The sequence below is a fragment of the Pseudomonas abyssi genome (assembly GCF_003444685.1).
In the GTDB taxonomy this organism is placed as follows: domain Bacteria; phylum Pseudomonadota; class Gammaproteobacteria; order Pseudomonadales; family Pseudomonadaceae; genus Halopseudomonas; species Halopseudomonas abyssi.
On record NZ_LMAZ01000002.1, the window covers coordinates 265,715 to 313,097 of the forward strand.

Below are 47,383 nucleotides of genomic sequence, written 5' to 3' on the forward strand. Positions count from 1 at the left end.
CCCACCATCAGCGCCACAGCCTCCACCACCAGCGGTGGAGTCGCCCTGCACACCCGCTAACTCCGCGAAAAACGGCAATTTTTTTCGATTGCCTCTTGTGCGAAAAGCTCTTTTAGGTAAAATGCCGCCCACAACGGAGCGTAGCGCAGCCTGGTAGCGCGTCTCGTTCGGGACGAGAAGGTCGCTGGTTCGATTCCAGTCGCTCCGACCAACAGCAAAACCCCTGACTCAGTGAGTCAGGGGTTTTTCTTTTTGTGCTCGCAAAAAGCAGACGACCGGGCCTTCACCCGGCCGCCCCTCCATCAGTCCAGCATCTCGCGCAACACGTGGTGCAGAATGCCGCCCGCCTTAAAGTAGGCAATCTCGTTGGCGGTATCGATCCGACACAGCACCTCAAACTCGACCACCTTGCCTTCCGGGGTGTGTGCCTTCACCTGCAGACGCTGGCCCGGCTTGAGGTTGTCGTCGATGCCCAGAATATCGATCTGCTCATGCCCATCCAGTCCCAGCTCGGCGACATTTTTGCCGTCGACAAACTGCAGCGGCAGCACGCCCATGCCAACCAGGTTGGAGCGGTGAATCCGCTCAAAGCTCTCGGCTAGCACCGCCTTGACGCCCAACAGGTTGGTGCCCTTGGCGGCCCAGTCACGGCTTGAGCCAGTGCCATACTCCTTGCCCGCCAACACCACCAGCGGCGTACCTTCGCTCTGGTAGCGCATGGCGGCATCGTAAATCGACAGGCGCTCACCGGACGGCACGTGGATGGTCTCGCCACCCTCTTCGCCGCCCAGCATGCGGTTGCGAATACGGATATTGGCGAAGGTACCGCGCATCATCACCTCGTGGTTACCACGACGCGAGCCGTAGGAGTTGAAGTCATCCGGCTCCACGCCCTGGGCCTGCAGGTATTCGCCCGCTGGCGAGCTGGCCTTGATGTTGCCGGCCGGCGAAATGTGGTCAGTGGTGATGGAGTCACCAAACACCGCCAGTACCCGCGCCTGCTCGACCGACTGCAATGGCGCCAGCGGCTGATCGATGGCTTCAAAGTACGGCGGATGCTTCACATAGGTGGAGGCATCATTCCAAGCGTAGGTCTTGCCCTCGCCCACAGCAATCGAGCGCCAATGCTCATCGCCGGTAAATACATCGGCGTAGCGGCTGCGGAACATGTCGTCCTCCACCAGCGCCACCGCATCGGCGATATCCTGATTGCTCGGCCAGATGTCTTTGAGGAACACCGGGCGATTGTCGGCATCCAGCCCCAGCGGCTCTTCGCGCAGGTTGATACGCGTATTGCCGGCCAGCGCATAAGCCACCACCAGCGGCGGCGACGCCAGCCAGTTGGCCTTGACCTGCGGATGCACCCGGCCTTCAAAGTTGCGGTTACCCGAGAGCACGGCCGAGACGGCCAGGTCATGCTCGCTGACGACCTTCGACACCTCATCAGGCAGCGGTCCGGAGTTACCGATACAGGTGGTGCAGCCGTAACCCACCAGGTTGAAGCCCAGCTGGTCCAGACTGTCGGTCAGGCCGGCCTTCTCCAGATAATCGGTCACCACCTTGGAACCCGGCGCCAGCGAGGATTTAACCCAGGGCTTGCGCATCAACCCGCGTTCAACGGCGTTTTTGGCCAGTAGGCCGGCGGCCATCATCACGCTGGGGTTGGAGGTGTTGGTGCAGGAGGTAATCGCAGCAATCACCACTGCGCCATGATCCAGCACGTGTTCTTCACCATCCACCGTAATCGAGGCCTGAGCGTTGGGGCCGCCCACCGCTGTGCCACCGCCGCCTTCGCCTTCCAGACGCGCCTGCTCGCTGTCAGCCGGCGTCATCTGCAGCGCCAGCAGCTCTTCAAAGGCGGCCGGCACATCCGGCAGCGCGACACGGTCCTGCGGGCGGCGAGGACCGGCGAGACTCGCCTCAACCTCGCCCATGTCCAGGTGCAATGTGTCGGTAAACTCCGGCTCATCACCGGCCTCACGCCACAGGCCCTGGGCTTTGCAATACGCCTCTACCCGCGCAACCACCTCGTCAGGCCGGCCAGTCAGGCGCATGTAACGCAGGGTTTCGTCGTCCACCGGGAAAAAGCCGCAGGTAGCACCGTACTCCGGCGCCATATTGGCGATGGTCGCGCGGTCAGCCAGCGGCAGGTCCGCCAGGCCGTCACCGTAAAACTCGACAAACTTGCCGACCACGCCCTTGGCACGCAGCATCTGGGTCACGGTCAGCACTAGGTCAGTCGCGGTAATGCCTTCACGCATACGACCGGTCAGCTTGAAGCCGATTACCTCAGGGATCAGCATCGACACCGGCTGCCCGAGCATCGCAGCCTCGGCCTCAATGCCACCCACCCCCCAGCCCAATACACCCAGGCCGTTGATCATGGTGGTGTGCGAGTCGGTACCCACCAGGGTGTCGGGCCAGGCCCACTGCTCACCGTCCACCTCTGCGGCCCAGACGGTCTGCGCCAGATATTCCAGATTGACCTGGTGACAGATACCCGTGCCCGGTGGCACCACACGGAAGTTGTTAAAGGCTTTCTGCCCCCAGCGCAAAAATTCATAGCGTTCGCCGTTGCGCTGCATTTCAATCTCCACGTTTTGCGCAAAGGCCTGGTCACTGGCAAAGCGGTCCACCATCACCGAATGGTCGATGACCAGATCAACCGGCGACAGCGGATTGATCTGTTCAGGATCGCCATTGGCACGGGCCACCGCATCGCGCATGGCAGCCAGGTCGACCACGGCGGGCACGCCGGTAAAGTCCTGCATCAGTACCCGCGCCGGGCGGTATTGAATCTCACGGTCAGAGCGCCGCTCCTTCAGCCAGTCCGCCATCGCCTTGATGTCGTCCTGCGTCACGGTTTCGCCGTCTTCGTTGCGCAGCAGGTTTTCCAGCAGCACCTTGAGCGACTTGGGCAAGCGCTTAAGCTCCGGCAGCGTCTCTGCGGCCTGGGCCAACGAGTGGTACAGGTAGGTGCTATCACCGACGGCTAGTTGCGCGCGGGACTTCAGGCTGTCTTTCACGGACATATCTCCTCCTAATGTCGAGCACTGGCCACGTTTGTGGTTGCTATAATGGTTCGGTGCCAGCACATGTATTTGGTCCTGAGAGCCGCAATGTCTGTCTGCGCTCTGTGTTCGGAAGACCATAGTGCGCCAAAAATGTTCATGCGGACTATAAAGACACAGTGTTCTGTGACCGATACACCAAGCATAGACAACCCGGCACCCCTGCCAACCCGGCGATCGTGCCGAGAGTCACTCAGTAGAGAATCCGAACATGCGCAACAACCAGCCCGTCACTCAACGAGAACGCACCTTTCCCGAGACCCAGCGGCTGATCTCCACCACCAACCTCAAGGGCATCATCACTTACTGCAATGACGCTTTTGTGGACGTCAGTGGCTTCACCCGGGAAGAGTTGATCGGCAGCCCGCACAATATGGTGCGCCACCCCGACACACCGGCTGCGGTGTTCGCTCACATGTGGGCCGACCTCAAGCGCGGGCGCGCCTGGATGGGCATCGTCAAGAACCGCTGCAACAACGGCGATCACTACTGGGTCAATGCGTTTGTCACACCGATTTATGAGAACGGCCAGGTTCAGGGCTACGAGTCGGTACGGGTGCGCACCACACCCGGCCAGGTGCAACGGGCCGAAGCCTTGTACCAACGCCTGAACAGTGGCCGCAAGGCGGTTACGGCCGACTGGGCTGGCATGGCCCTGACTATCGTCCCCAGCGCACTGATGCTGGCTATCGGCGCCGCCGCAGGTGCGGCGCTGGGCTGGAGCGGCGTGGCGCTGGCGGCCGTGCTGGGTATTCCGGCCGGTCTTGGCCTCAAGGCACTGCTCGACAAGCGCCTTGAGCGCATCATCGGAGCCGCCGAGAGCACCATTACCGACCCGTTGCTGGCGCAGATGTATACGCCCTATCAAGGTGCGTTGGGACAGATCGAGATGGCCATCCACAGCCAGCAGGCGCGCCTGCAAACCTGTCTGACTCGCCTGGCCGACAGTGCCGAACGGCTCAAGCAACAAGCCAGTGAGGCCAGCCAGCTGGCCAGTCAGAGCAGTCAGGGCCTGGCGCAGCAACGCGCCGAGACCGATCAGGTCGCTGCAGCGATCAACCAGATGGCCGCCGCCACCCAGGAAGTCTCAGGCAACGTGCAAAGCACCGCCGACGCCACCCACGAGGCCAGCGACTTGTCATTGCACGGCAAAACGGTCGCTACCCGCGCGCGGCAAGCGATGGAAAGCCTGTCCGGCGCCGTAAACTCAGCCACCACCATTACCAACCAACTCGCCAACGACGCCCGCGAAATCGGCAGCGTCGTCGACGTGATCAAGGGCATCGCCGAACAGACCAACCTGCTGGCTCTCAACGCCGCCATCGAAGCAGCCCGCGCCGGCGAACAGGGGCGTGGTTTTGCTGTGGTCGCGGACGAGGTGCGCGCCCTTGCCAGCCGCACCGCCGAGTCGACCGAGCAAATTCATAATCTGATTGCCAACCTGCAGCAAGCCGCACAAAGCACGGTAGACAGCATGCGCTCGGGCAACGAGCAGGCCGAACGCGGCGTACAACAGGTCAGCGAGGCGGACGACGCGCTAGAGGGCATTCGCCAGGCCATCGAACGTATCAACGAAATGGCCAGCCAGATTGCCAGCGCAGCGGAGGAGCAAAGCAGTGTGGCCGAAGAAATCAACCGCAACGTCAGCAACATCGCCAATCTGGCAGACAACACCTCTCGCGATGCCCAGCGCAGCGCTGCCCTGAGCAACGAGCTGACGGCCACCGCCGAGGCGCAGGTCAATCTGGTGGAGCGCTTTAACCGGCGCTAGTCGGGTTCAGCCCTGGCAGCAGCACCGGATCTGCGCGAGCGCGCAACGCTTGGAGGGGAGGCAAGGCTTGTTCCAGCGCTTGCCACAGCGCGGCAGGTGCCTGATCCGGCACCTTGCCAAAGCGCCATTGCCCAATAGCCGCTAGCGCATCGGCGATGGCCGCTCGGCGCGGCGCGCTCAGCCCACTGGCCTGCTGCTCCAGCCGGTACCAGGCCTGCAGGCAGGCGGCATAATCCTGCGCCTTGACGGCCGCCCGCAGCTGCAATAACGCGCTGACACCAAGCGCATCGCGCTGACGCCTGCGCAGCTGCTGGTGACGCCGCCAGCGCGGCCGTACCCCATACCACGCAGCCCACAACAGCAAGAACACCACCACGAGCAGCAGCACCAGCCAATACTCGGAGCGCTCAACTGCGGCCGCTAAACTCGCCCCGGAGACCTTCAACGCCAGGCCATCAAGTTGCGCGGTTGCGACTTTCTGGTGTCCGGTGTCAAACCAGCTCAGCGCCATAGGCGGCAGACGAGTCGAGCCGCCGGCCTGAGCGATATAGGTCAACCGCTCAATGCGTTTGCCGCCGTCGTCGGCCTCGCTCACCTGCGGCGAGGCCACGTACAACGCCATACCCGCTACCTCTGCCTGCGCATCCAGTGCCGGCAGCAGCAGAGCACTCCCCCCCTCGATGCTCAGGGTGATCTCGCGCTCCAGACTGTCGCCTACCGCCAGTTCGACCGGGTCATCCGTCTTGGCATCAAGCAGCTCAGCGGAGCCCTGGCCGTCGCTCGCGCTGCGGGTCAGCGTGAAGCGCTGCGTTAGCGTGACGGCGCGACCGGCCACGTAGGGTGACAAGCCCGAAGCCGCTGCCGGTATCGTCGCCGTCAGGGTCTGCGCCTCAGTAACCACCTGCTGACTCAGGACCTCACCGCTGCCCGGGTCCTGATACGTCACCGTCAGCGCCTGCGCGCCCAAATTGAACTGACCCGCCGCCAGCGGCGTCAGCTGATAGCTGCGCGTCACGCCGGACCAGGTGCGCCCGTCGATACGACGGCTCAGCGGTGTGGTTGCACGCGCGCCCAACTGGACACGCAGCTGAGGCTGGTCCAGCTCGGCAAACACCACTGGCTTCGGCATGAAGGTCGGAACCAGCACGGTGATCCGCAAGCGAGCGCTTTGCCCGGGCGCCACCTCAGCGGGCGTCAGCTCGCTCGACACTTGGGGTGCCAGCGCCGTCGCTGTCTCGGGAGCAGCTTGCGCGAGCACCCGGACTGAGAGGCTCAGGCCGCTCAGGAGCAACAGCATCACGGCCAGCGATCTGGCAACCAAGGCTCCGCCAACACGATGGTTCATGAGCCCGCCTCCGCTGCTTCCAGCGCGAACCGCTGGCGTAAATATTCGCCGGTGTCAGCGTCGATAGCGTCGATCCACTGATCCGGACTCAGCAGCTCGTCCCCGCGCTCAGCCTGTATGCTGGTTTGCTCGCCGCGCTCAGCCTGATTGTCAAACACCACCTCGTCCGCGCCCTCACCGGCCTCCTCGCCCGTATCGGACTGCTCGCGGGTCTTCTCGACATAGTCGAGGATCTGTTTGGCCAAGGCCAGATTCCGCTCCCCGTCGGGGTAGTCCGGGTCCCTTTGCAATACGGTTTCAAAGGCCTGAACCGCGTCGCGATACTGACGATTGCGAATCATCGCGACGCCCTGGGTATAGGCCGCCTCAGCCGTATCGACCTGCGCCAGCGTGGTGATCGCCGCAGCGTACTGACCATCACGAAACTGGGCATAGCCCTGCCAGGCCGGATCCACAAAGTGCTCACTGGCGCGTGCATAATCGCGCCGCGACATCCACCAACGCCCTTGCTGATCGGGCGTTAAAAAGGCATCCCAGAGCCCCTGCAGCCAGGGTGAAACCGCTTCCCGCTGTGGCTCCGCCCGCTTGGCAACAGAACCGCTGTTGTGCTGCGCCAGCGCGCTGTCCGGCCACCAGGCCGCAGCCGGAGCCAGCCATAGCAGCAGGGCGGCCGCACCCAGCACCCAACCCCGTCGAAACCACAGTAACGCCAGCACCGCCGCCGGCCAGGCCAGCCAGACGCCGTTATCCTGCCAGGCCAGGCGATCATCATCGCGCAGCGCCTGTGCATAGGCGCTGGCAAGCAGCTTCTCCAACTGCGCGAGATCCGTATCATCGGCGCTCACCTGAACGCAGCGGGCGTCGATACTGGCCAGCACCGCATCCTGCTGCCCCTCGGGCAGCATCTGCAGAATCGCCAGCGCGTTGCCGTCATCGCCCCCCGCAAAGGCCGGCGCATTCCTGGCGGCCATGCCATCGCTAACCAACACAATCGTTCCCTTGACGGCACTGGCCTCCAGTACCGCCTGCGACAGAGCGTACGCCTCGGCCGCAACATCACCGTCCTTGGGCATCACCTGCGGACTCAGACCTTCGAGATAAGGCTTGATCAGTTGGGGGTCATTGGTCAGCGGCACCACCAGATGGGCAGAGCCGGCATAAGCGATCAGCGCGGTGTCGGCTCCGGCTCGGCTCGCCAGCAAGCTTTCGATCTTGTGCTTGGCGCGCTCAAGCCGGCTGGGCGGCACATCGCTCGCCAGCATGCCCGGCGTCACTTCCAGGGCAATCACCAGGGGCGCGGTCTGGCTGACGGAGGGGTTGGCTACCCGGTTCCAGCTCGGACCAGCCAGCCCGGTCAGCAAGCAGATCATCAACGCCGCCAGGATATGAGCCGGGGATACCCGGCCGTTGCGCGCCTGGCCGGTGCGCAACGCGCTGGCCAGGTGCGGCGCAAAGTGCTTGGACACCTGATCAGCCTGCTGCTGACGCCGCCGGGACCACCACCAGAGGCCAGCCACAACCGGCAGGCCAAGAAACCACCATGGCCGCAAGAAATGAAAGGCAGACAGCACCTCGAACACCGTCATAGCGGCGCCCTCGCCGACAGCTGCCCGTTACGCAGCGCCCAGGCCAGCGCCATCACCAGCAGTGCCAGCCCCATGGGCCAGGCTGCCAGCGGCCGACGCTCCCGGTAGCTGTGATCGGCCACCTTGCGCGGTGCCAGCGCATCAATCTGTTGGTAGACCTGCGCAAGCGCCGCTTGGTCGGCAGCGGTGAAGCCCGCACCGCCGGTCGCTGCCGCAATAGCCTTGAGCGTGGCGGTATCAACGCGGTTCTCGCCGCTGCCATTCGGGTCACCAATGGCGATGGTGATGATGCGCACCTGGCGATCGGCAGCAATCTGCGCGGCATTGACCGGGCTCATGCGACTGCCTGTGTCAGCGCCATCACTGAGCAGAATCAGCAAGCGCTGCTCCACTTCACTGGCATCAAACTGACGAATCGCCAGACCGATCGCGTCACCCAGCGCCGTATGCGGGCCGGCCATGCCAACCTGTGTGCGCTTCAGCAGCGCCTGCAGCGTGTCCAGGTCGGTGGTCAGCGGCGACTGCACATAGGCCTTTGAACCAAACACCAGCAGCGCCACGCGCTCCCCCTCGCGGCCCTGCAAAAAGTCAGCAATAACCGGTTTCACGCCTTCCAGGCGCTGCAGCGGAGCCTCGCCCTGTGCGGCAAAATCTTTCTCATCCATGGAGCCAGAGATATCGACCGCAACGATCAGATCCCGTGCGGAGGTCTGCCAATGAATCGGCGCACTGACCTGCTCCGGCCGTGCGAGCGCCAGCACCAGCAGGGCCCAGCACAGCGCGCCTGTCAGCCACACCCAGAGTGGGCGCGCCACGACCTGCGCCCCATCAGACGGGGTAACACCGGCAGCGGCAAGGTAGCGATGAAAAAACGGTAACCGCAGCGCTGGCATACGCTGTTTATGCGGTGGTGCCAGCCAGAACACCAACACCGGCAACGGCAGCAGCAACAGCGCCAGCGGCGCAGCAAGCTCAATCACCGGTGCCTCCGCTCAGCGCACGGTGGGTAATGATCCAGCGCTCGACCCGCTGGGTCAGGCCTGCAATATCGCTGCTGTGCTGCGAGCCAGACTGTGGGCAATAGGTCAGACGAGACAGACGGGCGATGGACGGGGCGTCAAAACACGGGGTATCCGGGGCCGTGCACTGATTCAGAAAATCGCACCAGAGCTCGCCCCTGAGCGATGCCACCTGCGCCCGCGGGAAAGCCGCCAGCGCAGTACGCCGCAACACCTCCGCCAGCGCCGCAGCGCCCTCCCCCGCGGCCAGCCGCCGACGCAATTGCTGCAGGGCAGCCCGGCGGTAGCGGTTGGCGTGCCAATGGCGGTAGCGGCGCCAGGCCAACACCATCAGCACCAGCAGCAATAGGCCGCCCAGCACCGCCCAGCCCCAGGTCTGCGGCCACCAGGACACCGCCGCAGGCTCTGGCACCGGCGACAACAAGTCGATCATTTCCGGCAGCATCAAGGTATCGGGCACCGCAGCCGAGCTGTCGGCTATGGCCTCAGCGTCTGCCACGGGACACCCCCAACAACCGATACAGCTGAGCAACCGTAGGCTCGCCGGCGCTCAACGGGGCAATCGACAGACCATAACGCTGCTGCCACTGCAGCAGCTGCTCACGCCGCTGTTGCGAAACCGCATCCAGTGCTGAACGAATCTGTGCGTCACCGGTATCCAGCCAAGCCTGCACCGTACCATCGGACACTACCTGCCCCAGGTCATCAGGTAGTTGCTCGGCCAGCGGGTCGGTCACCGGAGCCAGCACAACATCGTTGTGCTGACACAGCGCACTCAGCAGCGCCTCACTGCGCGCGCCAATCACGTCAAAATCACTCAGCACAATCACCAGATAGTCCCGTCGGGCCAGCCTGGCAACCGACTCCAGCACGTTATCCAGCGACGTCGGTGCGCCTGCCGGCGCATCGGCATGCAACGCCTGGTTGGCACTGGCCAGCAACTGAAGAAAATGCATGACGCCCGCTCTCGAACGGGCGGGACGACATTCGGTGACGCCGGCATCGGTCACCAGCACCGCGCCAACCCGGTCCTGCTGGGCTAGCAGGGCGAAGGCCAGCAAGGCAGCCGCCTCGGCGGCAACTACCGACTTCATGGCGTACACGCTGCCGAAAAACATGGACATGCGCTGATCGACAACAATCAGTGCCGGGCGGTCGCGCTCCTCGGTAAACACCCGCACATGAGGTTCGCCGGTACGCGCGGTTACGCGCCAATCAATGTTGCGAACATCGTCCGCGGGCAAATAGCCGCGCAGCTCAAGAAAATCCAGCCCGCGCCCGCGCAATCGAGAGCCATGACGCCCGCTCAGCACGCTGCTGGCCGGCTGCCGGGGCATCAAATTCAGCGCCTTGGCGTGTCTTTCCAGGCTGCGCAGATGGGTCAGGTCAACATGCACTCGGTTGTCGAACGCGTCCGCTGAAGCCGCCCCCACAACCGGCGCTACCCGAGGTTGGAAAAGTACCATGCCGCCCTCCTGTACCCCTGCTGTACCCCGTTTGCCGCCTGCCTCAGGGCAGCGCCACGACCGCCAGCAACTGGGCGATAACCGCTTCGGTGTCGACCCCTTCGCCCTGCGCAGCAAAGCTCAGGCCGATGCGGTGGCGCAGTACATCCGGGGCCACTGCCTGCACGTCCTGCGGGTCCAGGTAGTCGCGGCCGTTGAGCCAGGCATGCGCACGGCCACAGCGATCCAGCGCCAGACTGGCGCGCGGACTGGCGCCCAGCTCAATCCAGCGCTCGAGCTCAGGCGACAACGCCGCAGGGTGGCGTGTCGCATTGACCAGCTCAGCGATGTACTGCTCCACCGGCTCGGCGACATGCAAGGCAGCGATTTCCCGGCGCGCGGCGAAAATCGCCTGCTGTGCCACCTTGATCGTCTCATTCGCCAACTGCTCTGGCTGCTGGGCTGCCTGCTCTTCACTGCGCACCAAGCGGATAACACTGACTTCATCGGCCACCGCCGGATAATCAATGAGTACCTTCATCAAAAAGCGGTCAAGCTGGGCCTCGGGCAATGGATAGGTGCCCTCCTGCTCAATCGGGTTCTGAGTCGCCAGCACCATGAACAGCTCAGGCAAGCGATGAGACGTGCCGGACACCGTCACCTGGCGCTCTTCCATGGCTTCCAGCAGGGCTGACTGCACCTTGGCCGGTGCCCGGTTGATTTCGTCGGCCAACACCAGGTTGGCAAACAGGGGGCCAGGACTAAAACGAAAGACCGGCCCGCTGTCGCCCTGGTGGTAGACGTCACTGCCGGTCACATCCGAGGGCAACAAGTCAGGGGTAAACTGAATGCGGCTGAAGTCCGCCTCAAGGTGACGCGCCATCGCCTTGATCGCACGCGTCTTGGCCAACCCCGGCAAGCCTTCGATCAACAGGTTGCCGTTAGCCAGCAGGCCAATCAGCAACCGCCGAATAACCTCCTGCTGACCGACGATGGACTGGCCGATGGCGGCCTCCAGCGCCTCTATATCCGCTTTTGCACTCATAGCCTCTCCCTGTAGTGCAACCAACTGCGCGCTTTCTCAATAGGCATTCGCGGGCCCGACATGTCGCGGCCCGACCAGTGAGCAGGCAACAACGAATACCGTGCAACAGGTCGTTGAAAGGCGTTTAGACATGGGTAGGTAGTCCAGACAAACGACTTTCAGCGACCGGCCACCCCCGTGTGCGCTGGTTGTCCAGCGCACACGGGGTTACCTGAGGTTAAAGGACTACTGAGCCGCAGGCGGACTCTGCAGAGAGTCCATCACCTTGTCGAGGCTGAAGCTCGCCGCCTTCATGCGCGGCGGGTACTCCTCAAAGGTCGACATGAACTCAGCCACATAGGCCTGCGCCGGCACCAGCATAAAGGCGTGGTCCAGCACCCAATCGTAGTACGTATTGGAGGTCAGGTTGGCACGCTCATAGGGGTCACGACGCAGGTTGAAGATCAGCGGCACACGCAGCGGAGTGAAGGGGTTGGACCAAACGGCCAAGGTGCCCACAGCACGTTGCTCCATGAAGATCAGCTTCCAATCGTTGAAACGCAGCGCGGTCAGGTCGCCGTCATCAGAGAAGTAAAAAATCTCGTGGCGCGGCGCTTCATCGCTCTCGCCGGTCAGATACGGCAGGAAGTTGTAGCCATCCAGATGCACCTTGTACTGCCGACCGATGGCTTCAGCTTCACCGTCCAGCAACTCCTCTTTGATGTCGTCATTACCCGCAATCGCCAGGAAGGTCGGCAGCCAGTCCATATGATGCATGATGTCGTTGGAGATCACGCCAGCCTCAATATGACCCGGCCAACGCACCATCGCCGGCACCCGCCAGCCACCTTCCCAGTTGGTGTTCTTCTCACCACGGAACGGCGTCATCGCCGCATCCGGCCAGGAGTTCATGTGCGGGCCGTTATCGGTGGAGTAGAACACCAGGGTGTTGTCCGCAATGCCCAGGTCATCCAGTTTTTTCAGGAACAACCCCACATGGCGGTCATGCTCGACCATACCGTCGGCATACTCGTTCTGCCCGGAAATACCGCGCAGCTCATCCTTGACGTGGGTGCGGAAGTGCATACGCGTGGCATTCCACCACACAAACCACGGCTCGCCGGCCTCGGTCTTGCGATCAATAAAGTCCAGCGCTGCCGCCGACGATTCGTCGTCGATGGTTTCCATGCGCTTGCGGGTCAGCGGGCCGGTGTCTTCGATCTTGCCGTCGGCCGTGGAATGGATCACGCCACGCGGGCCAAAGGTCTCCCGAAAGGTCTTGCCGTCTTCCATGACCATATCGCCCGGATAATCCGGAAGCTCAGGCTCTTCCTCGGCATTGAGGTGGTAGAGGTTGCCGAAAAACTCGTCAAAGCCGTTGTTGGTCGGCAGATGTTCGTCCAGGTCCCCCAGGTGGTTCTTGCCAAACTGCCCTGTTGCATAGCCTTCGGCCTTGAGCAACGCCGCAATGGTCGGGTCTTCCGTGCTCAACCCCTCCTTGGCGCCTGGCATGCCCACCTTGGACAGGCCGGTGCGGAATACGCTTTGCCCGGTAATAAAGGAGGAGCGGCCCGCGGTACAGGACTGCTCACCGTAGTAGTCGGTAAACATCATGCCCTGGTCGGCGATGCTATCGATATTAGGCGTCTGGTAGCCCATCAAGCCGTGGGTATAAGCGGAAATATTGGATTGCCCAATATCATCTCCCCACAGCACCAGAATATTGGGTTTTTCGGTTTGCTGAGCGACCGCAGGAGCCGCCAATGCGCATAACAGCGCCAAGGACAGCACACCAGAAAGACGCCGCGATGAGGGTATTGTCTGCCGGTATTCCATTGCTATTCTCCATGCAAGTTAGAGCGCAGCTCAGCCACCGAGAGGTAAAGCCGCACATACCCGAGTGTAGACAGCCCGGGAGTCATCGCCAGCGGGAATAGAAAGACTCACAAATGCAGACACAAACCAACATTATCTAGCCAGCATTGGGCCACTACAAACTCACCTCAAACCGTCAGGGACGCGTTAATTCACTCCACACGCCCTGCGGAGTTGAGCAGCACTTCCCTCCCAATGCCCACCACGCGCGGCGCAGTGATACACTTGCGCTTTTGTTTGCCAGCCAAGGACACCACCATGTGCGGAATCGTCGGCGCCACCGCCCAACGCGATATCACTCCCATCCTGCTTGAAGGCTTGCGCCGTCTTGAGTATCGCGGCTATGACTCCGCTGGCGTGGCAGTACTGAACCCCGGTGACGGTATTCAGCGCGTGCGCGCCGTCGGCAAGGTGGCAGAGTTGGAGAGCGCCCTGCAAGCCACTCCGGTCAGCGGCACCCTGGGTATCGCTCATACCCGCTGGGCTACCCATGGCAAGCCGGCCAAGCACAATGCGCACCCGCATATCTCCAACGGCCTGGCCGTGGTACACAACGGCATCATCGAAAACCACGCCCCGCTGCGTAAACGCCTGCAGGATCTCGGCTTTGAGTTCACCTCCGAGACCGACACCGAAGTGGTCGCCCACCTGCTGGCGCACCACTATGCCGCCAGCGCCAACGTGCTGGACGCCTTCCGCGCCACCCTGGCAGACATCCACGGCGCCTATGCATTGGCGGTTATCCACGAGTCAGAACCCAACACGCTCTACTGCTCGCGCATGGGCAGCCCGCTGGTGATCGGCGAGGGCAGCGGCGAGCACTACCTGGCCTCCGACCCGCTCGCCCTGCTCCAGGTGACTGACCGCTTCCGCTATCTGGAAGAAGGCGACTACGCACGCGTCAACCGCGAGCAATGCGAAATCTGGGATCGCGAGCACAACAGCGCGGACCGTCCGGTCGCACGCTACGAGCACGCCGCGCACAGCCTGGACAAGGGCGAGTACCGCCACTTCATGCTCAAGGAGATCTTCGAGCAGCCCCAGGCGATCAGCGACACCCTGGCCGGCACGCTCGGCGACGATCACGTCCTGACCGCGGTTCTCGGTCCTGAAGCCGAAACCCGCCTGGCAGATATTGCCAACATCCATATCGTCGCCTGCGGCACCAGCTACCACGCCGGCCTGGTCGCCCGTTACTGGATCGAAGAACAAGCCGGCCTGCCGTGTCAGGTAGAAGTGGCCAGCGAATACCGCTATCGCAGCGTGGTCGTGCCCGCCAACACCCTGCTGATCACCATCTCCCAGTCTGGCGAGACCGCCGACACTCTGGCCGCCCTTCGTTACGCCAAGGACCAGGGCTATCTCGCCACTCTGGCGATCTGCAACGTCGCCGGCAGCTCACTGGTGCGTGAAGCAGACTGGCGCCTGCTGACCCACGCCGGCCCCGAAATTGGCGTCGCCTCCACCAAGGCCTTCACCACCCAGCTGGTCGCCCTGCTGTGGCTGACCACCGCCCTGGCACAAACACGGGGCCGCACCGAGTACGTCGCCCGCAACGTCGACGCGCTGCGCGCCCTGCCAGCACAGGTCGAAGCTGTACTCGGTCTGGAGCCTGCGATTACCGAGCTGGCCCAACGCTTTGCCAACAAGCACCACGCGCTATTCCTGGGCCGCGGCCCGCACTACCCCATCGCGATGGAAGGCGCACTCAAGCTCAAGGAAATCTCCTACATCCACGCCGAAGCCTACGCCGCCGGCGAACTCAAGCACGGCCCGCTGGCGCTGGTAGATGAAGACATGCCCGTGGTCAGCGTCGCGCCCAGCGACAGCCTGCTGGAAAAACTGCGCTCCAACCTGGAAGAAGTTCGCGCCCGTGGCGGCCAGCTGATCAACTTCGCCTGCGAAACCATCGAGCCCAGCGGCGACAGCAGCGTCCAGACCGTCGGCCTGCCCTGGGTCGAAGAATGCGTCTCCCCGGTGCTCTACACCCTGCCCCTGCAACTGCTCAGTTACCACGTCGCACTGGTCAAAGGGACAGACGTCGACAAGCCGCGCAATCTGGCCAAATCGGTGACCGTCGAGTAGGTACACTTCTTGCGTAAGCCTGACCAACAACGGCCAGGCTGACAGCCAACCCGCGTGATAGACGAAAGCACTTTAATTCGAGCGAAATTCGCGCCCAAAAATGGCGCACAACAAGGTAAACTGCGCACCGTTTTTAAATAAGGCAATCCGGTGACAGCCCGATTGCAGCGCCGCTGGCGCACCTCAAGAAGATTCGGAACCAATCCGAACATCCCCTCTCAAAGCACCCGGCGCGCAGCCCAAGCCGCACTGCGTCGCCAACCTGCTGTTTTAACGAGAGTTGCAGTATCAGGAAGGTCACAAAAAAGTAACCTTACCTAAACATACTAAGCCGGCCTAAAATGCATCACCGCCCTTCTGGCGCCGCACCACACAAGGCCAGAAGCAAGCAAAGTCCTCAGGATGAAGACTGTAAATCCTGGGGCGGTAGCGTGCCTGAACGCCTGTTTTTTGTGCAGCCAATGCGTCTCGGGCCTGTATCACTATAGCGCCACTGCAAGCTTGACCCCCACCGGGGCCATGGATACAGTCAAACTGCCCTCCGAGCTACCCACAGCACAGAAGGCCGCAACTCAAGGCAGAGACAGCAGCAACATGTTCAATTCCATCCTCATCGTCTGCGTGGGCAACATCTGCCGCAGCCCCATGGCCGAGGCCATGCTTCGAGATCAGCTGGCCGGTAAAAACATCCGCGTCGCCTCAGCCGGCGTCGGCGCCCTGGTCGACAAGCCCATGGACAGCACCGCCTTGGAGGTGCTGCGCGAACACGGTGGTGACCACCCTGATCACAAGGCACGGCAGCTCACCCGCGAGATGGCACATCAGTACGACCTCATCCTCACCATGGAACCACGCCATGTGCAGGACATACTCAAGATAGCCCCAGAGGCACGCGGCAAGACCTTCCTGCTCGGCAAATGGCAAGGCGATCAGAAGATCCCCGACCCCTACCGCCAGCAACGGCCCGCGTTTGAGCACGTTTATCAATTGGTCCAGCAAGGCGTCACCAGCTGGGCCAAGCACCTATAACAAGCACACCAGAATTCCACTCCTGATTTCCGAAGGGATTACATGCAGAACAACACCCCGCCTACGGCACAACAGCACGACAGCGACGAAATCGATCTTCTTGCCCTACTCGGCGCACTAATAGATGGCAAATGGATCATCGCCGGCTTTACCGTCTGCTTTGCAGTCATCGGTGTGGCTTATGCGTTGTTGGCAACACCGGTTTATCAGGCCAACGCGCTGATCCAAATTGAAGAGAAATCGGGCAACACACTCTCTGGTCTGGGTGAGCTGTCGGATATGCTCGGCAGCACTCCTGAGGCCGTAACGGAAATCGAACTGCTGAAATCTCGCGCGGTTATTGGGCAAGCAGTAGACAACCTGAAGCTGGATATCATTGTCGAGCCTCACTACTTCCCCATCATTGGCCGCTGGATGGCCCGCCGCTATCAGCCGGAAACCAAAGGTGAAATAGCCTCACCACTACTTGGTTTTGACAGCTTTGCCTGGGGCGGTGAAAACGTCGATATCTTCCAGCTTGACGTACCAAGTAGTTACCTGAGTAAACCTTTAGAACTCATTGCCGGCGAAAACAACACCTACACCCTTTACAACGATGACGGAGAGATTCTCCTTCAGGGCGCTGTGGGAGAACAGGTCAGCAGCAGCGGCTTTACCATGCAGGTAAAAACGCTGAACGCGCGACCGGAAACCCGCTTTGACGTCATCAAGCAACGCAAGCTGAATACCATCATTGACTACCAGCAACAGCTAGGTGCGGCGGAAAGAGGCAAGGATTCGGGCATCATCAGCCTGAGCATGCAGCACGACGATCCGCAATATGCCATCAGCATCCTGGATGAAGTCAGCCGGCTATATGTGCGCCAAAACGTGGAACGCAACTCTGCCGAAGCCGCGCAAAGCCTTGAGTTTCTCCGAGAGCAACTGCCTCAAGTGCGTAAAGAGCTGGAACGCTATGAGCAAGCGCTCAATGAGTATCAAACCAGCACCAAATCCGTTGATATCACCATTGAAACCCAAGCCATTCTGGACCAGATTGTCGAACTGGACACCCTGATCTCCGAGCAAAACCTCAAACGCGCGGAAATGGAACGCCGGTTCACCCGTCAGCACCCGTCGTATCAAGCGCTGCTTGACCAAATGGAGCAGCTCAAGCGCCAAAAGGCAGAGCTAACCAGCAAGGTAGAGTCACTACCAGCCACCCAACAAGAATTACTGCGCCTGACTCGTGACGTAGCCGTCACTACCGAGGTGTATACCACCATGCTCAATAGCACTCAGGAGCTGGACGTGTTGCGCGCAGGCACCGTGGGTAATGTCCGCGTTATAGACACCGCAGACGTTAATGTTGAACAACCTGTCAAACCCCAAAAAGCCCTGATCGCGATCATCGCAACACTGCTAGGCGGCTTTATCGGCGTAGCTCTAGTGCTGCTGCGCAAAGCCCTTAACCGTGGGGTCGAAGACCCAGATGTCATAGAGCAACTCGGCCTGCCGGTCTACGCAACCATCCCTTTCAGTCGAGATCAGGAAGTAGTCGAGGGCGGTGTAAAAAGTCGCCGCCCTGCTGCTACTGCTACCTCTGGCCTGCTGGCGGTTACCAACCCGGCCGACTTGGCGATCGAAGCCCTTCGCAGCCTGCGCACCAGCCTGCACTTCGCACGCCTCGAAGCAAAAAACAACATCCTGATGATTTCCGGCCCCAGCCCAGGGGTCGGTAAATCCTTCGTCTCTGCCAACCTCGGGGCCATCATGGCTCAAGCGGGCCAACGGGTGCTGTTGATTGACGCCGACATGCGCAAAGGCTACCTGAACAAACTGTTCAAGCTCCCCGCCGAAAATGGATTATCAGAATTGCTCGCGACAAGAATCACCAGCAAGGACGCAATCTACCAAACCGAAGTCGAAGGCCTACAGGTTGTACCGCGCGGTCAAATACCTCCTAACCCATCGGAGCTATTGATGCATGCTAACTTCACTAGTTTCTTGGACAATGTTAAAGACGAGTACGACATTGTCATTGTGGATACCCCCCCTATCCTTGCCGTAACAGACGCTGCGATCGTCGGTCGCCACGTGGGCATGAGCCTCATCGTTACCCGCTTTGCCGTAAATGCCGCTAAAGAAATCGAAGTCGCGATGCGGCGGTTTGAGCAAAACGATATTCAGCTCAAAGGGGCAATCTTCAATGCGGTAGAGAAAAAAGCCTCCTCGTATGGATATGGCAACTATGGCTACTACAACTATGAATACAAATCAGACAAATAACACTCAAGCCCAACCAGGCAAAGGACTGTCCTAAATCATGTGCGGAATCGTCGGCGCCACAAGTAATAGAAACGTTGTCCCTATTCTTCTTGAGGGGCTAAAAAGGCTTGAGTACCGCGGATACGACTCTGCGGGCATTGGCATTATCAAGGGTGAAACAATTCACAGCTGGAAAGCCACTGGCAAAGTCAAGGAGCTGGAAGCTTGCATTGCCGCAGCACCCGATACAGCTCAAACGGGTATCGCACACACTCGCTGGGCCACGCATGGCAAACCGCTCAAGCACAACGCACACCCCCATCGCTCGGACAGGCTCGCCGTGGTGCACAACGGCATCATTGAAAACCATTCAGGCTTGCGCAAGAAGCTAAAAGAGCAAGGATATGAGTTCAACTCGGACACAGATACCGAGGTAATCGCTCACTTGCTTGCCAGCCACTATCGTAAAAGCGAAGACTTGCTCGTCGCATTGCGTAATACGCTCAACCAATTACGCGGTGCCTACGCCATCGGGGTGATTCACGAAGACCAGCCGGAGATGCTCTACTGCGCCCGCCAAGGCAGCCCTTTGGTCATTGGGGTTGGCAGTGAAGAGCACTTTATCGCCTCCGACCCACTCGCCTTGCTGCAGGTGACGGACACCTTTGTCTATCTGGAGGAAGGCGATCACGCTGTTATTAGCCCGTGCGGTATTAAGCAATGGGACGCAAGCAACAATCCCAAACAAGTAAATAGTCAACGCTACGAGCATGCTGAACACAGCATGGAGAAGGGCGAATACCGGCATTACATGCTGAAAGAAATACACGAACAACCCGCGGCGCTGCGCGACACCTTGACAGGATTGTTTACAGAAGATCGCGTTTTGACCGCCATTCTTGGGCCTGAAGCAGAAAAGCGGCTACACGAAGTACAAAATATTCACATTGTCGCCTGCGGTACTAGCTACCATGCAGGCCTGGTCGCTCGCTACTGGATTGAAGACATTGCCGGGCTCGCCTGCAATGTTGAGATTGCCAGCGAGTTTCGTTACCGCCGCGTCGCTGTACCCGCCAACACATTACTGGTCTGTATCTCTCAGTCAGGCGAGACAGCGGATACACTAGCCGCTTTGCGCCACGCTAGGCATGAGGGCTACCTGGCCACCCTGGCCATTTGCAACGTGCCTGGCAGCTCATTAGCCCGCGAAGCAGATTGGCGACTACTGACCAAAGCCGGCCCGGAAATTGGCGTGGCGTCGACCAAGGCTTTTACTACTCAGCTTGCCGCCTTACTCTGGCTAAGCGCCGCACTCGCCCAGACCCACGGAGCGCCGCCAGAAATTACCGGCGAGATTGTCCGCGCCTTGCATGGCTTACCAAGCCAAGTCGAACAAGCGCTCCAACAAGACGCTGAGATTCAGCGCTTGGCAGAGCGCTTTGCAAACAAACAACACACGCTTTTTCTGGGCCGCGGCCCCCTGTATCCCATCGCCATGGAAGGCGCACTCAAGCTAAAAGAAATCAGCTATATACATGCTGAAGCTTATGCTGCTGGCGAACTAAAACATGGCCCGCTGGCACTAGTTGATGAAAGCATGCCGGTTGTGTCTGTCGCGCCCAACTGCCAACTATTGGAGAAACTTAAGTCCAACCTGGAAGAGGTGCGGGCTCGCGGTGGCCAGTTAATTAACTTCGCCTGCGAGACAGCAGACATGCAAGATCAAGATGGCATCACTCACATCCACATGCCTTGGGTGAATAGCTGCATCGCTCCCATTCTTTACACTCTTCCCCTGCAACTGCTCAGCTACTATGTGGCCTTAGTCAAGGGCACAGACGTCGACAAGCCCCGCAACCTTGCAAAGTCAGTCACTGTTGAGTAGTTAGCACCACCAACGCACCAACTCACTCCCGGCTATCAAAAGACATGACTCAATTGAAAACCCTTTGCGTATTCGGTACGCGTCCCGAAGCCATCAAAATGGCGCCACTCGCACTGCAACTCGCAGAAGACCCACAAGTTGACGCCAAGGTGTGCGTCACAGGTCAGCACCGCGAGATGCTAGATCAAGTACTAGGGCTATTCGACCTAAAGCCCGACTTCGATCTCAATATCATGAAGCCAGGACAAGACCTGACCGATGTCACGTCTGCCATCTTGCAAGGCATGAAAAGCGTATTGGCCACCTGCAGGCCCGACATCGTATTGGTCCATGGGGACACTGCAACCACATTCGCCACGGCCTTGGCTGCATACTATCAACAAATTCCGGTAGCCCATGTGGAAGCAGGTTTGCGCACCGGTAACCTCTACTCTCCCTGGCCGGAAGAAGCCAACCGTTCGCTTACCGGCGTCTTGACTGCACTGCATTTCGCCCCGACCGAAGGCTCCCAGCAAAACCTGCTCCGTGAAGCAGTCCCGGTAGATCGGATCCATATAACTGGCAACACGGTGATCGATGCGCTGCTACAGGTGGTTGAGAAACTAAAACAGCCGGAGCTAAATAATCAGTTCGACCGGCAATTCAGCTTCCTAGACGCCAGCAAGAAACTGGTACTAGTGACCGGCCATCGACGGGAAAGTTTTGGTGGAGGTTTTGAGCGTATTTGCAAAGCCCTAGTAAATACGGCCGCGAAGCATCCCGATGTACAAATTGTCTACCCCGTGCACCTGAACCCGAACGTGCGAGAGCCAGTCAACCGCCTACTGAACGGCCAGCCAAATATCAAGTTAATCGAACCTCAGGATTACTTACCCTTTGTTTACCTGATGAACCGTGCCCACATCATTCTCACCGACTCGGGCGGCATTCAAGAAGAGGCACCATCACTCGGCAAACCAGTGTTGGTGATGCGTGACACCACCGAGCGACCAGAAGCGGTCGCAGCAGGAACAGTTCGACTCGTGGGCACGGATAGCGAACAAATTTGTCAGCAGCTCAGCTTGCTCCTAGAAAATCCGGAGGCTTACAGCAAAATGGCCATGGCGCACAACCCCTATGGCGACGGCAAAGCCTGTGACCGCATCCGCCAAATTCTTATTAACTGGAATGTAGCTCGAAAGGAAGACGCATGAACTTCAACACTATATCTATGATCGGTCTCGGTTATATCGGTCTACCGACGGCAGCCGCCTTTGCCTCTCGTAAGGTAAAGGTTATCGGGGTTGACGTGAACCCGCACGCAGTGGAGACCATAAACAAGGGACAAATACACATTGTGGAGCCGGATCTGGACATGGTCGTGCATTCCGCCGTGACCGAGGGTTACCTGCGCGCCACACTAACTCCAGAACCAGCCGACGCATTCTTAATAGCAGTGCCCACTCCCTTCAAGGGAGACAACCATGAACCCGACCTTAGTTATATAGAGTCAGCCGCAAAGGCTATCGCTCCAGTACTGCAAAAGGGAAACTTAGTCATTCTGGAGTCGACAAGTCCAGTAGGCGCAACCGAAAAAATGGCCACATGGCTGGCCGAAGCACGTTCAGATTTGACCTTCCCACATACTCATGGCGAAGAGTCAGACATCCGCATTGCCCACTGCCCCGAACGCGTTCTGCCTGGCCATGTGCTTCGTGAACTAGTCAACAATGACCGGGTGATCGGTGGAATGACCCCCAAATGCTCACACCTAGCAGCGGCGCTTTACAAAACATTTGTGCAAGGCGAGTGTGTGATAACCAACGCTCGTACGGCTGAAATGTGCAAGTTGACGGAAAACAGCTTTCGAGATGTGAACATTGCCTTTGCCAATGAACTTTCTATTATTTGCGACAAGCTAGACATAAACGTTTGGGAGCTGATAGGTCTGGCGAATCGTCATCCGCGGGTGAACATACTTCAGCCAGGTCCTGGAGTTGGTGGCCACTGCATTGCAGTCGACCCATGGTTCATTGTCAGCCAAACACCTGAAGAAGCAAAAATCATCCGAACAGCCAGAGAGGTCAATGAGAGCAAGCCCCAATGGGTGCAAGCAAAAATACAGTCAGCTGTTTCTGAGTATCTGTCGAAGCACCCAGAAAAATCAGCAAGCGACATATCAATAGCATGTTTAGGCTTGGCATTTAAACCGAACATTGATGACCTTCGCGAAAGCCCCGCGGTAGAGATAGCCAGTCTGCTAAACGCCACTCACCCCGGACAGGTCTATGCCGTTGAGCCAAATATAAAAGCTCTACCAGGCAGGCTAAATCAAATAATATTGTCGGACCTAGAACCTGCGATTAACAATTCCCAGATAGTGGTAATTTTAGTAAAACACTCCGACTTCGAGAAACAAGCCCTACAGTTATCCCGAGGAAAAATCATAATTGACACCGTAGGACTTATCTAAATACATGAGAGCAAAGGACCTTGTTCACTCCAATCAAATATTTGCACTAATCGCCAAAGGATTAGAGGGTAGCAAGGCTGCTATAATCTCCGTTATAATCGCACGATCGTATAGCGCCCACGACTTAGGCATATTTTCTTATGTTTTGGCAGTAGGCGCTATCATAGCCATCATCGCTGAATTCCGACTTCACAGCGTTGTCGTCCGAGAGTTAAACACCGGGACTATACCTAAAAATGAAGTACTGGGATCAGCAATCTCAGCGATTTCATTTTTCGCTCTAATCGGAATTGCGCTAATTGGTGCAATATCTTTTTATGAAAAAGACACTACAACATCGATCGGCCTAGCAATCTTCGGCATTAGTTACATACTAAAAATACCAAGACCCTTTAAATCTTATTACACTGCACAATCAAAAAATTCAGTTAATGCCAAGTGCGAAATAGTTTCATCAACGATAACACTAGCCATAACACTATACTTAGCCATAAACAACTATGACCTGATATGGATAATAGCTACCAGGGTCGGCGACTTCTTTATTGGATCGCTGCTGCTATCACTTACCTACTACCTAGATGAAAAAAAAGGCTTAAAGTGCTCTTGGAGCACTGTCAGGTCGCTAACTGGACAATCTGCGCCTCTGGTACTTTCGGGAGCTGCGATGCTGCTATTCCAGAGGTTAGACCTTGTATTTGTCAAAAACATATTGGGCACATCAGAGGCTGGATACTACACTGCAGCAATCACTGTTATGTCCCTATTCTCAATCCCCCCCATGGTTATATCTGAATCTTTAGCTCCAAAACTTTTCAAGAGCGGCTCAGAAGCTTCTAAACAACAATTCTGCAACATTCTTTTCTTCCTAGGTTTCTCGCTCTCGCTCTGTATGCTGCTGACATCCCTCTTTGCGATAGACTTGATATTTGGCGAAGACTACAAGGCTGCCATTTTACCGGCAACGATATTGTCAGCGAGCCCGTTACTGATCGCTCTGGGCGCATCAGCAGGCCAAATAATAGTATTCGAGCGAACTCAACACCTCGCGTTAATCAAGTGCATTATTGCGTGCATCGTGAGCGTAATGCTAAACATTATATTGATACCTACATTAAAGCTAGCTGGCGCGGCAACAGCTACAGTAGCTGGACTATTTATCGCAAACTATATATCACACCTATTCATTCCCGCATATCGGCATATATTCAAAGCACAAAATAACAGTGTTTTCATTGCATTCAGGTCTATAAGAGGTAGCAACAAATGAAAGTCACACCCAACAAAGACCTTACTAGCCTGAATAGTTTCAAGGTCAAAGCAAAGGCGCGCCAGCTAGTAGAATTTAATGAAGCAGAAGAGCTGACTGCATACCTGGGTAATTTAGATCAGCAACCAAACAGCTTTCTTATTCTTGGCGGTGGAAGCAACACCCTGTTCACAAAAGATTACGACGGAATAGTACTAAAGTCAGCCGACACGAAAATCGAGGAACTATCTGTTTCTGAAAAAGAAATCACAATCCGAGCAGGTGCAGCTTGCGACTGGGATAACTTCGTCGCCCACTGTACTTCTCGAGGGTGGAACGGGTTAGAAAACTTGACTTTGATTCCCGGAACTGTCGGAGCCGCTCCTGTACAAAACATAGGAGCATACGGCACTGAAGTGTCGGACTTAATATTAAGCGTTCAATGCGTCAATCTGAAAACACTCGAAATAGAAACCTATTCCAACGAGCAGTGCGAGTTCAAGTACAGGGACAGCGTATTTAAGCGACGGCCATACCTGCTCATCACTTCAGTTAACTTTCGATTAAACACCGAGAGCTTATGGTCAGCGCGAAATAGACCCGTTTTCTACGAAATAAAAAAGCTGCCCGCCTTACTGCTCAGCATTCCAAGAGTAAAATTAACGCCAAAAATCAGACTGTCCGCAAACTTTGACAATGTCAGGGATTTGTTGTCCATCTCTATCATACCGCCAAAAATAAAGCGCCTAGCAGTAAAGAAAATGCGGCAACGTACAATGCCCGACCCCAATAAGATCGGCAACGCCGGCTGTTTTTTTAAAAGCCCGATAGTAAGCGCTGAGATCGCAAACAGGATCAAGTCTAAGCACGCCAGCGTATCCATTTACAAAGAGAACAACGAGCAGTACAAGCTATCAGCCGGCGACCTAATAAAGCTCGCAGGGTGGAACGGCAAAACCATTGGAAACGTCAGCATCAACCATAACAGGCCGCTAATACTTCTAAATACAGGCCATGCAAGCGGACAGGAAATATTTGATGTCGCAACAAGAATACAGAATACCATCAAAAATCTGGTAGACATCAAGGTTGACTTTGAGGTTGTCATAGTATGAAAAAAAAAGTTCTTACGATCACGTTCCAAAGATCACTTAATTTTGGGGCTTCTTTACAGGCTTTCGCCCTAGTTCAGTACTTGAACAAAAATGGTTACCAAGCTGCCGCCATCGACTATCTTCCCAAGTACTTTGCATGGGAAATATACAGACCCGCGAAAGGCATCAGGAAAACACTAGACAAAATATCAAAACTACGAAAATTCACACTTTTTTTTAATAAACACATTCCACACACACACACAGTTTTCACATCCCGCTCGTTAAAGAAATTCAAAAATATAGATGCCTTTATTTGCGGCAGCGACCAAATATGGAATCCTTTATTAACGGGAAAAAAACATGACCCGGCTTTTTTCCTTGATTTTCCGACAAGTGATAGTTTAAAAATAGCCTATGCCGCTAGCAGCGGAAGCGTACAACTCAACAGCCTACCACCAAAAATCAACGACAGCCTTTTAAAATTCAATCATATTGGAGTGCGTGAAGAAAGGTTAGCTGCCGAGCTCAAGGCATCGCTACCAAATAAAGAAATAACCACTGTCGCAGACCCCTCTCTACTATTAGATGAAGAGGACTATCTGCCGTTAATAAAACCCAACATATCGCCCGAAAGAAAATACGCACTCAGTTATGTAGTAGGCTCAGGAGAAATGTTAGAAAAATTCTCAAGCCGAGTTAAAGAGTTAAAAGAAGTACTTGTTAGCACACCGGTAGTTCACGCAGGAGCCAAGACTATTAAACACGCCGACCATCAGCTCCTTGATATCGGCCCAACGGAATGGCTATCGCTCCTGCATGGAGCAAGCTACATCATTACCAATTCCTTTCACGGCGTAGCTTTCGCTATAAAATTCAAGAAAAACTTCACATTCATACCACACACAATCACCAACCTAAACAATAGGCAGCTGACGTTGCTAACGGCTGCCGGCCTTACCCACCGGACACTGGATGACTCAGAGTCTCTAACCCCGGACTCTACATCAGATATTGATTACGAACTTCATGAAAACAGCATCAATGACTACATACAAAAATCCAGAGACTTTCTCCATTCTTCCATAGACCTGTCCGCATGCTAAAAAATAGCACCATATTAGTATCCGCGATTTATCTATCTTTCTCGCTAGATTCATTGCTAAAGATTGGAAGCACATTCAAGATACACATCGGAGTGCTTTCAGCATTAATCTTTGTTTTTATAGTCGCACTAGCAAAACCAGGATTTGCAGCAAAAGGGCTACTAAAGAACTTCACCTTTTCAGTCTTTGTTTTCTACTGCATCCTTAACGGCGTCGCGAGTCAAGCTCCCGGCTTTAGAGACATCCTGCCCTACATCCTAATTTCGACAGCGATACTTATATACTGCCATGTCACCTACAGCAAAGTTAACACAAGAGCATTTTATTACTTTCAGGCAGCCTTGATACTATCCGGACTAATTCAATACTATCTTTTTTTTGCTCACGGATACCAGGTCAGCTTCATTGATGCCGAGCATTATCAGAAAACATCGTCAGTATCTAGTCGCCTCAGAGGCTTCTTCATTGAGCCAAACTGGTTTGCTATTGCTTTGGCTTTCAATACACTGCTACTTGTAAAAGACCGTCCCATAGAATTCCTAAAGAAACACAAAGCAATGTCCGCCCTAACAGGCCTTGTTATAGTTTTAAACGGATCAATCGCCCCTATTGCACTGCTCTGCATCACCTATGCTGTTCCGTTTATTAAAAAATCACCTGTAAAAGGAGCGATTTTTAGCGTACTGCTTCTGGGAATACTGTTAGCGGTATTTTCCTACAGGGAACAGTTGAGCGAGCAGAACAACGCGACGACAACATTAAATCACCTTTCACGGTGGACACCGCTTATGCGTGTCATTGGCTACCAAGCAGAAACCGATTTGACCACTATCGTATTCGGTAATGGCCTTGGGAGCTGGGGTACGTTAGCAATCCAGAACCGACTATCTGTTCTAGTGTACGAGACTGCCCCCGAATCCCGAGACGGAAGCGAGATACCAGTATTCATTTTTGAGCTTGGCCTCATTGGAATCTTTTTAATACTGCTAGACAGCTTCTATATGTACCAGCGTTGTCCAAAGGGGCAACATTACTTAAAGGCAGGCGTTCTATTCTTTCTCGCCTTCCTTTTCTTATACCCCACACTAAAATTCTGGATGTACATGCCATACTATTTTTATTTAAGAGCAGCAATTCATGCACAAAGAAAACCATCAAGAATCACTCACTGACATTCAATTCATCTGCAAACAAAAAGGCTACAAGCGTTCAAAGAAGAATTCAATTAAATCGGCACTCTCGCCCTCATTTATTTGCACTAGTATTTTTAGGCTTTCCAGTTTCCTGCACAAAAAAAATACACCTATACTACCGCGATTATTTTGGTGGATAAACTTCATAATTTTTAAAGTAGACATCGACCAAAGAGCCACCATATCCGGCGCTATTTATCTACCCCACCCAATGATGATTACAATTGGCAGCGAAGTTAGAATTCACGGCAATTGCAAAATAATGCAAGGCGTAACTATTGGCGGGAATCTCGGCAGAGAATCAAGCGACGGACAAAGACAGCCAATATTGCACGGCAACTGCTTCTTGGGAATAAACTCTTTACTCACCGGCCCAATAACTCTGCAAGGGCCTATTTTCGTAGCGGCATTAACCGTTGTTTCTGACGACGCTAAAAACTGTGTAATTTACGAAACCAACAAGACAACACAATTAAGAGAGCATCACCTAGAAGAGCTGAAAACAAAATGACATGGCACTTGATAAACATGAAGAATACCGCTCGCGGAGGAGCACAGAAGATACTTGATGCTATCAAAACTCCCAGCGATATCGTATTTTCACAAGACATGCATTCAGAGATTAACCACCTAAGCAAACCTCGTATTTTCCTCAAAATATTATCATCGCTAATAAATTCAAAGCCTGAACGGATAGTAATTCACACAAGATACTTTTTAGTACTCGCCCCAATCACAACTGCACTTGGGATAAGAACCATATTTTACTGCCACGCCTCATATAGAAAGCAAAACTATCTATTTAAAGTATTTAAATGCAACGGATATATCTGCGTCTCAAACTCTGCGAGGCGGATACTTGAGAGCTCAGGAGTGGCAAAAAACAAAATCAAGGTCGTTCCCAACCCTTTGCTTTCTTCTGGTAAACCTAACTTCATTAAAGACGACCACAATGCAAGCGCAATCATTTCAGTTGGAAGTTTAGCCCCTTGGAAGGGGTATCATGAAGCTCTGTCCCATCTAGCTCACTACTCCGGCCCAATAAATTATAAAATCATAGGTGAGGGCTCCTGCGAGCAGGAACTAAAAAGGCTGGCTATGACCTTACCTAGCAATATTAAAGTCGAGTTCTTAGGTCGCCTTGCCACACCATACGAGCACTCTACATATGCCCCGATCGTTCTAATCCCATCATTAGAAGAAGGGTTTGGGCTTGTGGCAATTGAGGCAATATATAACGGCCGCATCCTATTGTACTCAGACATACCCGCACTAAAAGAAATATGCGAATCTGACCCGCTCAGCATACCTTTTGACGTCAGCAGCTCGAGCAGCTTTATTACTGCGCTAGATCAAGCCATCTCACTCAGCAACCAGACGCTGGACCGCAAATCGATAACTGAAAGAAGCCTTAAAACCCAAGAAAAGTACAATTTAAAAAACTTCATAGACAACTACAAATCAACAATAAACAGCACTTTCAACTAACAAAGTCTAACTACCTGACCTAGCTTATTCTAAATACATTATTAGAATCACGTCGCCCTAGCTGAATCAAACGGCCCAACACATCTAACTACACAATATTTGCGAGCCCTATTTTCAACCCGGGCACATGACACAAACGGAACAAAAAATGCGTAGAATTAATTTTTTAGACTGCCCCATGGATGTGGCTAGCACAGTTGAGACCGTCCGCATTATCGACACTGCAGTTACCAACGGCGATTTTCTCCAGCATGTGGTAGTAAATGTCGCAAAACTGATAAATATGCGTTCAGACCCGCAATTGAAAGCATCCGTATGCGAATGTGACATTATCAATATCGATGGGATGGGCGTTGTTCTGGGAGCTAGATTTGTGGGGCATAAAGTTCCCGAGCGCGTCACAGGCATTGATCTGTTCAACGCGCTACTTGAGATGAGCGCACATCGAGGGTTTGCAATCTACCTTCTAGGCGCCAAACAAGAAATAGTAAAAGAAGCCGAGCGCAGGGTGAAAGAGCAGCATCCTGAACTGAACGTTGTCGGCAGCCATCACGGGTATTTTTGGGATGACGAGCAGGCGGTCGTGAACGAAATAAGAGCATCGGGTGCTCAACTTCTTTTCGTCGCCATCACCTCTCCCAAGAAAGAGAATTTTATAAACCGCTGGCGCGATCAACTGGGCGTTAATTTTGTTATGGGTGTAGGTGGCACATTCGATGTAGTCGCTGGCAAGGTATCCCGTGCCCCCAAATGGATGCAAGACAGTGGTCTGGAGTGGTTATACCGGGTAATCCAAGAACCACGCCGAATGTGGAAGCGGTATTTAAAAACCAATCTTTTGTTTGCATGGTTACTGCTTAAAGAAAAGCTTTCCATCCGTTAATTAAGTTGAAATTTCATGCCCACAATTTCCTGTTTCAAAGCCTACGATATCCGCGGCCAACTCGGCACAGAGCTCAATGAATATATCGCCTATCGTATTGCCCGCGCGTTCGCACAGTTCCTCAAGCCCCAGCGTATCGTCTTGGGTGGCGATGTCCGCGCCACCTCCCCCACTCTTAAAGCTGCGCTCGCCAACGGCTTGCGTGATGAAGGGGTAAACGTTTTGGATCTTGGCCTGACCGGGACGGAAGAAGTTTACTTCGCCACGTTCCACTTGGGCGTCGATGGCGGCATCGAAGTGACCGCATCCCACAACCCCATCGACTACAACGGCTTCAAGCTGGTGCGCGAAGGGGCCCGGCCCATTTCGGCGGATACCGGCCTTGCCGCTATCCGCGAGATCGCCGAAGCCAGCAGCTATCAGTTAGTGGACGGTAAAGACCCAGCGGTGGCAGAAGCAGACCGCGGTAACTATGAGCTGGTCGATACCCGTGCGGACTTCGTCAAGCACTTGATGGGCTATATCGATACCACCGCTTTTGACCGCCCGCTCAAGCTGGTCGTCAACGCCGGAAACGGCGCAGCAGGGCCTGCGGTTGATGCCATTGAGGCTGCTTTCAGTGCCGCCGGCCTGCCCGTTACCTTTATCAAGATCTGCCACGAGCCAGACGGCACCTTCCCCAATGGTATCCCCAACCCTATCCTGGTCGAGAACCGCGCCATTACACGTGACGCTGTGCTGGAGCACGGTGCGGACGCAGGCATCGCCTGGGACGGCGACTTTGACCGCTGCTTCCTGTTCGACGAGCAAGGCCGGTTTATTGAGGGCTACTACATCGTCGGCCTGCTTGCCGAGGCGTTTCTGCAGAAAGAAAACGGCGCTCGCATCATTCACGACCCGCGCCTGGTCTGGAACACGGTTGAGCAGGTAGAGAGCAACGGTGGCGTTGCGGTACAAACCAAGGCCGGTCATGCCTTTATCAAAGAGCGCATGCGCAATGAGGACGCCATTTACGGTGGCGAGATGAGTGCGCATCACTACTTCCGTGACTTCGCCTACTGCGATAGCGGCATGATCCCCTGGTTGCTGATTGCCGAGTTGATGTGCCGCAAAGGCCTGCCGCTGTCAGCATTGGTCGATGAGCGTATTGCACGCTTCCCCTCCTCTGGCGAGATCAACCTGAAGGTCAAGGATGCCCCAGGCGTGCTCAAGGCCATCGAGTCCCAGTATGCCGGTGACGCTTTGAGTGTTGATCATACTGACGGCGTTAGCATCGAGTTTGCTAACTGGCGCTTCAACTTGCGCGCATCCAACACCGAGCCGGTTATTCGCCTCAACGTTGAAAGCCGCGGCGACCAAGCGCTGATGGAGCAGCAAACCAAGCAACTGTTGGACGCTATCAACACGTTGTCCTGAGCGACCAACACCGGTCCACTACTACAGAGATCGTCGCCACTCAGCGGCCGATCTCTGCGATACTATGCGGCCTGAGTCACAGGCTCGTCATAGCGCTCTGCCCTGTCAACGCGTTGGGCAAAAAAAGGGGGTGAAACCACTTCACCCTGCAAGACTCTTAATCAGATCGCAGCCGACAGTGTTACTGAACATTGTGCATTCGCAGGAATAGATCATGCAGCCTACCCAGAACGGAATCATCCGCTCCAATGAACCGATGCTCGCGGTCATGCACCGCTGGTTGGACCTGGTCGTCATTGCCGGGGCACTTTTTGTCGTGCTCTGGTTTCAAGAGACCACACTGCACCGAGATCACTGGATCAGCTTGCTGATCACGCTCTTTCTCTTTTATCTGATCAACGATTTCAGCCACCTCTACGGCTCCTGGCGGGGTGAACACTCGCTACGCGAGCTACGCCAGGTGGGTGGCAACTGGGCAGCGGCCTTTGCCGCAGCCTTCGTGACTGACTACTTCTTTTTTCAGAACACCCGCTTGCCAGACGTGGAAAAGGTGGCTTGGTTTGCCTTGGGGCTAATCAGCCTGTGGGGCTACCGTGTGCTGCTACGGCAGGTCATGCGCCGCCTGCGTAGCCACGGTTACAACACTCGCTCCGTTGCCATTGCCGGTGCCGGTGAGCTGGGCCAGAGACTTGCGAATAACATCGTTAGTACCCCCTGGATGGGTCTGAACCTGATGGGGTTTTATGACGACAAGACCAGCGACCCGATTCCTCTTGCCGATACTAGCGTGGCAATACCTGTAAACGGTGATATGCGCCAACTGATCAACGACGCCAAAGCAGGCATAATTGACAAAATCTATATCACCCTACCTATGCGCGCGGAACTCAAAATCAAGTGGCTGCTCGATGAACTCAGCGATAGTACCGCTTCGGTTTACCTGATTCCTGACGTCTTCGTGTTTGACCTTCTGCATGCGCGCAGTGAGTCCATCAACGGGCTGCCGAGCATCAGTATCTTCGACACCCCAATGGACGGCGCCAACCGAATCGTCAAGCGCATCGAAGACATCATTCTTGCCACGCTGATCCTCGGGCTCATATCCATCCCCATGCTGATGATCGCCTTCTGCGTTCGCATAACCTCTCCCGGGCCTGCGCTCTTCCGCCAGAAGCGCTACGGCATAGACGGCAAGTCCATCGAGGTCTGGAAGTTCCGCAGCATGAAGGTGATGGAGAACGGCGCCAAGGTCACCCAAGCGACCCGTGGCGATAACCGCATCACCCCCTTTGGTGCTTTTTTGCGCCGCACCTCTCTAGACGAGTTGCCGCAGTTCATCAACGTCCTGCGTGGTGAAATGTCCATCGTCGGCCCCCGCCCCCACGCCATTGCCCACAATGAGGAGTACCGCAAGATCATCAGCGGCTACATGCTCCGCCACAAGGTCAAACCAGGCATTACCGGCTGGGCGCAAATCAACGGCTGGCGTGGTGAAACTGACACCGTCGACAAGATGGAGAAGCGCATCGAGTATGACCTGGACTACATACGCAATTGGTCGCTGTTTCTAGACCTGAAGATTGTATTCCTGACGGTCTTTAAAGGGTTTATCAACAAGAATGCCTACTGATATGCAATCCACAGCTCGCATTCTCGTCACCGGCGGCGCCGGCTATATCGGCACCCACACCTGCATTCAACTACTGTCTGCCGGCTACGAGCTATTGGTACTGGACAACTTCAGCAATAGCTCACCGGAAGCATTGCGCAGAGTACAAGCGATCACGGGTATCGATGTGCCCTGCATTGAGGGCGATATCAATGATGCCGCGCTGCTGGATAGGCTTTTTGAGCAGCACGCTATTGATGCCGTTATTCACTTTGCCGGGTTAAAAGCGGTCGGCGAGTCTGTCGCGCAACCGCTGCGTTACTACCACAATAACGTCAGCGGCACCGTTACCCTGTGCCAGGCGATGCAGCGCGCGGGTGTTTTCAATCTGGTGTTCAGCTCGTCAGCCACGGTCTACGGCGATCCGGCGACACTGCCGATTCGCGAGGACTTTCCCACCAGTGCGACCAACCCCTATGGCCGCTCCAAGCTGATCATTGAAGAAATTCTGGGTGATCTATACACCTCCGATCCGCGCTGGAACGTGGCATTGCTACGTTACTTCAACCCGGTCGGCGCTCACCCCAGCGGGCTGATCGGTGAAGACCCTAGCGATATCCCGAACAACCTGATGCCCTATATTGCGCAGGTTGCCGTTGGTCGCAGGGAAAAGTTGAGCGTATTCGGTGGTGATTACCCCACGGTGGATGGCACCGGGGTGCGCGACTATATCCATGTCATGGATCTGGCGGATGGTCATGTGAGGGCGCTGGCCTGGCTGCAGCAGGGCTTGGGTATCAAGGCATTCAATCTCGGCACCGGGCGCGGCTATTCGGTATTGGAAATGCTCAAGGCCTTTGAACAAGCCTGTGGCAAGACGTTAGCGCACGAGCTGGTCGCCCGCCGCCCCGGCGATGTCGCCAGTTGCTATGCAGATCCGACGCTGGCGGAGCAAGAGCTGGGCTGGAAGGCGACACTGGATATTGAAGCCATGTGCGCCGATGGCTGGCGCTGGCAGTCGCAGAACCCGGAAGGGTATCATAGCTGAGGAAGGTGGCAGGTCACTGGGCAGGTTGAGCTTCTGCTTGATCTGCGGGGGAACAATACTAGCCCATGGCCGAGTTGGAACTCGGCCTTTCCGTAAATGAGGCGCGGGCTGGTGGACAAGCCGTTGGCTTCTCCACCCTACGGGCCGTTGTGCGCTACGCGTCCAGCGTGGTCGGAGGGCGGAGTGAGCGCAGCGTGTCCGCCATCAAACTCGCAATCCTCCCAGCGCTTTTCTGCAGCCCCTTGGTGGACACGCCTCAGGCTTTGTCCACCCTGCTCGTAGGTTTACTGGGCTTTGATAAAGTCGATCAGCCCACGGGTGGAACTGTCGAGCGCGGCGGCGCCGGCTTCACCTCGAATCACCCCAAGGGTTTCGGTGGCAATTTTCTTGCCCATCTCCACTCCCCACTGGTCAAAGGGGTTGATGCCCCAGATCACCGCCTGGGCAAACACCTTGTTCTCGTACGCTGCAATCATGGCGCCCAAGCTGAAGGGGCTGAGTTCCTTCAACAGCAATGTCGAGCTGGGTTGGTTACCGCGGTAGCGCTTGTAGTGCGGCAGCTCACCCTCTTCTGCCAGCGCGGCTTCTCCCAATGCGAGCAGGCGCGACTGCGCCAAACAGTTGGCCAATGCCAGCTCATGCTGACTGACCAGCTCTTCTGCATCGACCGTATGGCGCGCCTCGTGGTAACGCAGCGCCGGCGCAATGAAGTCGCAGGTCACAACTTCAGTGCCCTGGTGCAGCAGCTGATAGAACGCATGCTGCGCATTGGGCCCAACCTCTCCCCACAATACCGGGCAGGTGTGCAGCTGCACCAGCTCGCCGTCACGATTGACTGACTTGCCGTTAGACTCCATCTCCAGCTGTTCCAGATAGGCCGGCAGTTTCTCCAGTCGACCATCATAGGGCAAGATGGCATGGGCGTTGATGCCCAGGCAGTTGGTATTCCACACGCCAATAAGCGCCATTAGCACTGGCAGATTGCTCGCCCAGGGCGCAGAGCGAAAATGCTCATCCATCAGGTGCGCACCCGCCAGCAGCTGGCGGAACCCCTCCATGCCGATACGCAGCGCAATCGGCAGTCCAATACAGGACCACAGTGAATAACGACCGCCCACCCAGTCCCAGATCTGCAGCTGGTTTTCCCGATGAATACCCCACTCGCTCATCTTCTCGGGCTTGGACGATACGCCGATAAAGTGGCAGTGCATCAGCCCTGCGCATTTACCCAGCGAGCGCTCCAGCCAGGCCAACGCCGTATTGGCGTTGTAAAGCGTATCGACAGTCGTGAAGGACTTGGACGAGACAATGAACAGCGTATTTTGCGGCCGCAACTGCTGCAGCAGCTGCGCCATCTGACTGCCGTCCATTGATGATGCAAAGTGAATGCCGAGTGACTTGCTGCTCTTGATTGCAAAATCGTTAAGCGCGCGGCTGACCATCAGGGGGCCAAGATCCGAGCCACCCACACCGATATTGACTACATCGGTGATGACTTCACCTGTCATGCCGCGCCATTGGCCACTGTGGATCTTATCGACCATCGCAGCCATGCGATCCAGCTGCGACTGCACATCGGAATAGACGCCCTCTACCGGCTCCTTCAGCTCTGTGTCGGCAGGCACGCGCAGCGCCCAGTGCATGGCCGCGCGATGCTCGGTGTTGTTGACCGTTTCGGCATTGAACAAGCGCTCGATCCAGCCGCGCAGGTCAGCACTGTCAGACAGGGCAAACAACTTTTCCAGTGCCAGCGAGTCCACTCGCTGCTTGCTGTAGTCCAGCAGCAGCGGGCCGGCGGTCACGTTAAATCCAGCAAAGCGCTGTTCATCCGCTCGAAACAGCTCAGCCAGGTGCAGAGGGCGCAGGCGCTCTGCCTGGATATTCAGGTCAGCCCAGGCCTGCTGCTCGGCTTGCGTACCCGTATCGGGTATGGATTTGAAGGCATTCATATCGGCATCCCTCTGGGCTCAACGCCCAACTCCGTAATAGGTAAAACCATGCTCGCGCACGTAGGCCGGGTCATACATATTACGGCCATCAAGGATTACCGGTTGTTTCATACCCTTGCGCAGCCGGTCCAGGTCAGGATTCCAATACATTTTCCATTCAGTGAGCACCATCAGCGCATCCGTGCCGTCAGCTGCGGCGTAGGGGTGACTGGCATAGTGCAACCCCGAGTGATGTCCGTAGCGCTCCAGCAGTGCAGGCAAGGCTTCCGGGTCATGCACGCGCACCTTGGCGCCTTGCGCCCAGAGGGCCTCAAGAATGCGAATGATGGGTGCGTTGTCGATGCGCCCGGTTTCAGGCTTGAAGGCCGCGCCCCAGATGGCAATGGTGCGGCCCTTGAGGTCCGTGTGATAGTGCTGCCAAAGTCGGCGGAACAGATACTCTTTCTGACGCTCGTTGATCTCAATCACCTGATTGAGCAAGGAAGAACCCACACCAGACGCGTCCAGAGTATCAACCAGGTTGATCACGTTACTTGAGAACCCCGGGCCACCAAAGCCAACCCCAGGATACAGGTAGGCTGGCCCGATACGCGGGTCGGCCGCAACGCCCTGACGAACGCTTTCGATATCGATGCCCAGCGAGTCGGCCAGGTTGGCCATATCGTTCATAAAGCTGATACGGGTCACCAGCATGCCGGTGATGGCCAACTTGGTGAATTCCGCCTCCCGCGGACTCATAACCAGGAAGTGGTCGCGGTCACGGTTAAAGGGGCGGAATATTTCCTTCACCAGCAGCTCTGCGTAACCATCGTTACAGCCCAAAATGATCTGCGGCGGCTTGTGCATGCCATCCAGCGCGGTACCTTCCTGCAGAAAGTCTGGCAGGGCCACTACCGAGCGACGGCTTTCGCCACCATCGGTACGTAGCAGCTGCTCCAGGTGCTCGGTAAAACCAACCGCAAACGGGCTCTGGTTGACCACCAGCCAGCTGCGGTCGCGCACCTGCGACAGCCGCGTGACTATCTTCTCGGCCAGCGCCGACTCGTCGGTGTCCAGCGCCAGGAAAACCGCTCGGCTGTCAGCGCCCGGCAGGCCATCAAAATCACCGTACACCAGCCGGCCGCTGGTGTGGCCGCTGCTGATCAGCCGACGCAGGCCGGGCTCACTGTAGGCCGCCTTGTTGGCGATAATTTGCTGGCGCACCCGCCCCTGGGGCATGCGCAACACCACATTGTGGCCAGTGGACGCCAGGCTGCCGGCGGTGACCAACGCAGAAAGAGTGTCGCCGTAGAGATCGATGTGCACGATAGGCTCCGCGTTAGTCGTTATATTGGCGCAGCAACTCGGCAAACTCGGCACCTACCTGCGGGTGGCGCTTGGCGTAGGCCAGCGTCGCCTGCAGGTAACCAATTTTGCTGCCGCAGTCGTAGGTCACGCCTTGCATGCGGTAGGCTTCTACCGACTCTTCCTTCATTAACGTGGCGATGGCATCAGTCAATTGGATCTCGTTGCCGGCGCCGGGAGCGGTATCAGCCAGCAGTTCAAAGATACGCGCCGGCAGGACATAGCGCCCAACCGCCGCCAAATCAGAGGGTGCATCGGCCTGCGCCGGCTTTTCTACAACGCCCGTCATCACCTGGCTGGTACCGGCCGCAGGTGCGTCGCCCTCAAGGGCAACCACTCCGTATTGCGAAACCTTGTCCATGGGCACCTGCTCCACCATGATCTGCGCACGCTGGCTGGCCTGATAGCGCTGCACCATGGCAGCCAGGTCCGGCTCCGAGCCGGCCGGTTGCAACTCGGCATCAACCAGCACGTCGGGCAGCATGACGGCAAAAGGAGCATCGCCGACCACTTCACGGGCGCACATCACGGCATGACCCAGGCCAAGGGCCTTGCCCTGGCGTACGCTGATCACGCGAACGTCTGACGGCAGAATGGAACGCATGACCTTGAGCAGCTCGTCCTTGCCACGGCGCTCCAGCTCATTCTCCAGCTCGTAGTGCACGTCAAAGTGGTCTTCAATCGCCCGCTTGGCCGAGTGGTTGACCAACACAATCTGCTTGATGCCCGCGCGTACTGCTTCATCCACTACGTACTGGATAACCGGTTTATCGACAACCGTGATCATTTCCTTGGGAATGGCCTTGCTGGCAGGGAGAAAGCGGGTACCGAGGCCGGCAACGGGGAGAACGGCTGTTTTAACAGTCACAGATAACTATCCTTTGTCACGACATACAGTCAGAGAAAATAAAAGCAAGACCGCTACACCAAAAAAGTAGCGGTCTGAAATATCACGCATATTTCGCGCCAGCCAGAGAGCGACCGGCAAACGTACTGGCTTGCGCTGGCCGCTCACCTGCTGACTTGATGCTGCGCAGGGGCATTTTCAGACGCTGCTCTCGATGCAGCAGAGTAAGCAAAAGAATGGCGCGCTCTTCACCATCATTGCGCAAAAAAATGGCTTCAAGCTCACTGAAGGGGCCTTCAGTAATGCGCACGGCATCACCACAGGAAAATTGGCAGGCCACAGGCGCTTCACATTCGTGCGCATGCAGGCGGTTGATCAGATCAGCGGGCACCAGCGCTGGCTCGGTTCCAAAGGTCACCAGGCGCGCAACGCCGCGGGTGGAGCGGATGGAGTACCAGTTGTCTTGCAGCCGATCCAGCCGCACAAATAGATAACCGGGGAACAGGGACTCACTCACCTCAGCCTGACGCCCACGCTTGACCTGCTGGGCGCGACGTAGCGGGCGATAGCAATTGAAGGCCTGATTGCGCAGATTCTGTTCTGCCCGCTCATCCTGTCGGGGTTTGCATTGAATCAGGTACCAACCTGAGGCGTTTGCGTGTTGTCCAGACATCCTGTCACCCGAGCAGCCTGCCGGCCGGCTCTCAATTGAACTTGGTAAGTTGGCTCTCACCTTGCGCATATAGGATCACCTCACCCCCGAAAAACCTGGGCGGGCAATTGAGGCGCAATGATAATTGCCTGCCCGCCACCCGAACAAGACTTGACTTGCCCGAGGCGACACATGGTCATGACGCGCCACCTGGCCAGAAAACTGGCGCGATAAGACAGCCCTCGCGCCCACCTTGGCCTGCAACGACGCAGCCTCCAGCCCAAACCGACCGCAAACCCCTTGTTTCTGCGCCAGCCACGTAACAACTTTGTGAGCAGCTTCACATAACTAAGTTCAAAAGGGGCAGAGGCGCATCTTTATTGCAGTCGGTCACCCAGTAACAGGAGCAGCCTGCTATAAATGGCCGCATCACCTCAATGGCCAGCATGGCGCCACTACGCGACATGTACAAGGCTCTGAATTAGGGGTTTTCATTCACCTTTAACTGCGTATAATCCAAGTCGTATTTCCCACGTAACAAGGAGACGAGTTATGAATAAACAAGTACTTGCACTGATTGCCAGCGGCCTGTTGCTCGCCTCCGGCGCGGCTGTAGCACAAAGCGAATCCGGTGGTGGCTATATTGGGGGCGACTCAAGCATTGGAACAAACAATGTCGGAGCAGCTCCCGGCGCGCCGGCTGGCGGCGGAGCAGCTGCAGGTGGTGGAGCAGCTGGCGCTGGTGGCGGACTCGGAGCCATGGGTGGCATAGTCATCGGCGGCGCAGTCGTGGGTGGCGCTGTTGCGGCTGCAAACGACGATGGCGACGGTTCTAGCGGCACCACCGGCACTACCGGCACTACCGGCACTACCCCCTGATCCGGGGCGCTGTATAAAGGATACAAAGCCACCCATCAGCACGCTTGGGTGGCTTTTTTTTGCATGACGTTATCGCCGCCTAATTAACCATAAGAACTTCTGCCCATGAATCGCATTGCCCTCGGCGCCCTTGGCGCAACGACTCTTGTACTGCAAGCCTGCATGTTCTCACCCGGCATGCATATGGACACGGACCGTCTGATCGCTGAAGACTCTGTCGAGGCAAGCATGGTCGAGATGGTGCAGATCACCCCCAAAGTGCTGGCACAGGAGAATGTGGAGCGCCCTGAGCGGAAAATCCCACAGGCCCTGCTGGATTATGCGCCAGAGAACTATCGCCTTGGCCCCAATGACGCCCTATTCATCACAGTGTGGGACCACCCTGAGCTGACTATTCCCGGCGGCCAGCAGCAGCCATCCTCTGCCAACGCACGGGTAGTACGAGACGACGGCACGCTGTTCTATCCCTTTATCGGCAACGTAAAGGTGGCAGGGCTCACCCAGGAAGAGCTGCGCAAACTGATTTCTGAACGCCTGGCTCGCTATATTGAGCAACCCCAGGTTGACGTCAATATTCTTGAGTACAACAGTCAGAAGGTCACCCTGAGCGGTGCCTTTGTTGAACCAGGCTTTCGAGCAATTAATTCTCAGCCTCTAACACTACTGCAAGCCATTGGCGAAGCTGGGATCGACCAGTCCCGCGCAGACCTCTCGCGCCTGCAAATTCTGCGCGACGGGCAAGTTTACACACTGGACTACGATTACCTCACGGGGCACCCTAGTGCCGTCGGCAATATCTACCTGAAAGACGGCGACAAACTGCATTTCGGCCTGAACGATGCCCGTAAAATTTTCGTCATGGGAGAAGTGCCGAACCCCACTGCGCTGGCCTATAGCACCAGCCGTATGACGCTTAGCGAAGTGCTGGCCACCGTTGGCGGGCCCTCCCCAACAACATCCAGCGGTCGCGAGGTGTACGTGATTCGTGGCGTTGAGAACCTGGAAACCGATAAAGCAACCGTATTCCAGCTAAACGCGCAGTCGCCCTCTGCATTCATCTTGGCGGACCAATTTGAAATGCAGCCGCAGGATGTTGTTTTTGTCGGAGCAGCCGGTATCACCCGCTGGAACCGTTTTATCAGTCAGCTGCTGCCAAGTGCCACACTTGTGGGCACTACCGCCAGGGCGGGTAGCGATTACAACGACTTCTCTAACGACAACTGATCGTGTACTTGATACGCACCTTTCGCTGCTGCGCCCTCGCCGCAGCAGCGCTACTGGCGGCTGGCTGCAACTCGCTGACAAGTAACTCGATCGAAACTTTTCGCATGGCGTGGAAAGGCAAAGTCAACGAGATCCCGGAAGGCCAGGTATTGCAAGCTCCCGGCGATAGCCTGCTGATCCGCGCAGGTGCCGCCGAGGCCCTGTTCGTCGCACCTGCAGGCAGCAGAGGATGCATAAGCTGGTGGGGCATAGCCGAGCAAGTTGAAACCTGCCATGGCCGCATCAGCCAGATAGTTGGGCTGGAGACAGACGTGGCCCAACCACTGACTACAGATGACCCGTTCAAAACAGGACTGCTGAACGTTACCGAAGGGCAACAAGTCACTCGCTTCGTCGACTACCCACTTAGCTACCAGACAGGCATAGAGCAAATTGCGACCTACTTTATAGGCCCGCAAGAGTCGCTCACCCTGTTTGGCCAGACGGCACGGTACCAACGCATTGATGAGCGCATCTGGATGCCCGAGCTGGATTATTCAGCGCTCAACCAGTATTGGGTGGACCCGAGCACCGGCCTGGTGCGGCGCAGCCTGCAACATCCCAGCCCCGACTTTCCGGTATTTGAAGTTATCAGCACCCATAAAAGCAGCAAGGATGCAGGACAATGATTGCTCGGCTGCTAACTGCCGCAATACTGCTTCAGCCTGCCCTTGTGGCAGCCGCCCCAATATTCAGCATTACAGGCGCCGTCAGCCAACCCGGCGACTACCAGTGGCAGCAAGGTGTTCGGCTGCTGGACGCGTCCGTTACAGCGCAGGTGAACTCAAACGCCTGGTATATGGGCGCCACCCTGCAACGTGAGAGCGCGAAGCTTGAGCAGCGCAAGCTCAAGGTTGGGCTATTGTTTGACCTGCGCAGTGCCAAGGTGCGCTCGCGCTTGGCCGGCAACGCGGAAGCCCAGGCGCTGATTGAGCGGCTGACCGCCCAAGTAGAGGCCATGCCCGTTACCGGCCGCATTCCGGCAGAGATGAACCCGCTGAAACAACGCCTTGTCCGCTACAACCCGCTATTGGAAGCAGGTGACAAGATCCACTATGCGCTGCGCCCCAACAGCATCACGGTAACCGGCGCCGTGCAAGCCGACTGCCAGCTTACTTACTCATACGCCACCAGCCTGTATGACTATCTGGCCGCCTGCCCTGCACACCCGCTAGCCTCCGCCGACACGCTGTATCTGATACAGCCGGACGGCGCAGTAGAGCGACTCGGCAGCGGCTACTGGAATCAGCAGGATGCGTCGGTCGCAGTCGGGGCCACACTGTTCGTACCAGTAGATGAGACGGCGCTGACCGCTGACGGCGAGCCCGAAACCTTCAACGAAGACATGGCCGCCTTTATCGCCACCCAGACACCTGCACAGGAGCGTATCAGGTAATGCAGCGTCCATTCCTGCCAGCCTTTTCCGCTGCCGCACTGCCCACTCTGCTACTGGTTAGCGTTACCGCTACGGCCGACATCAACAGCCGCTATAACACCACCCAGCACGATTTTGGTGGCGTCGGCCTGCTGCAAACCCCAACAGCACGTATGGCGGAAGACGGCAACCTGAGCTTCAACGCTAACCGCACTGAACCCTATAGCCGCTATAGCATCTCGGCGCAGCCGCTGCCATGGCTTGAAGGCACCATTCGCTATATCGCGATCACCAACCGCAACTACGGACCAGAAGAGTTTAGTGGCGACCAGAGCTTTAAAGATAAAGCGATCGATTTTAAAGTGCGCCTGCTTAAAGAAGGCTACTGGACCCCGCAAATAGCGTTCGGCATGAGAGACGCCGGCGGTACAGGCCTTTTCTCCAGCGAGTACTTTGTTGCCAACAAACGCTTTTATGATCTGGACGTTAGCTTGGGTATTGCCTGGGGTTATATCGGTAATCGAGGCGGCATCGAAAACCCGCTTGGCTGGTTCAAAGACAGCTTCAATGACCGCGGCGAAGTGACTGCAGATGTTTCTCAAGCCGGCGACCTGGGTACCAACCGGTACTTTAAAGGCCCCATTGGCTTGTTTGGCGGAGTCGAGTACCAAACCCCCTGGGACCGCCTGCGCCTCAAGGTGGAGCTGGATGGTAACGACTATGAGTCGGAACCGCTGAGCAATGAAATAGACCAGGACTCCCCCATCAACTTCGGTGCCACCTACCGTCTGGGCAAAAGCATTGATCTGACCGCTGCATTTGAGCGCGGCAATACTGCCATGTTCGGCATTACCTACCAAGCCAACATGAAGACCAACCCGGAGCCCAAGAAATATCTCGACCCAGCCCCCGAAGTCCGGCGCGGTTTGCCCGCTGGCGTGAACGGCAGCCAGGTCGACTGGGCCGACATCAGCCGACGCCTTGGCGAGAACGCAGGCATCAATGTGCAGCAAATTTCCCTGCACGGCGACGAAGTCATTGTGACCGGCGACCAGACGCGCTATCGCAACCGCGCCCAAGGCCTGGGCCGCGCCGCGCGCGTGCTGGACAACAGCCTGGGTGAGGGCTCCTATGATTGGTACACCCTGGTATATCGCCCCCGCGGAATGGAAGTCAGCCAGACCAGTGTCAATGCCGAAACCTTGCGCCGTTATGAAATGAACGAGGTAGACGCAGATACCTTACGCAAGGGCGTGGTAAATGCGGTGCCTTCTGTGCTCGATGACGAGGTTGTCTATACCGCGCCACTGGACAAATACAGCTTTGGTACCTCGCTTGGCTACACCCAAAACGTCGGCGGCCCAGATGGCTTCCTGTTGTATCAGTTCCTGCTGCGCTTTAATGGTGCCTACTACTTTGATGATAACAAGTGGCTCAACGGCAGCGTTGGCGTCAACCTGCTAAACAACTACGACAAGTTCGAATACGACGCGCCGAGCAACCTGCCACGCGTACGGACCGACATCCGCTCGTACGCGACCAGCTCAGACGTTCAGCTCAGCCGCCTGCAATACACTCAGACCCACCGCCTGGACCGTGACCTCTACGCAATGGCCTATGCTGGTCTGTTCGAGTGGATGTACGGCGGCGTTGGCGGTGAAGTGCTGTACCGCCCCTACGGTGCAAACTGGGCAATTGGCGCAGACTTCAACTGGGTCAAGCAACGTGGTTTTGAGCAGGACTTCAGCTTCCGTGACTACTCGACCCTCACCGGCCACGTAACCGGCTACCTGCAGACCGGCATCTATGACGTGCTGGCCAAGGGCAGCGTGGGCCGCTACCTGGCGGGCGATTATGGCGCTACGCTGGACCTGTCACGTCGCTTTGACAATGGCTTCACCATGGGCGCTTGGGCAACCATGACCAATGTCTCCAAGGAAGAGTTTGGTGAGGGTAGCTTTGATAAAGGCGTCTATATCCAGATTCCGTTCGATGCCTTCTTCATTCGCTCTACTACGTCTGTCGGCACCATCGCCTGGAACCCGCTGACCCGTGACGGTGGCGCTCGCCTTGGCCGCTACTACCAGCTCTACAACTTCACCAACGACCGCGATCTCGACAACTTCAATGACGGCTTCCGGCGGCTGACCGAGTAATGTTGATGTGGCGTAAGTTGGAGCACTACCGCCGTGCGTGGCGGCCATTGTTTATCAGTGTGTTCTTCGCGCTGCTGGCGCTGGGGCTGTATCTGGGCATGCGCCCCACCCCACCTCCAGCGGCGTATAGCTGGCAGGCCAGCTTTTATCATGGCGGCGGCATCTTTGCGCTGACGCTACTGAGCTTTCTGGCCTTTGCGCGCTGGCCCTGGTGGCTGCGCGCGGTGCTGCTGACACTGGTTGGCGTGGCGGTTGAGATGGTGCAGGCGCTGCACCCCACACGCACCACCGACTGGCACGACATTGTCGCTAACAGCACGGGGCTGGTAATCGGCTTGCTGCTGATTGGCGGCTACCAATATATGCTGCGCCGCCAGACCGCCTAGCGGCGCTCAGCGCCTCTCCGACCGCTCTTCCCCGCTTCCAGTCCCTGACCTGCCCCGTATGGGTTATGTACGGGGCCTGCGCTATGCGCGTCAACATTTAGACCATTCGTCAGACATTACTGTTTATTGACATTTTTGCGTCACAGGTCGCAGAGATTCACTGCTTACATTGTTAGCTTCTAGTCTGGTACAGCGATAAGGAAAGTCCATGACCAGAGACAGATTCACACCTCGTTTCACGCCCACGGAAGTCTGGAAGGGTTGGCAGCGCTCACCGCAGAAAGCCGAACGCGCCATTCCCTACGATTTGCAACTGATCACCCTGCGCCTCGCTGACTCCCTGCCCCCTTGCGCGATGCAGGTTTTGCAGGAGGAAGTACACGCCCAGCCGCCGGAAGAGCGCGTGCTGTTTCGCCGCCGACGGTTAGACCATCATCTGCAACAGGGTCACGGCTGCTGCTTGCTGGCACACCCGAACATGGCTGCCGAAGTGGCCGATGCACTGGAAAGCCAGAATCGCAAGCGCTACAAGCTGATCGCCTGGTGCATCATGCCCAATCATGTGCAGGTGCTGCTGGAGCCCACCTACTCTACCCCGCGCATTATCCAGGCGTGGAAGACCACGACCACCCACTGGATGCAACAGAACAAGCAATCACTGGCGCTCGACACACCCGGCCGCATGCTATGGATGCGCGACTACTGGGACAGGTACATCAAGGATGAGCAGGACCTGCAACAGAGCATCCAGGAGCTGCAGAACACGCCGGTCGCCGCCGGACTGTGCGAGCAGCCCAAACAGTGGCGTTGGTCCAGCGCGTATGAGTCCGGGTGAATTGATCAGCCCCTGCGGGCATAATGGCGGCCTTAGCCAGGAGAACCCATGCAACCAGACGAACAACATCGGCTGCTGGAAGCCGTAGCCACCCTGACCCGCGCCGCCGGCGCCGTGATCATGGATATTTATCACAGCGATTTTGCCGTGCGCGGCAAGGACGACGCCTCCCCTGTGACCGACGCAGACGAGCGCGCCGAGGCGCTAATTCTTGATGGCCTGGCCAAGTTGGGGGTGGACTTTCCGGTGGTGGCTGAAGAAGCAACCGCGGCGGGCCATGTGCCCGAGATAGCGGACTGTTTCTGGCTGGTGGACCCGCTGGATGGCACACGGGAGTTCGTCAACCGCAACGGCGAGTTTACCGTCAACATTGCCTTGATCGAGAACGGCAGCCCACTGCTGGGCGTGGTGTTTGCGCCCGCCATCGGCGCACTGTATGCCGGGTCCCGTGCGGGTGGCGCCTATGTTGAAGATGCCGACGGGCGTCGCGCCATCCAGGTTCGCGAGCCATCCCACGCCGGGCTCGACGTGCTGGCCAGCCGCTCCCATGGCGATAGCGCGGCATTGGAAGAACTCTTGGCCGGCCGCCCGGTGCGTTCACTGATCAACGCGGGCTCGTCGCTCAAGTTATGCTTGCTGGCCGCTGGACAAGCGGACATCTACCCGCGCCAGGGCCGCACCATGGAATGGGATATCGCCGCGGGTCACGCCGTATTGGCTGCTGCTGGCGGGCAGATACAAACCCTGGACGGCGGTCCGCTCCTGTACGGCAAGGCCGGCTTTGAAAACCCCCATTTTGTCGCCTGCGGGGCTCAGCCGTTTTTTTGAGGGTGTTGTATGGGCAGGTTGGTGTACACGCCTTTGGCTCAGTACAACCTACTGTGCAGCACGGCCAGTAGGGCGGAATAAGCGCAGCGTATCCGCGAAGGTCCACACTCGGGTAATAGGCCCGTGTGGACTGAATGGTGTACACGCCTGCGGCTTAGTGCACCCTACGGCGCAGCGTGCCGTCCGTTGCCCTGGGCTACTCGGTGTGGAAACACAATAAAAAACGCCCGAAGGCTTTCGCATTCGGGCGTTTTTGCTTGCTAAGCGGCCAGGATCAGGCGGCGGGCTGTGCTGCCTTGACCATGGTTTGCAGCTCACCGGACTCGTGCAGTTCCAGAATGATGTCGCTGCCGCCAACCAGCTCGCCGTTGATCCACAGCTGCGGGAACGTCGGCCAGTTGGCATAGCCCGGCAGGCTTGCACGGATCTCGGGGTTTTGCAGGATGTCCACGTAGGCAAACTTCTCACCGCAGGCCATCAGCGCTTGTGAGGCGCGGGCGGAGAAGCCGCACTGCGGGGCGTTCGGCGCGCCTTTCATGTAGATCAGTACCGGGTTGTTGGCGATCTGTTCTTTGATGGTATCGATGATGTCCATTGCATTCCTCATAAGGTTGTCGGCGTTTTGGCACCTTGCAGATGCGCCATTCTAACGTAAAGGAGGCTCTGATCAATTCCACACGCCCTCTGCGAGTGCTCAAGTGTGCAGATGCAAGGCACGGTGTGCAGCCAATAGTGGTTCTATTGGCAAGCAGCGCAACGCCGCAGATGCATGCTTGAGCGCTCGCCTGCCGGAGGCCATTTTTTGGCCAGGCAAGGCGGAGAGAGCGCAGTGTGGTCATTCCACAGAAGCGACCGACAACGCAGCATGGCCGAAAAATGGCCCGGGCCCTGCGGGTGGGGCCGCCGAGGTTGCGCCTGTAAAGCCGTCACTCGGCGTCGCTCGTCGCTC

The 47,383-nt window shown here is 56.8% G+C and carries 37 protein-coding genes and 1 tRNA gene; 25 read left to right on the forward strand and 13 right to left on the reverse strand.

Going from position 1 to position 47,383, the window contains the following annotated elements:
* Positions 1-134 precede the first annotated feature (134 nt).
* Positions 135-211, forward strand: a tRNA-Pro gene (locus ASB58_RS09435).
* A 91-nt stretch (positions 212-302) separates the two neighbouring features.
* Here ASB58_RS09435 and acnA read toward each other — a convergent pair.
* The gene (gene acnA / locus ASB58_RS09440) at positions 303-3,032 is read right to left on the reverse strand and encodes an aconitate hydratase AcnA (protein ID WP_118130238.1); all 2,730 of its coding nucleotides are present in this window, start codon (positions 3,030-3,032) and stop codon (positions 303-305) included.
* Positions 3,033-3,282: 250 nt separating this feature from the next.
* Here acnA and ASB58_RS09445 point away from each other — a divergent pair, with 250 nt between their 5' ends.
* On the forward strand, positions 3,283-4,842 hold the full coding sequence (locus tag ASB58_RS09445) for a methyl-accepting chemotaxis protein (RefSeq protein ID WP_118130239.1): 1,560 nt from the start codon (positions 3,283-3,285) through the stop codon (positions 4,840-4,842).
* Here the strand turns inward: ASB58_RS09445 and ASB58_RS09450 are convergent.
* From ASB58_RS09450 to ASB58_RS09480, 7 genes are all read right to left on the reverse strand, one after another.
* Entirely contained in the window at positions 4,829-6,187 is a 1,359-nt protein-coding gene (locus ASB58_RS09450) for a BatD family protein (protein ID WP_118130240.1), read from the reverse strand. The genes ASB58_RS09445 and ASB58_RS09450 overlap by 14 nt on opposite strands.
* A complete protein-coding gene (locus tag ASB58_RS09455; protein ID WP_202974620.1) occupies positions 6,184-7,773 on the reverse strand; it encodes a VWA domain-containing protein in 1,590 nt (529 codons plus the stop codon). The genes ASB58_RS09450 and ASB58_RS09455 overlap by 4 nt, the downstream gene beginning before the upstream one ends.
* A complete protein-coding gene (locus ASB58_RS09460; protein ID WP_118130241.1) occupies positions 7,770-8,753 on the reverse strand; it encodes a VWA domain-containing protein in 984 nt (327 codons plus the stop codon). Before ASB58_RS09460 ends, ASB58_RS09455 begins: the two co-directional genes overlap by 4 nt.
* Positions 8,746-9,291: a DUF4381 domain-containing protein gene (locus ASB58_RS09465; RefSeq protein ID WP_118130242.1), complete on the reverse strand. Its 546-nt coding sequence runs from the start codon at positions 9,289-9,291 to the stop codon at positions 8,746-8,748. The genes ASB58_RS09460 and ASB58_RS09465 overlap by 8 nt, the downstream gene beginning before the upstream one ends.
* Complete coding sequence (locus tag ASB58_RS09470) at positions 9,278-10,258, reverse strand: DUF58 domain-containing protein (RefSeq protein WP_118130243.1); 981 nt, start codon at positions 10,256-10,258, stop codon at positions 9,278-9,280. Before ASB58_RS09470 ends, ASB58_RS09465 begins: the two co-directional genes overlap by 14 nt.
* Positions 10,259-10,301: 43 nt before the next feature.
* Entirely contained in the window at positions 10,302-11,282 is a 981-nt protein-coding gene (locus ASB58_RS09475) for an AAA family ATPase (protein ID WP_118130244.1), read from the reverse strand.
* A gap of 225 nt (positions 11,283-11,507) precedes the next feature.
* Complete coding sequence (locus ASB58_RS09480) at positions 11,508-13,097, reverse strand: arylsulfatase (RefSeq protein WP_118130245.1); 1,590 nt, start codon at positions 13,095-13,097, stop codon at positions 11,508-11,510.
* Between the two features lie 297 nt (positions 13,098-13,394).
* Here ASB58_RS09480 and glmS (ASB58_RS09485) point away from each other — a divergent pair, with 297 nt between their 5' ends.
* From glmS (ASB58_RS09485) to galE, 16 genes are all read left to right on the forward strand, one after another.
* On the forward strand, positions 13,395-15,221 hold the full coding sequence (gene glmS / locus ASB58_RS09485; protein WP_118130247.1) for a glutamine--fructose-6-phosphate transaminase (isomerizing): 1,827 nt from the start codon (positions 13,395-13,397) through the stop codon (positions 15,219-15,221).
* Positions 15,222-15,815: 594 nt separating this feature from the next.
* Positions 15,816-16,250, forward strand: a complete 435-nt coding sequence (locus ASB58_RS09490) for a low molecular weight protein-tyrosine-phosphatase (protein WP_118130249.1) — start codon at positions 15,816-15,818, stop codon at positions 16,248-16,250.
* A gap of 42 nt (positions 16,251-16,292) precedes the next feature.
* Positions 16,293-18,518 (forward strand): polysaccharide biosynthesis tyrosine autokinase, encoded by a 2,226-nt coding sequence (locus tag ASB58_RS09495; protein WP_118130251.1) that lies wholly within the window; start codon positions 16,293-16,295, stop codon positions 18,516-18,518.
* 37 nt (positions 18,519-18,555) lie between these two features.
* Complete coding sequence (gene glmS / locus ASB58_RS09500; RefSeq protein WP_118130253.1) at positions 18,556-20,382, forward strand: glutamine--fructose-6-phosphate transaminase (isomerizing); 1,827 nt, start codon at positions 18,556-18,558, stop codon at positions 20,380-20,382.
* A 44-nt stretch (positions 20,383-20,426) separates the two neighbouring features.
* Positions 20,427-21,575: a non-hydrolyzing UDP-N-acetylglucosamine 2-epimerase gene (gene wecB / locus ASB58_RS09505; protein ID WP_118130255.1), complete on the forward strand. Its 1,149-nt coding sequence runs from the start codon at positions 20,427-20,429 to the stop codon at positions 21,573-21,575.
* On the forward strand, positions 21,572-22,834 hold the full coding sequence (gene wecC, locus ASB58_RS09510; RefSeq protein WP_118130257.1) for a UDP-N-acetyl-D-mannosamine dehydrogenase: 1,263 nt from the start codon (positions 21,572-21,574) through the stop codon (positions 22,832-22,834). The genes wecB and wecC overlap by 4 nt, the downstream gene beginning before the upstream one ends.
* 4 nt (positions 22,835-22,838) lie before the next feature.
* Positions 22,839-24,104: an oligosaccharide flippase family protein gene (locus ASB58_RS09515; RefSeq protein ID WP_118130259.1), complete on the forward strand. Its 1,266-nt coding sequence runs from the start codon at positions 22,839-22,841 to the stop codon at positions 24,102-24,104.
* Positions 24,101-25,198 (forward strand): UDP-N-acetylmuramate dehydrogenase, encoded by a 1,098-nt coding sequence (gene murB / locus ASB58_RS09520; RefSeq protein ID WP_118130261.1) that lies wholly within the window; start codon positions 24,101-24,103, stop codon positions 25,196-25,198. Before ASB58_RS09515 ends, murB begins: the two co-directional genes overlap by 4 nt.
* Positions 25,195-26,283 carry a polysaccharide pyruvyl transferase family protein gene (locus tag ASB58_RS09525; RefSeq protein ID WP_118130263.1) on the forward strand — a complete coding sequence of 363 codons (1,089 nt, stop codon included), beginning with the start codon at positions 25,195-25,197 and terminating at the stop codon, positions 26,281-26,283. The genes murB and ASB58_RS09525 overlap by 4 nt, the downstream gene beginning before the upstream one ends.
* Positions 26,277-27,455, forward strand: a complete 1,179-nt coding sequence (locus ASB58_RS09530) for a hypothetical protein (RefSeq protein ID WP_118130265.1) — start codon at positions 26,277-26,279, stop codon at positions 27,453-27,455. The genes ASB58_RS09525 and ASB58_RS09530 overlap by 7 nt, the downstream gene beginning before the upstream one ends.
* Positions 27,421-27,987, forward strand: a complete 567-nt coding sequence (locus ASB58_RS19880) for a hypothetical protein (RefSeq protein WP_147336816.1) — start codon at positions 27,421-27,423, stop codon at positions 27,985-27,987. Before ASB58_RS09530 ends, ASB58_RS19880 begins: the two co-directional genes overlap by 35 nt.
* Positions 27,988-28,004: 17 nt before the next feature.
* Entirely contained in the window at positions 28,005-28,964 is a 960-nt protein-coding gene (locus ASB58_RS09535) for a glycosyltransferase family 4 protein (RefSeq protein WP_181977907.1), read from the forward strand.
* A 148-nt stretch (positions 28,965-29,112) separates the two neighbouring features.
* A complete protein-coding gene (locus ASB58_RS09540) occupies positions 29,113-29,847 on the forward strand; it encodes a WecB/TagA/CpsF family glycosyltransferase (protein WP_118130269.1) in 735 nt (244 codons plus the stop codon).
* A 15-nt stretch (positions 29,848-29,862) separates the two neighbouring features.
* Positions 29,863-31,263 carry a phosphohexomutase domain-containing protein gene (locus ASB58_RS09545; protein WP_118130271.1) on the forward strand — a complete coding sequence of 467 codons (1,401 nt, stop codon included), beginning with the start codon at positions 29,863-29,865 and terminating at the stop codon, positions 31,261-31,263.
* A 214-nt stretch (positions 31,264-31,477) separates the two neighbouring features.
* Positions 31,478-32,893 (forward strand): undecaprenyl-phosphate glucose phosphotransferase, encoded by a 1,416-nt coding sequence (locus ASB58_RS09550; RefSeq protein ID WP_096004164.1) that lies wholly within the window; start codon positions 31,478-31,480, stop codon positions 32,891-32,893.
* Position 32,894: 1 nt separating this feature from the next.
* Positions 32,895-33,920 carry a UDP-glucose 4-epimerase GalE gene (gene galE, locus ASB58_RS09555; protein ID WP_118130274.1) on the forward strand — a complete coding sequence of 342 codons (1,026 nt, stop codon included), beginning with the start codon at positions 32,895-32,897 and terminating at the stop codon, positions 33,918-33,920.
* Between the two features lie 284 nt (positions 33,921-34,204).
* Here the strand turns inward: galE and pgi are convergent, their stop codons facing one another.
* The 4 genes from pgi to rfaH form a co-directional block, all read right to left on the reverse strand.
* Complete coding sequence (gene pgi, locus ASB58_RS09560; protein ID WP_118130275.1) at positions 34,205-35,869, reverse strand: glucose-6-phosphate isomerase; 1,665 nt, start codon at positions 35,867-35,869, stop codon at positions 34,205-34,207.
* Positions 35,870-35,887: 18 nt separating this feature from the next.
* The gene (locus tag ASB58_RS09565; protein WP_118130278.1) at positions 35,888-37,174 is read right to left on the reverse strand and encodes a nucleotide sugar dehydrogenase; all 1,287 of its coding nucleotides are present in this window, start codon (positions 37,172-37,174) and stop codon (positions 35,888-35,890) included.
* 13 nt (positions 37,175-37,187) lie between these two features.
* Complete coding sequence (galU, locus tag ASB58_RS09570) at positions 37,188-38,081, reverse strand: UTP--glucose-1-phosphate uridylyltransferase GalU (protein ID WP_118130280.1); 894 nt, start codon at positions 38,079-38,081, stop codon at positions 37,188-37,190.
* Between the two features lie 82 nt (positions 38,082-38,163).
* Complete coding sequence (gene rfaH, locus ASB58_RS09575; protein WP_118130282.1) at positions 38,164-38,733, reverse strand: transcription/translation regulatory transformer protein RfaH; 570 nt, start codon at positions 38,731-38,733, stop codon at positions 38,164-38,166.
* 963 nt (positions 38,734-39,696) lie between these two features.
* Here rfaH and ASB58_RS09580 point away from each other — a divergent pair.
* From ASB58_RS09580 to cysQ, 7 genes are all read left to right on the forward strand, one after another.
* Positions 39,697-40,815 (forward strand): polysaccharide biosynthesis/export family protein, encoded by a 1,119-nt coding sequence (locus ASB58_RS09580; protein ID WP_118130284.1) that lies wholly within the window; start codon positions 39,697-39,699, stop codon positions 40,813-40,815.
* A 2-nt stretch (positions 40,816-40,817) separates the two neighbouring features.
* Entirely contained in the window at positions 40,818-41,483 is a 666-nt protein-coding gene (locus ASB58_RS09585) for a YjbF family lipoprotein (RefSeq protein WP_118130286.1), read from the forward strand.
* Entirely contained in the window at positions 41,480-42,250 is a 771-nt protein-coding gene (locus ASB58_RS09590) for a capsule biosynthesis GfcC family protein (RefSeq protein WP_118130288.1), read from the forward strand. The genes ASB58_RS09585 and ASB58_RS09590 overlap by 4 nt, the downstream gene beginning before the upstream one ends.
* Positions 42,250-44,385, forward strand: coding sequence for a YjbH domain-containing protein (locus tag ASB58_RS09595; RefSeq protein ID WP_118130290.1), 2,136 nt, complete (start codon positions 42,250-42,252; stop codon positions 44,383-44,385). The genes ASB58_RS09590 and ASB58_RS09595 overlap by 1 nt, the downstream gene beginning before the upstream one ends.
* 5 nt (positions 44,386-44,390) lie before the next feature.
* Positions 44,391-44,771 (forward strand): VanZ family protein, encoded by a 381-nt coding sequence (locus ASB58_RS09600; RefSeq protein ID WP_181977909.1) that lies wholly within the window; start codon positions 44,391-44,393, stop codon positions 44,769-44,771.
* Between the two features lie 208 nt (positions 44,772-44,979).
* Positions 44,980-45,606 carry a transposase gene (locus tag ASB58_RS09605; protein WP_118130294.1) on the forward strand — a complete coding sequence of 209 codons (627 nt, stop codon included), beginning with the start codon at positions 44,980-44,982 and terminating at the stop codon, positions 45,604-45,606.
* 48 nt (positions 45,607-45,654) lie between these two features.
* Positions 45,655-46,434: a 3'(2'),5'-bisphosphate nucleotidase CysQ gene (cysQ, locus tag ASB58_RS09610; RefSeq protein WP_118130296.1), complete on the forward strand. Its 780-nt coding sequence runs from the start codon at positions 45,655-45,657 to the stop codon at positions 46,432-46,434.
* 274 nt (positions 46,435-46,708) lie between these two features.
* Here the strand turns inward: cysQ and grxD are convergent, their stop codons facing one another.
* On the reverse strand, positions 46,709-47,029 hold the full coding sequence (gene grxD, locus ASB58_RS09615) for a Grx4 family monothiol glutaredoxin (RefSeq protein ID WP_083729463.1): 321 nt from the start codon (positions 47,027-47,029) through the stop codon (positions 46,709-46,711).
* Positions 47,030-47,383: the final 354 nt, after the last annotated feature.

What these genes read in the sequence shown, in the direction of transcription:
- acnA (WP_118130238.1), bottom strand. Translation starts at nt 3,032, where the DNA reads ATGTCCGTGAAAGACAGCCTGAAGTCCCGCGCGCAACTAGCCGTCGGT.
- ASB58_RS09445 (WP_118130239.1), top strand. Translation starts at nt 3,283, where the DNA reads ATGCGCAACAACCAGCCCGTCACTCAACGAGAACGCACCTTTCCCGAG.
- ASB58_RS09450 (WP_118130240.1), bottom strand. Translation starts at nt 6,187, where the DNA reads ATGAACCATCGTGTTGGCGGAGCCTTGGTTGCCAGATCGCTGGCCGTG.
- ASB58_RS09455 (WP_202974620.1), bottom strand. Translation starts at nt 7,773, where the DNA reads ATGACGGTGTTCGAGGTGCTGTCTGCCTTTCATTTCTTGCGGCCATGG.
- ASB58_RS09470 (WP_118130243.1), bottom strand. Translation starts at nt 10,258, where the DNA reads ATGGTACTTTTCCAACCTCGGGTAGCGCCGGTTGTGGGGGCGGCTTCA.
- ASB58_RS09475 (WP_118130244.1), bottom strand. Translation starts at nt 11,282, where the DNA reads ATGAGTGCAAAAGCGGATATAGAGGCGCTGGAGGCCGCCATCGGCCAG.
- ASB58_RS09480 (WP_118130245.1), bottom strand. Translation starts at nt 13,097, where the DNA reads ATGGAATACCGGCAGACAATACCCTCATCGCGGCGTCTTTCTGGTGTG.
- glmS (WP_118130247.1), top strand. Translation starts at nt 13,395, where the DNA reads ATGTGCGGAATCGTCGGCGCCACCGCCCAACGCGATATCACTCCCATC.
- ASB58_RS09490 (WP_118130249.1), top strand. Translation starts at nt 15,816, where the DNA reads ATGTTCAATTCCATCCTCATCGTCTGCGTGGGCAACATCTGCCGCAGC.
- ASB58_RS09495 (WP_118130251.1), top strand. Translation starts at nt 16,293, where the DNA reads ATGCAGAACAACACCCCGCCTACGGCACAACAGCACGACAGCGACGAA.
- glmS (WP_118130253.1), top strand. Translation starts at nt 18,556, where the DNA reads ATGTGCGGAATCGTCGGCGCCACAAGTAATAGAAACGTTGTCCCTATT.
- wecB (WP_118130255.1), top strand. Translation starts at nt 20,427, where the DNA reads ATGACTCAATTGAAAACCCTTTGCGTATTCGGTACGCGTCCCGAAGCC.
- wecC (WP_118130257.1), top strand. Translation starts at nt 21,572, where the DNA reads ATGAACTTCAACACTATATCTATGATCGGTCTCGGTTATATCGGTCTA.
- ASB58_RS09515 (WP_118130259.1), top strand. Translation starts at nt 22,839, where the DNA reads ATGAGAGCAAAGGACCTTGTTCACTCCAATCAAATATTTGCACTAATC.
- murB (WP_118130261.1), top strand. Translation starts at nt 24,101, where the DNA reads ATGAAAGTCACACCCAACAAAGACCTTACTAGCCTGAATAGTTTCAAG.
- ASB58_RS09525 (WP_118130263.1), top strand. Translation starts at nt 25,195, where the DNA reads ATGAAAAAAAAAGTTCTTACGATCACGTTCCAAAGATCACTTAATTTT.
- ASB58_RS09530 (WP_118130265.1), top strand. Translation starts at nt 26,277, where the DNA reads ATGCTAAAAAATAGCACCATATTAGTATCCGCGATTTATCTATCTTTC.
- ASB58_RS19880 (WP_147336816.1), top strand. Translation starts at nt 27,421, where the DNA reads ATGCACAAAGAAAACCATCAAGAATCACTCACTGACATTCAATTCATC.
- ASB58_RS09535 (WP_181977907.1), top strand. Translation starts at nt 28,005, where the DNA reads ATGAAGAATACCGCTCGCGGAGGAGCACAGAAGATACTTGATGCTATC.
- ASB58_RS09540 (WP_118130269.1), top strand. Translation starts at nt 29,113, where the DNA reads ATGCGTAGAATTAATTTTTTAGACTGCCCCATGGATGTGGCTAGCACA.
- ASB58_RS09545 (WP_118130271.1), top strand. Translation starts at nt 29,863, where the DNA reads ATGCCCACAATTTCCTGTTTCAAAGCCTACGATATCCGCGGCCAACTC.
- ASB58_RS09550 (WP_096004164.1), top strand. Translation starts at nt 31,478, where the DNA reads ATGCAGCCTACCCAGAACGGAATCATCCGCTCCAATGAACCGATGCTC.
- galE (WP_118130274.1), top strand. Translation starts at nt 32,895, where the DNA reads ATGCAATCCACAGCTCGCATTCTCGTCACCGGCGGCGCCGGCTATATC.
- pgi (WP_118130275.1), bottom strand. Translation starts at nt 35,869, where the DNA reads ATGAATGCCTTCAAATCCATACCCGATACGGGTACGCAAGCCGAGCAG.
- rfaH (WP_118130282.1), bottom strand. Translation starts at nt 38,733, where the DNA reads ATGTCTGGACAACACGCAAACGCCTCAGGTTGGTACCTGATTCAATGC.
- ASB58_RS09580 (WP_118130284.1), top strand. Translation starts at nt 39,697, where the DNA reads ATGAATCGCATTGCCCTCGGCGCCCTTGGCGCAACGACTCTTGTACTG.
- ASB58_RS09590 (WP_118130288.1), top strand. Translation starts at nt 41,480, where the DNA reads ATGATTGCTCGGCTGCTAACTGCCGCAATACTGCTTCAGCCTGCCCTT.
- ASB58_RS09595 (WP_118130290.1), top strand. Translation starts at nt 42,250, where the DNA reads ATGCAGCGTCCATTCCTGCCAGCCTTTTCCGCTGCCGCACTGCCCACT.
- ASB58_RS09600 (WP_181977909.1), top strand. Translation starts at nt 44,391, where the DNA reads ATGTGGCGTAAGTTGGAGCACTACCGCCGTGCGTGGCGGCCATTGTTT.
- ASB58_RS09605 (WP_118130294.1), top strand. Translation starts at nt 44,980, where the DNA reads ATGACCAGAGACAGATTCACACCTCGTTTCACGCCCACGGAAGTCTGG.
- cysQ (WP_118130296.1), top strand. Translation starts at nt 45,655, where the DNA reads ATGCAACCAGACGAACAACATCGGCTGCTGGAAGCCGTAGCCACCCTG.
- grxD (WP_083729463.1), bottom strand. Translation starts at nt 47,029, where the DNA reads ATGGACATCATCGATACCATCAAAGAACAGATCGCCAACAACCCGGTA.